The sequence below is a fragment of the Rossellomorea sp. GCM10028870 genome (assembly GCF_042666755.1).
In the GTDB taxonomy this organism is placed as follows: Bacteria; Bacillota; Bacilli; order Bacillales; family Bacillaceae_B; genus Rossellomorea.
On sequence record NZ_JBHTGN010000001.1, the window covers coordinates 402,741 to 460,411 of the forward strand.

Here is a 57,671-nt window from a genome sequence, read left to right on the forward strand (position 1 = left end):
TTGTCGAACCTGGGTAGCCAGGCAGATTTCTTTATGCAGTTCAACGTGAGGATACATTTCCTTCACTTTATCCATCGTATCCAATACATCCCATTGACTCATCGTCGTTTGATTGGTCACAATGATTTTTTCGTTTTCGATTGAAAGCTTCTCTACATCTTCTGCTGTTTCCACGAGATGCACGATCTCAGGTGCAACCCCGACAGCTCCTTCAGGTTCTGGATGTCCTTTTTTACCGATATAGATCACGTCGTAACCTTCGGCTTCTTTAGCGCGAATCAAATCATGTGTTTTCGTTACATCGGGACACGTTGCGTCCAGTGTGACAAGTCCTTTTTGTTTGGCTATTTCTTTCACTTCGGGAGAGACTCCATGAGCGGTGAAGATAACCGTTCCTTCATTGACTTGCTCGATGATTTCTTTTCTGTTGCTGCCATCCAGGGTAATGATCCCGTCTTCTTCGAATGCGTCAGTCACATGCTTGTTGTGAACAATCATGCCTAAAATATAAATTGGACGAGGAAGCGATTTGTCTAACGCGGCGTTTCTTGCAATGACCATTGCGTCTACTACACCGTAACAATAGCCTCTCGGAGTAATCTTAATAATTTCCATCTATGAATATCCTCCTACATGAGAAAAGGTTTTATCTTCATTATAAAGGAGAACAGTCTTCCTGACAAAGAGAACGATAATAATGTGCACCTTTCCCTCTCAAAATGCCTTTGATTTGGCGTTAAATAGAAAAATCCCTAAACAGGTGATTCAGTACCTTTAGGGATCACGTTCTTAAATATACAATTTGGGTTTTGATCCTGATTTAAACTTTGATGGTGTCTGGTTATCTTCAAGATCTTCACTATCCTCTGAAATTTCTACGGGTTGTTTCTTCTTCTTTTTTTTCTTAACGGTGGATTCGACTTCTGGGATGTCGATATCCTCATTTTTGTCTTCATTATTTCCACCATCGGATACATCTTCTGCAGACATATCTTTGAATCCTCGATATAACTTCCATAGTGCAGGGATATTTTTCACCATAGGACCATATTGTTGGAACATCGGACCCAGCTGTTGAGCGGTCTGGAGCATTTGCTGTGTATTGGATAAAAATGAATTCACATTGCCTGGGTTTAAGAGGCTTTGTAGGATTCCGCCAGCTGCCTGTGGAGATCGGTCAAAGCCTGTTGTGTTGGCAGAAGAATCTCCTCTGGAAAATTGTTGTAATAATCCTCCGCCGGAATTCTGATGATCACCCTTTTTAAGAAGCTTAGATAATAGACCACCTTTTCCTGGCCCTCGGCTTCTTCCCCTCTGATTGAATCCCATATTGAGGCCCTGATTTTGACGTTGTCCTCCAAATTGAAACGGAGGTGGCTGCGTCTGCCCCATTCCAAATCTATTTCTTCCAGGCTGCTGCATTCCGAACCCATTGACTCCCCGCTGCTGTCTCATTCCGAAAGGATTTCGCAAATCCTGGCCCTGATTCCTCATTCTTCTAGGCGGCATAATGACAGCCTCCTTTCATTCGAATAAATTCCTCGTCAGTATAGAGTATGCAATAGGTGAAAAAAGGGTATTGATACACTATCATCTCAAATTAAAATAAGTATGAACTAGATGTTTTGCCAAAAAAATATTATAATGGTTAGATGTTCTTTAAATATGACGCTTGCTAACGTTAAGATAAAATCACTCGCGATGATAAAGTGATCCGTAAAATATATATCTATGGTGATGATGTGTTCGACTTGGCATTCATCCCGATAATAGCGTAAATAAAAGGATATTTTGAAAAAAGGAGATGTAAAGAATGAAAAATAATTTATTTCTACAATTTGGATTCCAGTCCTTCATTAATGAAGCAGTAGAAGAACTGGGTTTCTACGAACCAACAGAAATTCAAAAGAAAATGATCCCCCTGATATTAAAAGGGCAAAGTGCGATTGGTCAATCTCAGACAGGAACGGGAAAAACACATTCATATCTATTGCCGATCATTGAGAAGGTGACTGCAGATTCTGAACAGGTACAAGCAGTGATCACTGCTCCAACCCGAGAACTGGCACAACAGATTTATCAAGAAGTATTGAAGATCACGAAAGATAGCAACATTGTTTCCCGTTGCTTTATTGGTGGAACGGACAAGCAGAGAACGATTGAGAAATTAAAAACCCAGCCTCATATTGTGGTTGGTACTCCGGGCCGAATCAATGATTTAGTGAAAGATCAAGCCTTATTTGTTCATACTGCCAGTATATTGGTGATTGATGAAGCGGATCTGATGCTTGATATGGGATTCATTGAAGATGTGGATCAGATTGCCGCTAAGATGCCTGAAAAATTACAAATGCTTGTATTCTCTGCGACGATTCCAGAGAAACTGAAACCATTCTTGAAAAAGTATATGGAAAATCCACAATATGCACATGTCGAGCCCGAGCAGCTATCGGCAAAGAATATCCAACATGTGATCGTCCCTCTTAAGAGTCGCGATAAAATTAACCTATTATACAATATTTTAGTGGAAATTAATCCATATTTAGGTATCGTTTTCACTAATACAAAACAAAAAGCAGATGAAGTGGCAGATGCTTTGATCGCTAAAGGATTAAAGGTTGGAAGGATTCACGGAGACCTTTCTCCACGTGAGCGTAAGAAAATGATGAAGCAAACGAGGAACCTGGATTATCAGTACATCGTAGCGACTGATTTAGCAGCAAGAGGGATCGACATTGAAGGTGTAAGTCATATCATTAACTTTGAACTGCCACAAGATCTTGATTTCTATGTTCACCGTTCCGGCCGTACAGCGCGTGCAGGTAATACAGGGATTGCCTATACCATTTATACACCTTCGGATGAAGATGCATTGAATCGTCTGGAGAAGCTCGGAATCAGCTTTGCTCATCAAGATATTAAGAAAGGGGAATGGTCTGAGCTACCACCCCTGAACAAACGTAAGAACCGTCAAAAAACGAATGTTGATGAGATTGATGAAAAAGCGAAATCAATGGTTCGAAAACCGAAAACAGTCAAGCCGGGCTATAAAAAGAAAATGAAATACAAAATGGATCAAATCAAGAAACGTGAGAGAAGAAAGAAAAACAGAAGCAAATAAGTGTTTTAACGTGATTCATTTGTACACATTCGATACAATATAGAGAGATTTTCTTAGGAGTTGAGAAGAATGGTTAAGATTGGATCCCATGTTTCAATGAGTGGTAAAAAAATGCTATTAGCCTCCAGTGAAGAAGCCGTTTCTTATGGAGCGAATACTTTTATGATTTATACAGGTGCCCCTCAAAATACGAGAAGAAAAAAAATCGAAGACTTAAATATTGAAGCGGGAATCGCTCACATGAAAGAAAATGGGATAGAGGACATCGTTGTTCATGCTCCCTATATCATCAACATAGGAAATACGACGAACCCTGCTACATTTGAATTAGGTGTCAATTTCCTCCGTTCTGAAATCGAGCGCACAGAAGCTCTGGGAGCGGGGCAGATTGTGCTTCACCCCGGTGCTCACGTAGGTGCAGGAGCAGATAAGGGAATCGATAAGATCATAGAAGGTCTGAATGAAGTGTTAACAAAAGACCATAAAGTGCAAATTGCTTTGGAAACAATGGCAGGGAAGGGTTCTGAATGTGGAAGATCGTTTGAGGAATTAGCTCAAATCATCAATGGAGTAGAACTGAATGACCGCCTTTCTGTTTGCTTCGATACTTGTCACACCCATGATGCAGGATATAATATTGTGGAAGATTTCGATGGAGTCTTGGAAGAATTCGATAAGATTGTCGGGATTGATCGCTTAAAGGTTCTGCACATTAATGATAGTAAGAATGAACGTGGAGCCAGTAAAGATCGCCATGAAAATCTAGGATTCGGACATATTGGATTTAAAGCACTGAACTATATCGTTCATCATCCACAGCTGAAAGAAATACCTAAGATTCTGGAAACACCGTATGTAGGAGAAGATAAAAAAAATAAAAAACCTCCTTACAAGTTCGAAATTGATATGCTTCGTAATCAAACATTCGAAGAAGATGTATTAACGAAGATACTGAATCAATAAAAAGGCAATAGAGGAGGTCATCTCTCATCAATAGGGACGCCTCCTCTTCTTTTACTATCTGATGAGCTGCAAAAAGAGTTGGTTGATCTCCTTCGCCTTAGTGGGACCTATGATCCTGGCCAAGTCCTTCACCAATTTACTGCGTTTCTTGTCATCAAAAATATTGATGTTCTTTCCTTTAACACTTGCGACGATGCTTGTTGCCTCTTGGGACGTCAATGAAATGTTATATTGTTTGGCGTACTTTAATAATTCTTCATTTGTAATGTTGTTGATTTTGTGATTAATCACATTTTGTAATAGCTTCATGTTTATCACTCCTCAACAGATACATATGTAACTCCTGATCAGAAAGTGACATTTTTATAAGAAAATAAAGTGAAAGGAAAGGAATTGACGATGACCGATGACCCAAAGAGTACATAAAAAAGAAAGTCCCCTTCATTTTATTTACCGATTGATTTTTATTACGATTGGAGCAGCCTTGGCTGCTATATCCATTGAGTTATTCCTTGTTCCAAATAATATCATCGATGGTGGGATTATTGGTGTTTCGCTGATATTGGATTATTTAGTTTCAGACACCATTCCATTTGTAAGCTTTGCAACCCTGCTCGTTTTCCTCAATCTCCCTTTCATGTATTACGGGTATAAACATATCGGGAAAACCTTTGTCGTTTCATCTCTGTTTGCCATTATCGCACTGGCAGGTATCGAAAGCCTTTTACACCATATTGACCCGTTTGTAACAGAGAAAGTGTTAGCCACTGTTTTCGGTGGATTGACCCTTGGAGTGGGGGTTGGCCTTGTGATACGTCATGGTGGATCTCTGGATGGAACTGAAATCCTTGGTATCCTTTTAACGAAGAAGCTTCCGTTTTCAGTGGGGGAGTTTGTTATGTTCATCAATATTTTCATTTTCGCCTGGGCAGCATTTGTCTTCGGACTAGAAGAAGCGATGTATTCCGTTATGACCTACTATATTGCCTTTAAGACGATTGATACGGTGATTCAGGGAATGGATGAAACGAAGGCCGTTATCATTGTTTCTGACCATTACCTGGATGTATCCGACGCAATATTAAAGAGACTGGGCAGGGGAACAACGATGTTAAAGGGTCGTGGAGGATACACAGATAATGATAAAGAGGTCATTTATGTCGTGGTCACCAGACTTGAAGTAACAAAGTTGAAATCCATCGTTTCCGATGTAGATCCCAATGCCTTCATAACGATTATGAGTACACAGGAAACAAAGGGTGCACGATTTAAGTCTGCCATACATTAATGCAGCATTGGAGTAAAGGACTGCTCACTCAAATTGAGCAGTCCTTTTAATTTGGTATCAAGGCATGAACATTTACAATTGTGCACCCATCATGTATACTACCCTATGTACTTTTAAATCGTAATGATTCTTATAAAGAGAGATGATAAAAATGGATACTACAAATCCTATCATTAAAATAGAAGATGTAAATTTCAGGTATGAGCGGGAAAGAGTGCTCGAAGATATTAACCTAACCATTCCCAGAGGGGCATTCCTTGGAATCGTCGGACCTAATGGTTCAGGTAAATCGACCTTACTAAAGCTTGTTCTGGGCCTGTTACGAGTGAAACAAGGGAATATTGAGTTATTTGGAGTCCCCCAGCAAAAGTTCAAACAATGGGACCGCATAGGATTTGTATCCCAGAAGGCCAATAGCTTCAATACAGGTTTTCCAGCCACGGTTTATGAGGTGGTGGCGAGCGGATTAGCGAAAAAAGCAGGTTTGTTCAAGAGGATTTCATCTAAATACAAACAAGATGTGTATGGAGCCATTGAATCGGTTGGGATGAGTCCATTCGCTAAACGTAATATTGGGGAATTATCAGGAGGACAACAGCAAAGGGTGTTCATTGCCCGGGCGCTCGTAAGCCAGCCTGATATATTGATTCTTGATGAACCGACAGTGGGAGTGGACAGTCAAAACGTCCAAAACTTCTATGATATGTTAGAAACGTTAAATAAAGATTTAGGTATTACACTCGTTCTTGTCACTCATGACATAGGATCGATTTCGAATAAAGTGACCCATGTCGCTTGTCTAAATAAACATTTACATTTCCATGGCAAAACAGAAGAGTTTGAAAAGCTAAAAGAAAATCAGCTTTCCTCTTTTTATGGTCATGATGTACATTTTTTAAATCATGAGCATGAACATCATCATTCATGATCGATTGGAGGGAAGACAATGCTTCAAGCTATTTTTCAATATGAATTTTTACAAAATGCATTTCTTACGGGGATCCTCATTGGAATCATCGCCCCCTTATTAGGAGCATTCATCGTCGTAAGGAGGCTATCTTTAATTGCGGATGCCTTGAGTCACGTCACTCTGTCAGGTATTGCAGCGAGCCTGTATTTAAGTAAAACGATACCTGCTTTTTCGGGTTTGAATCCCCTGTATTTTGGAATGGTATTCTCAGTCATGGGCTCCTTGTTTATTGAACGTTTACGTATGTTATATAAGCATTATCAGGAGCTTGCGATTCCGATCATCCTATCTGGAGGAATCGGGATAGGGGTCATTTTCATTTCACTCGCAGACGGTTTTAATACAGATTTATTTAGTTATTTGTTTGGAAGTGTCAGCGCAGTCAGCAGAGGAGACTTGTATTTGATTGGAGGGATCAGCGTTCTTGTCATTGGCGTGATCTTTCTGCTATATAAAGAATTGTTTCTTCTATCCTTTGATGAAGATCATGCAAAGGCGTCAGGAATCCCAGCTAAGGCGATCCACTTTATCTTTATGGTCATGGTGGCACTTGTGATTGCCGCTTCTATGCGCATCGTAGGGATCCTGCTGGTTTCGTCTCTTATGACATTACCGGTTGCAGCAAGTATCAGGATTGCCAATGGATTTAAGCAAACGATCGGGTTTTCACTGTTATTTGGTGAAATTTCTGTTATTGTTGGATTAATCAGTGCCTTCTATTTGAATCTTGCACCAGGTGGTACGATTGTCATGACGGCGATTTTAATCCTTCTCATTACAATTGTGATTAAGAAAATAAGAACGTCGAGTCATTCTTCTAAAGTTGAGGTGTAGAAATTGAATGTAACGGAAGCAATGGACCTGTTAAAATCAAAAGGATATAAGCATACAGGAAAACGGGAGCAATTACTTGAACTGTTTTCCAGCTCTAATAAATATTTGACGGCCAGGGATGTTTTGGAAAATATGAAAGCTGATTATCCGGGGCTCAGTTTTGATACAATCTACCGTAATTTGAGCTTGTTTGTTGAACTTGAGATCTTGGAAGAGACTGAACTCTCAGGTGAAAGACATTTTCGGTTTACATGTGAAAGCCATCACCATCACCATCATTTCATTTGTATGGATTGTGGAAAAACGAAAGAAATTCATACATGTCCCATGGAAGCATTAAAAGAAAATTTAACGGATACAGGGTATGATATATCCGGTCATAAATTCGAAATATATGGTAAATGTCCTCAATGTCAGTAGAGAGATCCTTTTAGGGTCTCTTTTTCTTTAAAATGTTCATAGTTTAAGTGAAGGTAAAAGAGGGAAAAAATGCATTTATACGGAAGAAATTGAGAGGAGATGCAGCCATGGAACCAGTGCCTTTTACTCACTGCCCAACGAATAAAAAAAACTGTGTGAGCACAATTGATCTCACATCATATCATCGAATAGCACCACTTCCCATAAATGGAAGCGTAAAGGATACGAAGGCGAAAATCCACAGCACCCTGGGGAAGTTCGATCATGTAGAGATCAAGGAAGAGAAATCACATTATGTACAAGCGGTTTTTACTTCAAAGTGGTTGAAATTCAAGGATGACCTGGAACTTTATATTGATGAAAACACGAATCTTCTACATATTAAGTCAGGTTCCCGTTTTGGCTATTATGATTTCAAAGTGAACAGAAAGCGCGTGGAACGCTTTAAATCCTTATTTAATGTGTAATAGAAAAAGCCTCTTATGTCAGAGGCTTTTTCTACGATTGATTTTGAAGCCAGCCTTGAACCCAGGTGTTTGCTTCATGCCAGTCATTTACGCGAATGACTCCATCAGGGATCGGCTTTTGATTGTAAGGTGTGTTGAATAACAGAACAGGGATTGACAATTCTTCAGAAATCGATACGGCATTATCATGTTTATCTTCAAAGAAAATATCGACTTCATGTTTTTTCGCTGTTGAAATTTTATCATGGGAGCCAATTAATTCGATGTGATGGTACATTAAATCTTGTGAACTAAACCATTCTTTCGTTAATTGAATTAGGTCTGATCTTCTTGCGCTTATAAAATAAAGTTCATGTTTTTCTTTCCATTGATCCAATATTTTTTTTGCACCGGGAGCAAGGGGAGATTCTTTGTAGATGACAGGTTCTGCTTCCTTAAACCATTTTCCAAAGGTTTGAGGAGAAATATCCAGAACTTCTGTCAATTCGTATTGGGTGATGTCTTGTAAGGTTAAATTTAATTTAAAATATTCATTTATGTGAGGCAGTAAGGATTCAGGTGATGTAACTGTCCCATCAATATCGATTCCAAAACGTTTCATTCTTCATCATGCTCCTCTTTATAAAAACTCCTTCAAGTTTATCACATTTCTGACCAGTAGATAAACGACGTTTTCAAAAGGTTCTTTTCTTAAAGTCTGTTGCTGTCTTAAAGAAGAAAGTAGTAGTTGATTTCCGCTCCAGGTGCTCGCTTTCCGCGGGGCGTGAGTTGAGCCTCCTCGGGCTTTCGCCCTGCGGGGTCTCAACATTCCCGCTATTCCCGCAGGAGTCGAGCACCTTACACTCCAATCAACTATTTGAGCATGTATCCTTGAAAAATAAATAACATCAAAAATTAGCAAATAACCTCATTTATGGTGAGTAGTGATTGAAATTATTTTTAATAGAGGAGAATTATGTTCCATACGATGATTGACAGAGCTCAGGCAGACCATATGAAGAAACAATAAAATTTATGCAGAAAGAACCCTTTCAAAAGTTATGAATGCTTACAAAAATGAAAGTAAGCTAACAAAAATGACAAACATTAGCATAGTAAAAAAAGCGGAGTGACACACAATAAGAAGGCTCCCAAACACAGAAAGTGAGGGATTGCTGTATGAGTGATGAACGACGCGAATTAAACAGCGTTGATCGAAATCTACAAGATATCGACGTGTATTACGACAATCCGGAAACAGATGTGAGTAAAGAATACCGTGAAGAGACAGCAGCAGAAATTGCTGCTCCAATGAGTGTAAGCCGCGACTTTGAAGAGGATACCGCCGAAGATACGACAACATCAGGTCGTGTATTGGGTTACTCTGCACTTGCCCTATCCATTCTTTCCTTATTCATTCTCCCTGTAATCATGGGGGCTGCTGGGATTGTACTTGGATTTGTGGCAAGAAGAAGAGGAGCAGAAATGCTCGGTGCCTGGGCCATCGGAATTGGGGCCGTATCGATAATTATCGGATTATTTGTACTGCCGTTCTTTTAAAAATAACACTTTTTCTTGAAATTGGGAGCGTTTCAAGAAATGAAAAAAGAGGACTGATCAAAGGTCAGTCCTCTTTACATGCATTTAAACTTCTTGTTCTTCTTGTTCTTTCTTTTCTGCTTCTTGCTGTGCAAAATATTCTTCTGCGATTTTGTCGATTTCCTTCTTTAATTCCTCAACCATTGTCTCTTCAGGAACTTTACGGACGGTCTTTCCTTTTCGGAATAGTAGTCCTTCCCCACGAGCCCCGGCAATACCGATATCGGCTTCTCTGGCTTCGCCCGGTCCATTTACTGCACATCCAAGGACAGCCACTTTAATCGGTGCTTTAATGGTGGAGATGTACTCCTCCACTTCATTGGCGATTGAAATTAAGTCGATTTCGATACGGCCGCATGTCGGACACGAAATTAAGGTAGCAGCATTTGATGCTAATCCAAACGACTTTAAAAGTTCTCTGGCTACTTTAACTTCTTCCACTGGGTCAGCACTTAAGGAAATACGCAGTGTATTACCAATGCCAAGGCTAAGGATCGCACCAAGACCTGCTGCACTCTTCACCGTTCCAGCAAACAATGTGCCTGATTCAGTGATTCCGAGGTGAAGTGGGTAGTCAAAAGCTTTAGCTGCTTTCGTGTAGGCTTCGATGGCTAAATTCACATCAGATGCTTTCATGGACACGATAATGTCGTGAAAATCCAGGTCTTCCAGGATCTTGATGTGATGAAGGGCACTTTCTACCATACCATCAGCCGTTGGGTATCCGTACTTTTCAAGGATTTTTCTTTCCAAGCTTCCGGCATTTACCCCGATACGAATCGGAATCCCTTTTTCTTTCGCTGCTTTGACAACTGCCTCCACTTTTTCACGGCGACCGATATTCCCTGGATTGATTCGGATTTTATCGGCTCCGCCTTCAATGGCCTTTAAGGCTAGTTTATAGTCAAAATGTATATCGACAACAAGTGGAATGTTGATTTGCTTCTTAATATCAGCTATTGCGTCTGCTGCACGTTCATCTGGACAAGCTACGCGGACAACCTGACAACCTGCTTCTTCGAGACGGTGAATCTCTTTTACCGTTGCTTCAACATCATGTGTCTTTGTAGTGGTCATACTTTGGATAACAAGTTCATTGTTACCGCCAATAGTTAAATCTCCGACTTTGACCGGACGTGTTTTTGAACGATGTATAATTTCACTCAAGTGTAATTCGCTCCTTTAGAAAGGTTCTCAAAGTTTCATTATAAGTAATACGAAGCTATTGTAACAGTGTTTTGTGTGAAATGACAAGAAATAGGTGTTTTTTGAATGCTTGGATTATTGATAATTCGGGATCTTATAGGTTTTCCCGATTTGGATCTTTGCAGGCGGCACATCATTTAATTCTTCGAAATCGGTAATCACACGTTCAATGGAAACAGGCATAGAACCATCAAGAAGGTCTTCTACTAGACTTAAGACTGTGTCACCGGGCTTGACTTCCATTTCAACATACGAAATGGAAGAGGGATCTTCTTCAGAAGGAGATTCCAGAGGAGCGGGGGAAGACGTTTGATTCACTTGTGGCTGGGCAGTTGCAACTGTGGCTTCATTATAGAGGAGCCTTAAGGTTCCCTTATTTAAATCATAATAAACGCTATAAAGAAGAATGATAATACCAAAGAATATAGCCATTCGTTTCATACATACCTTCCTCCCATATTGTTAGAGTGAATCGAATAATGAAGGGGTGACGCGTCATGACAAATAAGGTTCTCCAACTGGTAATCGGGCTACTTCCCATATTAATGGTACTTGGTAATTCCATGCTTATTCCCATTCTTCCAAGTATTGAAGCGGATTTACATTTAAACAGCAGCTGGTCTGGTTTTATCCTAAGTTCATTCACCATCCCTGCTACACTGGTGATTCCTTTCGTTGGAATGTTGTCTGATCGTTATGGAAGAAAACGATTAATCATCGTTTCATTATGGATAATGATTCTGGGAAGTGTGCTTTGTGTTGTAAGCGGAGAAGTAAATGGAAACGTCAGGCTTTTCATGATTGGCCGAGGATTACAAGGTGTGGGGGCGGCTGGGACTACACCTCTGGCCATGGCATTGATCGGTGACATCTTCCAGGGGCAGGAACGCTCGAGGATGTTAGGCTCGTTAGAAGTGTTTAATGGGATAGGAAAGGTAGTCGCACCCATCACCGGAGCCACACTGGCTATCCTTGTCCATTGGAATCATTCATTTTGGGTATTTCCTTTATTGTGCGTAGTGATATTAATCGGACTTAGGGAAACGATTGAAACGAGGCACCATAACCCAAATAAAAAAGCCCATTACTCCATCTTTATAACAAAATGGCGCCTGTTATTCCCTCTTTATACAATGGGAGGAATAGGCTTATTTTTATTATTCGGCATTCTCTTCTTTCTTTCCTACCATATTGAAAATACTTTTCATATTGATGGTTTTTTTAAAGGGTTTACGTTCATCTTTCCTCTTGGTGCGATGACCATTAGCTCTTACTGGTGTGGGGGGAGGCTAAAGACGGATGAGGAACTGGGATGGACGTATATGAAATGTGGACTATTAATGATGTCAGTCCCATTAGGCTTTCTGATCTTTTTTTCATCATTGGGGTTTTTAATGTTCTTTATTACGGTAAGCTTTGGTGGATTAGGCTTGATGCTGCCTGTCATTAATGCCTTTATTACGGGGAGTGTATCGGAACACGAAAGGGGACTTATTGTCAGTATTTATGGAGCTGTGAGGTTCGGTGGGGTTGCACTCGGACCCATTGCTTACAGTCTTTGGAAAGACAATATGGTGGAGATGTATTCGATCACCTTCGCTTTTTCACTAATCAACTTATTGTTATTTATGTTTCTCGCCAAGCGCAGAAAAGGGGTCTATAGTCCTGAAATTCAATAAACCTTTACGACACCTTTACAGTTCCTTCATCTTTCTTTGAGAAAATGAAAGATGGAATGATTAGGGAAGGGTGTATAATTTTGTCGAAAATAATAAACTTCTTAAGGAAATGGCCACAACAGATAAAAATGGTTCCAAATGAGAAAAGGGTACTTCCGTTTTTCAAGATCTTAACCTTAAAGAAACGATTATTCATAGTCATTTTTCTGCTGGTTACCATTACTGGCTCAACAATTGGATGTATATCTTATTTAAAGTCCAAACAGGCTACCATTCATCTGATGGAACAGCGCTTGGATCGTGAAGTGACCTCGATGAGTGAAATTGCACAAAGCTTGATGCTCATTTATATCGGTGAACAGGAACAGTTTGAGAAAAAGCTGAATGATGTAATCAAAAAACAGGATACGGCATTGACCCAGGATAATATAGAAGCACAATTCTATTTTATTAAAGATTCTAAAGCTGTACCCTCTTCAGTTAGTAAAGGTTCTGAATTACAATTTGGGAAACCTCTTATAGATGAAATCGAAGAACTTGAAAAAGGGACCATCGAAACAACCATCAAAGGGGAAACCTATACGGTGGCTTTCCATTCAATTCAAGAGTTGCAAGGAGAGTATGTGATCGTTGTCCCTCAGGAAGAGTATATGCAAGACATTCGGTCAATGGCTGCCTATACACTGGGTATGATTGGGCTTAGCGCTGGGATTGCCTTTATCATTGTCTTGTTATTTGTGAACCGGTTGACTCCCCCGATCGCTCAATTGCGCGAATCGATGAAGAAAATAAGAGATGGTGATCTGGCTGCCAACATCCCAGTCGAAACGACGATGCCGGAAATCGTTTCCCTTCAGAAAAGTTTTGATTCGATGGTAGTGAAAATGAAAGACTTAATACATAATATTCATCAAACAACAGACAGTTTAGCTTCTACAGGGATGCAGCTTCAATCCTCTTCATCTGAACTATTGAAAGAAAATGAGTATATGGTAGAAACGGTACGAATGGTGAAAGCGGGAGCAGAAGAAACGGCAGGTACTTCCGAAGTAAGTGTCAACCACTTCCTAGAAATGAATGTGACTGTAAAATCCATATTTGTGAAAATGAATACCGTCTTTGAAAAAACAAAGGATATGAATGAATCTGCGGGTGAAGGGGAGTACAAAGTTGATAAAATGGTTGGGGGGTTGAACAGGGTATCCGGGGACTTCAAGCAAATGAATAAGATCATTCAAGAAGTCCATGAACAATCATCCTCCATCGTCACCGTGATTTCATTGATTCATCAAATTGCCGAACAAACGAAACTCCTTGCCCTCAATGCCACGATTGAAGCCGCAAGGGCGGGTGAATCCGGTCGTGGGTTTGCGGTGGTGGCAAATGAAGTCAAGAAGCTTGCGGAGCAATCATCAGATGCTACTAAGAATATTAGTGAAACCATTCTTACGATGGAGTCAATCACATTAAATGCTACAAGGCAATTCGATCAATTTTTCAAAGAATTTCAGTACTACGTATCAGAAGCTACTGAAACACGGGAATCGTTTGATTTGTTGAAAAATGAAATAGATGGTGTCAGCATGGATCTGCAAAATATGAAAGAAGATTTGAACTATCTAAAAATATCTCTCCCTAAGGTGGAAGCTTCGACTGAGGCGTTTTCTTCCGTTTCACAAGAAACGTTAACAGGAACTGAGCAGATGCTTGCTGCCTTTGAAGAGCAGCACGAAAAGGTTAGAAATACCCATGAAGTAGGAGAAAAGCTATTGAGTGCATCCAACCAACTAAAGGAATTAAGCAGGCAATTCAAGTTATAAGGATGGACCTGAATGTTTCCTATAAAAATGATATAAAAGGAAAATCCCTGTCTCCGGGTGAGACAGGGATTCTTATTATGGCCGGATTCTCTTTTGCGGAATCTCTTTCACGACTAAATACAGAATGACAGTGATCACAAACCAATCCAGAATCGGGGCGGCAGGAATAAAGGTTTGCAGCAATTCCATTAGGGTAAAAAACAATGTAGAAACCGTTGCGGAATAGGCGGTGATTCGAAAGCTTTGACGGTAGTTTACATTTCGTTTAAGAACATTTGCGAACGTAACACCGATTATTGCGAATATCGTCACCTTCAAGAACATCATTCCTGAAGTGAATAAGTAGAGAAAAAATAAGGCTACGGGAAGGAGAATCCATTTCATCCCTATTAAGGAATCTAATAAATCAATTAAGCCATCTTTAGTAAGGGCTGTACTTCCAAACAAAGAATAGGAAGAAGATTGAACGTTTCCTTGGTTAATGACAACGAAACTCTTTTCCAAAAATGCAATCGTATTTTCATTTTCATCAAGGTTTTTTTCTTGGAGGTCACCCGTACTATCAAAGATAATGGTCATACTGTCTTTATCGATTGTAATCGGCTCTGTCTCACTGGATGACAACGAACCATTCTCTATTGAAAAGGATGGAAACTCAGCTTCTACTGATTCTCTGACATTCTCGATGGCACTGGTAGCAAATGATATAAATTGAATAGCTACGGGTAATATAGAAATAAGTGCCAGCAGGAAGACATAACGGATCGTCTTGCCAATTCCCTGAAAGCGGAATGTTGCAATGTCTTTTGGGGAATAGATACTTTTATACAATTGTTGAAATACATTCATCTTTATTTTTTCTCCTTTCATGCATACCCTATCTATTTTATGCCTGTCTTTCTTCTTCAGCAAGTTTCGAACATGTGAACAATTTGTAATAATTATATTTTGTAATGTAATTGTAATAAATGACGAGTTTTATTAACCTATTGTAAATTTGCAGTAAAAAGTATTTACCTTTGCTCTATAATATATTAAAAATGATATGGGGTTTTTGTTGTTTAATGTCGAAAATTTATGTAGGGGTTGAAAAAATGGAATTAAATTGGCAAGAGATGTTGTTTCAGTTCTTTGGAGGATTAGGGATTTTCCTCTTCGGGATAAAGTATATGGGGGACGGACTTCAAAAGTCTGCCGGTGAACGCCTGAAAGAAATTCTTGATAAGTTCACGACCAATCCATTCATGGGCGTATTGGCAGGTATTTTTGTAACCGTCTTAATACAGTCCAGTAGTGGTACGACGGTTATCGTAGTCGGATTAGTAAGTGCGGGCTTCATGACACTTAGACAAGCGATCGGTGTCATCATGGGTGCTAATATCGGTACCACGGTTACAGCGTTTATCATCGGGATCGATATTGGTGAATACGCCTTACCAATTATAGCAGTAGGAACAATTATGTTATTCTTCTTTAAGAATAAAAAAGTACACAATCTTGGTCAGATGATTTTTGGTTTCGGTGCATTATTCTATGGATTGGAATTAATGGGTGGAGGAATGAAGCCTCTGCGTTCACTTGAAGCCTTTCATGACCTAACTGTAAGTATGAGTACAAACCCCATTCTTGGAGTAGTGATTGGAACTCTATTTACTGTAATCGTGCAAAGTTCATCTGCAACCATCGGTATCCTACAAGAGCTATACAGTTCAGATTTAGTGGATATCCAGGCAGCACTTCCTATTTTATTCGGGGATAATATCGGAACGACCATTACGGCAGTTCTGGCAGCTTTGGGTGCTTCAGTCGCTGCAAGACGTGCTGCAGCAGTCCATGTACTCTTTAATCTGATTGGCTCTACAATCTTTTTGATCATTTTGCCATTTTTCACTAAGTTTGTTCTGTTTTTACAATCTTCATTCAACCTGAATGAACCGATGACTATCGCTTTTGCTCACGGCTCATTTAATATAACGAATACAATTATTCAGTTCCCGTTCATCGCCCTATTAGCGGTGATCGTTACGAAATTGATCCCAGGGCAGGATTCACTTGTTGATTATAACTCTAAACATCTAGATCCAATGTTTATAGAACAATCACCTTCTATCGCGTTAGGACAAGCGAAGGAAGAAGTACTTCGCATGGGTAAATTCGCTGTAAAGGGATTGGAAGAAACAAATGAGTTCCTGAAGTCAAAGAGCTCTAAAAATTCAGAGGCAGCCTATCAAATTGAAGGGGCCATTAACAATCTTGATAAGAAAATCACGAATTACCTGGTTGATTTATCTTCTGCTTCATTATCTGAAAATGAGTCCGAGCGCCATTCAATCTTAATGGATACCGTACGTGATATCGAACGTGTAGGTGATCATTTTGAGAATATCGTTGAACTGATTGAATATCAACAAACCAACAAGGTTAAAATTACGGATGATGCAATGAACGACCTTGAAATAATGTTTAGTCTAACAATTGAAACAGTGGAAAAAGCGTTAAAATCTTTAGACTTAAACGATACTGACATTGCAAGAGAAGTAGCTGAAAAAGAAGATCAGATCGATAAAATGGAGAGAAAGCTTCGTAAACAACATATTCTGCGTATGAACGAAGGGAAATGTTCTGGACAAGCAGGTATCGTGTTTGTCGACATCGTCAGTAACTTAGAACGTATCGGTGATCATGCAGTCAATATTGCAGAAGCAGTATTGGGTGTAGAATAATACAAATGCTGACCCATTTGATATTTGTCAAATGGGTCAGTTTTTTTTATACTTTATGGGAGGTGTTAAAAGATGGAAATGATTTATTGGAGTATTATTATCGTACTGATGATTTTATCCTTTGTCGGATTGATTTACCCGATATTGCCCAGCGTCGTCTTTCTGATAGGAAGCTTCATTTTGTACGGAGTGTTTTTCAGCTTCGAACCGTTTAGCTGGTTATTCTGGACAGTACAGGTTCTATTCGTGATCCTTCTATTCGGTGCTGATTATATGGCGAATCTTATAGGTGTCAAAAAATTTGGAGGGACGAGAGCTGGAATCTGGGGGAGTACAATTGGCTTATTGATTGGCCCTTTTGTCATCCCCGTGATCGGGATCCTTATCGGCCCGTTTCTAGGTGCAATCATAGGTGAATGGGTAGTGCACAGGTCTGATCTTAAGACTGCCGTAAAGGTAGGCGTAGGTTCCGTCGTTGGATTCATCTCTAGTGTCGTGACAAAAGGAATCATCCAGATTGTCATGGCTATCTATTTCTTCGTTATCATTTGACCGGAAAGTATTTTCTTATGACTAGAGAAAAATATATAGGGGATTTTATACTTGTAAGAAAAAGTGAAGAAATGAAGGCAAAATATTTGAACAGATATAGTAGTTTTGGTAATCTTATACTGAAACGGCCTGAATTTATTGTTCAGGAAACTATACATAGGGAGGAATTTATAATGGCTTACGAATTACCGCAATTACCTTATGCATATGATGCTTTAGAGCCTCATATTGACAAGGACACAATGAACATTCACCACACGAAACACCATAACGCATATGTTACGAAAGTAAATGATGCACTTCAAGGTCACGATGATTTACTAAGCAAATCCATTGAAGATCTTGTTTCTAACTTAGACGCTGTTCCTGAAGGTGCTCGTACTGCAGTACGCAACAATGGTGGCGGCCACGCTAATCACTCTCTATTCTGGACAGTATTATCTCCGAATGGTGGAGGCGCTCCATCTGGAGAGCTGGCAGATGCCATCTCTTCCAAGTTCGGAAGCTTCGATTCATTTAAAGAAGAATTCGCTAACGCTGCTGCTACTCGCTTTGGCTCAGGTTGGGCTTGGCTAGTGGTAAACAACGGTGAATTAGAAGTAACAAGCACACCAAACCAGGATAGCCCTCTAATGGAAGGTAAAACTCCTGTTTTAGGTCTTGACGTTTGGGAACATGCTTACTACCTGAATTATCAAAACCGTCGCCCTGACTACATCGGTGCGTTCTGGAACGTTGTAAACTGGGATGAAGTAGCGAAACGTTATTTAGCTGCTAAATAATGTAATCGTACGAGGAGAGAGGTTCTTTCAAGAACCTCTCTTTTTTTTGTATAACTTCCCTCCCTTTTTCACAAGATAGGGGTACGTTAAAGGGGAGTTTTTCAAATGAGTAGCTATAAAAAGTTATTAGGCGATATTGATTTAACGAAAGATCTGACTCTGCTGTTATTGATTGGCGGATTATATTCATTGAGTATTGCGCTCTCAAACACATTTGTAAACATCTACTTGTGGAAGCAATCGGGTGAATTCATTGACTTAGGCATCTATAATTTAACCGTGGTGATCTTTCAGCCGATAACTTTTATATTAGCAGGAAGATTGGCAAAGAAGGTAGACCGGGTGATTGTGTTACGCTTCGGGGTTATTTTTTTGGCGCTATTTTACATATCTGTTCTCGCCTTCGGAGAGTCTGCCGAAAACTTTTTGGTTGTATTGGGGGCGTTGCTCGGGATCGGTTATGGCTTCTATTGGTTAGCATTTAATGTGCTTACCTTTGAAATCACCGAACCTGAAACGAGAGATTTTTTTAACGGCTTTCTTGGTACGTTAACGTCAGCTGGAGGAATGATTGGACCGATTCTCGCAGGTTTTATCATTTCCAGGTTTACGTCATTTAAAGGATATACCATTGTGTTCGGTTTATCTCTTTTGCTTTTTTCGATTGCTGTCCTTATGAGCTTCTTTCTTAAAAGGCGACCTGCCTCCGGAAGATATCTATTCCTCAGAATTCTGGAAGAAAGGAAAAACAATGATAATTGGCGGCACATTACGAACGCTCACTTTTTTCAGGGATTGAGAGAAGGGACGTTTATCTTTATTATTTCTGTATTTGTTTTCATCAGTACGGGAAGTGAGTTTGCCATAGGTACGTTTGGTCTCATCAACTCGGGAATCGCATTCGTAGGGTATTATATTGCCTCTAGAGTGATTAAGAAAAAATTTCGGAAACGAGCGATTCTGATAGGGGGTATCCTCCTCTACTTAGCCATTTTCTTAATCGTATTTGATGTATCGTACACGAAATTATTATTGTACGCAGGCGTCATTGCCATTGCTTACCCCATCCTCCTGGTTCCTTATATTTCAATGACGTATGATGTAATCGGAACGGGATGGAACGCCGCTGAAATGAGAATTGAGTATATTGTAGTAAGGGAGATTTTCTTGAATTTAGGAAGAATTGTGTCAGTCTTGGCGTTCATCATTGCCGTCACATTTTTCAATCAGGAAGAGAGTATCCCCATCCTCCTACTAATGCTTGGGGCGGGTCATACCCTCATTTATTTCTTTGTACGAAAAGTCGACCTGCCCATATAGGATATTAAAGCAAAGAGAGGGAAAGATTTCCTCTCTTTGCTTATGGCTAGATTATCCTTGTGATTTTCTATAAAATAAGATGGGATGGTAACGAAATAAAGAAATTTTTACATAGAGGAAGGGTTGGAACGATTGAAAAGAAATAAGAGAAAAAGGAAGACGCATGTTCCCGTTCGGATGAATCTGCTGTTTTTTGCCGTGTTCTTATTATTTTCTCTTCTTGTTCTTAGACTGGGACTCGTTCAAATCGTGAACGGAGAAAGCTACAAGAAAGAAGTAGAAAGAACAGAGGATGTTGTCGTCAATACAGGCGTGCCACGGGGGAAAATGTACGATCGATATGGGAATGTGATTGTCGATAATGTTCCTTTAAATGCAATCACTTATACACGGGCAAACAATACCAAGGTCGATGAAATGATGGAAGTTGCATCCAAGCTTTCTGAGTACATTGAAAAAGATACGAAAGAAGTTACAGAAAGAGACAAGAAAGATTATTGGATATTGAATAATAAAGAAAAAGCAGACGCAAAGGTTTCAGACAAAGAAATTAAGAAGCTCCAAGACAATGAAGAACTCTCTGAAGATGATGTGAATGCGAAAGTATACCAAATGAGATTAGACCGAATCACCGAAAAAGAGCTGGCGACATTGACTGAAAAAGACTTAGAGATCATTGCGATTTATCGTGAGTTCTCCAGTGGTTATGCTCTAAATCCACAAATTGTGAAGAACGAAGGGGTCACACCGGAAGAATTCGCTGTCGTCAGTGAACATCTCAGTGAACTTCCAGGCGTCAATACGACAACAGACTGGAAGCGATCTTACGTATTTGACGATACGTTAAGAACCATTCTGGGAAACGTGTCATCTTCACGGGAAGGCTTACCTGAGAATCTAGTAGATTCTTATTTGGCGAAAGACTACAACCGGAATGATCGTGTAGGAAAAAGCTATGTAGAATTTGAATATGAAGATGTCCTGCAAGGGCAAAAGGAACAAATTAAAAACGTCACTAAAGGTGGAAGTGTCTTAGAGTCCGTACTCGTTCAAGAAGGTCAACGGGGAAAAGATATTGTTCTTACCATTGATATGGAGTTACAGCGTGAAGTTGAGAAGATTATTGAAGAAGAATTACGAAAACAGATAGTGAATCGTAGTGAGTCTCCAAACCTCGATCGGGCTTACGTAGTCATGATTGATCCCAATACGGGAGAAATATTAGCAATGGCTGGTAAGCAGTATGTAAAGAATTCAGAAACTGGTAAATACGAGATGAGGGATGCTGCGTTAGGAACCTTTACGTCCTCTTATGAAGTGGGGTCTGTGGTAAAGGGTGCTACCGTATTGACTGGTTATATGACCGGGAATTTAAAACCGGGAGAAGTGTTGATAGACGAACCATTAAAAATCAAAGGGACAAAGCCGAAATCTTCATGGTTCAATAAATACCAGCGAATCCCCATGTCTGACTTATTCGCACTGGAAAAGTCTTCTAATTCATACATGTGGAAGGTTGCCCTTAAAGTTGCAGGAGGTCAGTATGTTCCGAATGAGCCGATTGTGAATAATCCGGAAGCCTTTGACATTTTTCGGAACCACTTCGCCCAATTCGGATTGGGTGTGCCGACAGGAATCGACTTACCTGGTGAGTCTTCCGGACTTACAGGTACAGACACCACTCCTGGTTTCTTACTGGATTTAGCGATCGGGCAGTTTGATACGTATACAACGATGCAATTAGCTCAGTATATTTCAACCATTGCAAATGATGGTTATCGTGTGGAACCACACATCATGAAAGAAATAAGAGAGCCGACAAACGATCTGGATAGCCTGGGGCCAATCCTGTTTGAGAAAGAAACGAATGTGTTGAATCGAATTGATGCGACTCAAGCCCAAATCGAGCATGTTCAAAAAGGTTTCTACCGGGTGTACCACTATCCTGATGGAACGGCGTATGATCAATTTAAGAATGCACCGTATAATGCTGCAGGTAAATCAGGTACCGCTGAGACGTATGTAGATGGAGAGCTGAACTACAACACGACTCTCATCGGGTACGCCCCATTTGATAACCCGGAAGTGGCTTATGCCACAATGGTTCCTGCTTCTCATATTCAAGCAAGCGGAGTAGCCGATCCTTACGTCAATAAATACATCTCTAAACGAGTGATGGATAAGTACTTTGAACTGAAGAAGAAACGTGCAGAAGAAGTGAAGGACCCGACTTCTGTTAATAAGAAAGTAGAAAATGCCGAAGAGGCGGAAGAACAAATGCAAGAGGAAAGAGAACAGAATAACTGAGCAGACTTAAGCTGATTTCCACGAAATGACTTTCTGGAAATCAGCTTTTTTTGAATTCATCTAAGAATGTTAAACATAAGAAACATGGATGCTGATCTTAGGATTAAAAGGGACTGGATAAAAAGCAGGAACAATTATATAAAGAAATGCATAATTTATTAAAGCTTGTCTAACATTATATTCAATAAGGGTTTAGAGGGTTTTAAGCGGATGGGAAAGCTGATGAAATGAAGAAAAATGTCGAATTTACAAAACCTTTACAAACGGTTAAAACCTCATTAACACTCATCTATTAATCTATTACTCGTAGGACAAAACAACCAAGTTTCTTAGGGGGAATTTAGGAATGAAAAGCTTTAAGTATCTGGCAATGTCAGCAATGATCGGATCAGCTCTTGTATTAGGAGCATGTGGTGCTCAAGGTGGAGCAGAGAATGGTTCAGAAGAACAACTATCCGGCAGCGTAAAAATGGATGGTTCATCAACGGTAGCTCCGATCATGGAAGCTGTTAACGAAGAGTATGCAGCTACACAACCTGATGTAAAAGTATCAATCGGTGTATCCGGTTCTGGTGGTGGATTTGAAAAATTCATCGCAGGTGAAACTGATCTTTCAAACGCTTCCCGTCCAATAAAAGACGAAGAAAAGCAAAAGCTAGAAGAAGCTGGTATTGATTTCACTGAATTCGAAGTTGCTAAAGATGGTCTTACAATCGTTGTTAACAAAGAAAACGACTGGGCAGAAGATATGACAGTTGAAGATCTTCAAAAGCTTTGGCTAGAAGATGGAAAGACTAAGAAATGGTCTGACATCAATCCGGAATGGCCGGATGAAGAAGTGAAATTCTATTCTCCTGGTACTGACTCAGGCACATATGATTACTTCAATGAAGCAGTTTTAGAAGAAAAAGATATGGTTAAACAAAACATTCAGCTTTCTGAAGATGATAACGTTCTTGTACAAGGTGTAACAGGTGACAAAAACGCAATTGGATTCTTCGGATATGCTTACTACCTTGCAAATAAGGATCAACTTAAAGCAGTGAAAATTGATGGTGTCGAGCCGAATAACGAAACAATCGAGAGCGGGGAATATACTCCACTATCACGTCCATTGTTCGTATATGCTAAAAACGCTTCTGTTAAAGACAATGAAGCTGTATATGATTTCATGAAATTCACCCTTGATAACTCTGCTGAAATGGCAGAAGCGGTTGGCTATGTGAGTCTTCCGGAAGAGAAGATCAAGGAAGCTAAAGATGCCTTAGAGGGTCTTAAATAATCAAGTATCGTTGGTAAAGTCAAAAAAACAGATGAGAAGCGACTAATACTTGCTTCTCATCTTGTCATGTGGATGAAAGGGGTTTGCATTTTATGGCTTCAAATTCAAAAGAATCATCATATTCTGTTGCAGAGATGATTGCACAAAAAAGAGGAAAAGGCTTTAATCGATCATTCGAGAAGTCAATACCATGGATCTTATTTGGAATAGCAGGGGTGTCAGTATTAACCACGATCGGTATCGTATTTACGCTTATATTTGAAACATTTACGTTCTTTTCGAGAGTATCTGTATTTGATTTCATAACAGGAACGGAATGGTTTCCTTTTTCTATTCAAAATCCGAGCTATGGGATTCTTCCTTTGATCTCAGGTACACTGAAGATTACCGGGATTGCAGTAGTAGTGGCAGTACCTATAGGACTTGCTTCAGCCATTTATTTGAGTGAGTATGCAACGGATCGTTCAAGAAGATTCATCAAACCGATATTGGAAGTGTTAGCCGGGATTCCAACGATTGTATTTGGATTCTTTGCTCTAACATTTGTTACTCCTTTATTGAAGTCATTTATACCTTCGTTAAGTATATTTAATGCATTGAGTCCTGGAATTGTAGTTGGGATCATGATTATTCCCATGATTGCTTCTCTATCTGAAGACGCGATGTCGTCTGTTCCGAATTCCATTCGTGAAGGTGCACAGGCATTAGGGGCAACTAAGTTAGAAGTTGCACTAAAGGTTGTTTTACCAGCGGCCGTATCAGGGATCGTGGCATCCATTGTTCTTGCCATCTCCCGTGCAATTGGAGAGACCATGATTGTAACGGTTGCTGCTGGCGCTTCTCCGAATCTGTCTTGGAATGTTACTGACTCCATCCAAACGATGACGGCGTATATCGTTCAAGTAAGTACAGGAGATGCAGGGTATGGAACGACGATTTATTATAGTATTTATGCAGTAGGTTTCACTTTATTCTTATTCACGCTTGGTATGAACCTGCTTGCCCAATACATCTCTAAGCGATTCAGAGAGGAGTATTAATCATGAAGTATATCAATCATGAAAATGTCTTAAAAAAGATGTCTTCAAGGCTAATGGTGAATAGTGTCTTTAAAGGGCTTTTCTTCCTGGCAACATTATTTGGCTTGGTCGTGTTAAGTGTATTATTATATCGGGTATTCACTCAAGGAATTGGTTACTTGGATCTGCAGTTTTTACAAAGTGTGGGATCAAGGTTCCCTGAAAAAGCAGGAATCTATGCTGCTTTTATAGGAACGATTTGGCTGATGTGCGTAGTTGTTGTAGTTTCGTTCATAATAGCAGTGGGAACGGCCATTTATTTAGAAGAATATGCTAAACAAAACAAAGTCAATAAGTTTATCAAAGTAAATATATCAAACCTTGCAGGGGTTCCTTCTGTTGTGTTTGGTCTCTTAGGTTTAACGATTTTTGCCCGTGCCTTTGCACTTGGTCAAAGTGTTTTGGCAGCAGGGTTGACCATGAGTTTGTTAATATTGCCAGTTATCATTGTTGCCGCACAAGAAGCGATTCGTTCAGTACCAAGAGAGTTAAGGGACGCATCTTATGGTATGGGAGCTACAAAATGGCAGACCATTACTAGAGTCGTTTTACCAGCCGCAATACCGGGAATATTGACAGGGAGCATATTAGCGTTTTCCCGTGCAATCGGAGAAACTGCCCCACTTGTTGTTATCGGTGTACCAACGATCTTATTATTCACACCAGGTTCCGTCCTGGATACATTTACGGCACTTCCAATGCAAATCTATGATTGGACAAAACGTCCACAAGCAGATTTCCATGATGTGGCAGCTGCAGGAATTATCATCCTGTTAGGTTTACTGTTACTCATGAACTCGATCGCAGTGCTGATTCGTAATAAGTTTCAAAAGAGATATTAATTTCGCTTATTAATTTGGTTTTAATGGATGAAGGAGGCTTTCAAATATGGAAACAACAATGGTGAACAACAATAAAAGAGGTACGAGCAAAAGTTCAGTGGGAAAAGAGCCTGTATATCAAACAAAGCAGCTAAACTTATGGTATGGTACAAATCATGCGTTAAAAAATATTGATTTAGATATTATGGAAAATGAAGTGACGGCAATCATTGGTCCATCAGGCTGTGGTAAATCCACTTATATTAAAACACTGAATCGTATGATCGAGCTGATTCCAAGTGTAAAAACATCAGGTGATATCCTTTATCGTGAGCGTAATATTTTTGATCGTAATTACCGAGTTGAGGAATTAAGAACCAAGGTAGGAATGGTCTTCCAAAAACCTAATCCGTTCCCGAAGTCGATTTATGACAACATAGCATATGGTCCACGAATCCACGGAATTAAAAACAAAAAAGTTCTGGATGAAATTGTTGAAAAAAGCTTAAGGGGAGCAGCGATTTGGGATGAAGTGAAAGATCGTCTGAATCAAAATGCATATGGATTATCGGGTGGACAGCAGCAGCGTATTTGTATAGCAAGATGTCTTGCTATTGAGCCGGATGTCATTCTAATGGATGAACCTACTTCTGCTCTTGATCCGATTTCTACATTAAAGATTGAAGAACTTGTTCAAGAGTTGAAATCAGAATACAGTATTATTATTGTTACCCATAATATGCAACAGGCTGCACGTATTTCTGATCGCACAGCCTTCTTCCTGAACGGGGAAGTAGTTGAATTTGACAAAACCGATAAAATCTTCTCTACTCCATCTGATAAGCGTACAGAAGACTATATTTCTGGTCGTTTCGGATAATTCACATTCAAAGAAGGATAAATACCAATAGGTGTTTAATTCCTACTATTGAGAAGCTAAAGTGTTGAAATAGGAAGGGGCATAATCATGGCAGTAAGAGGACAATTTGATGCGAATTTAAAAGAACTTCAAACCAAACTAATGGACTTGGGGAATATTGCAAAGATTGCACTTGAAAGAAGTATTGTGGCTTTGGAAGAGAAGGATGTTGATACGGCACTTGCCATTATCGAAGGTGACCAAAAAGCCGATGATCTGGAAGAGGAAATCAATGATTTAGCCATTCTGACAATAGCTAAACAACAGCCGGTCGCAACAGATTTAAGAAGAATCATTGTAGCAATCAAAATCGCTTCAGACTTGGAAAGAATCGCAGATTTCGCTGTAAATGTAGCGAAATCAACGATTCGTATTGGGAATGAACCTCTGATCAAACCGATTCATCATATTAAGGAAATGCACGCATTAACATCTGAAATGATTCAGCTCACATTGGAGTCGTTTGTCGAGGAAGATGTGGCGAAAGCGAAGAGAATTGCTGATATGGATGATAAAGTTGATGACTTATATGGTGAAACGATTGTAGAGCTTCTGACACTCAATAAAGAAAAACCTGAATTCACGGCTCAGATTACTCAGCTCTCTTTCATTTGCAGATACCTTGAAAGAGCTGCGGATCATTCAACAAACATTGCAGAAGGTGTGTTCTATCTTGTGAAAGGTCGTCGTTACGACTTGAATGAATAGTCTTCAGATGAAAAAAGCTGCCCATAACCAGGGCAGCTTTTTTTATGATTGTTCGATTTCTTGAATGAAGTATGAATGAATCTTATATTATAGCTTCGAAATAATTTGCTGGACTTCAGATTTAGAAAGTGCAGATTGCTTTGCGATTTGTTCGACAGGTATTCCTTGTTGGTATAATGCAATGACTTGGTTTTTTACAACCTCGTGAATGGGTTTCCTGGCAGGGGTTGCCCTTTTGAAAGGGGCATCGCCATCCACCATCAGCTCTTCTTCCAGTACCCGTATTCTTTTCTTTAACTGATAATGTTCCTGAAGGAAATTAATTGATAATTCTTCCATATCTTTTTCAATATCTCGATACCTATCCCGTTGGAAAAACGAAATGACTAGTAATAGGATTGAGAAACTTACTAATCCGATGAATAGTAAATCCACTAAATCACCTCATGCAGTATTATTCTTCTTTAGTTATAGCATAGATAGTGGCTTATCTCTATAAGATGGAAGGATAAATTTGTGGATTTAACCAATATTTTGTCGAATTCCATTGGGCAATTATGAAAGAATCTTGTCGTTCTAAAAATGTAATCGCTTTATTATCATTTCAGCATAATAATTTGCAAAAAAAATGCATGATAAACCCCATTATCACCACGTTTAACAAGATACGACAAAATGCGTTTATTGTAGGTTTTTGAATAGGGTGTTACGATGAATTCATAGATAATTGTCATAATTTTTAGATTGAAATTATATAATATTTGGTTACTCTTTAGGAGGAATTGTTTTGATCACAGAAATCATTCGGTTAAAAGAACAAGGAGTATCATTCAGGAAAATTGCCAAAGAGCTGAATACCACCGTCGGGAAAGTTCAATATCAGTGGGTGAAGTATCAGAAGGCTCTTGAAAGTTCATCTGGAAGTGAGGTTGCCCAGGTAGAAGTGATGGAGCCGACAACGCCGAAAAAGCGTGTAGGGAGAGCTTCTTTTGGAAGGAAGATGCCTAAGCGCCGTGCAAAAAATCCGCGTGCCACTGAGTTATCGATGATGTTCTCAACGTCATCCCGAATCTATTGCTATTGGAACATTACTCAAGAATGGATTCGCCAAGTAAAAAGTCATTTTAAAATGAATCATGACCCTCAACCTTTTGTCCTTCGTTTGTATGATATTACATCGATTTCCTTTAACGGACATAATCACCACACATACACAGATTCATATGTTCCCCATACGGAGAGTGATTGGTTTGTAAATGGTCTAAAGGAAAACAGAAGCTACTGTATGGAAATTGGATTGCGCTTACCGTCCGGTGACTTTGTTGCATTCACTCGTTCCAATGTACTCCACACCCCAAGAACGTCCCATCATCAGGAGTATCATAGTATGAAAGAGTTATTTGAATATGAGCAAGGATTAATTAAAGAGCCGAAATGGGTGGAGCATGTGAGCACCTATTCGTATTATGTAATGAATCAGGAGGAAAAGGCATGAAAGGACCGTCGGCAGTGATTATATATCCACAATTTAACGAACTGACTTTTTCACAATGTAACGAACGGGAAGATCTTCTCACTTCTATACTTATCGAAAATAGTGCACTGTTAGATCTCCTTCAACGAAATGAAGCATCCCCAATACCTGTTGTGGTGAACCCTACCCTCTTTTCACTTTTTATGAGTGAAGAGTTTAAAGAGAAAGCCCATTCAATCATTCAAGCCAACCTTCTGCAAGCCGAGCCGCATGAAAAGAGTAAATGGCAGCTGATTTATTCTCAATGGTCAACCCATGACATGAATTTCGTACAAGCCTACAAGACTCTGGTGGTTGAAGGCAAAGCCACTGTGATCCCTACGACGGTAAGCTCATTCCCATTGACTCACTACAGGACCCCGAGAGCGATCGAATCTCAGGTTCGAATGAGTACATTGTTGTATAAGCAGTATTTTCAAATGATTCCAAAGGTTTTTTGGTTACCACAGGCAGCGTATGTACCGGGTATTGACTTATACCTTACTAAGCAAGGAATCGAATACACATTTATCTCCTCCTATTCGTATGAACATAGTGAAAAAGAACGTGACAGCGGTGTAATCAGAACACCAAGGGGCTTAAAATTAATACCGGTTTCAGAGGGCAGAATAGGAGCATTGGAAGAGAACGGTCATTCCCTCTCGATTGTTTTCATAGAGAATAGAGAAAGCTACGCTGAATTAAATACCAAAGAGTTCACACACTCATTAGAGGAGAAGATGGAATCTTCTACTGCTCTTTCCAGAGTAGGTTTTGGATATCTTGGAATGGAGAAGCAAACCCCGATTCTATCTGACACGGCCATGAAGAATATTCGAATGGTCCATCGTATGGAAGAGAAACTTGACAATCTGTATTCATCGGCAGAACCGACAGAGTGGACACATCAACTGCTGAGGGAATGGGTAGCAAGCCTCGAAGGTTTGAATATTCAAAATGGCTTGACGTCTGTTCACTTTGACAGCTTACTTGATTTGATACTGGAAGGGCAGAAGGATGAACATTTATTCCTTCATCGCAAAAGGGTCGTTCCCTTTCCGTCTGATGAAATCCTTGAAAAGCTCTTCGCAGGGAATGCAGAAGAAAAGGAGGAGAAACAGGATTCTGTTCTCCTTCTCTCATGGGAATATCCTCCGAATATTGTGGGGGGACTCTCGAGGCATGTGTATGATCTGGCTAATAATCTTGTGAAAAAAGGGAAACAGGTACACGTTCTTACGACCAAAGCAAATGATGCCCTGTCACTTGAGAAAATGGAAGGGGTTACGATTCACCGTGTACACCCATTACATCCATATGAAGAAGATTTCTTTAAGTGGGTATTTGATTTAAATCAGGCGTTCATTCATTACGCTCATGATCTGATGGAAGATGAAAGAATCACTCATATTCATGCCCATGATTGGATTGTGTCCACTTCAGCGATGAAATTGAAAGAGTATTATAGGGTTCCGCTCATCACAACCATTCATGCTACGGAACATGGACGTAATCAGGGGATTTATACCGATTTGCAACACAAGATTCACCGGGAAGAGCAGCTTCTTATTGGTGCATCGGACCATCTTATCGTGTGCAGCGAGCATATGAAAGAGGAAATCAAGAGCTTATTTACCATCGAAGCTCCAATCGCGGTGATACCAAATGGTGTGGAATTGGAGAAACTCGATCAATCTTCTCCTTATAGCTTTGAACAGCGCTCCACTCCGTATTTCTTTTCAATCGGACGGATGGTTCATGAAAAAGGATTCGACACGATTATCCGCGTAGCCTCACAGTTAAAGAGAGAAGGATTTACTATCTCATTTATCATAGCTGGGAAAGGTCCAATGCTAGAGCACTATCGTCAAGTGGTAGACCAAGAAGAATTGAGTGACTGTGTGTCTTTCATCGGATACATTTCCGATAGGGAGCGGAATGACTATTTGAAGAATTGTTTAGCCGTGATCTTTCCAAGCCTTTACGAGCCATTCGGCATTGTTGCACTGGAAGCAATGGCTTTCCGTAAAGGGGTGGTGGCATCAAATACGGGAGGACTGAAATCAATCGTGAAACATGAGCAAACCGGCTTATTATTTGAGCCCAATCATGAACAAAGTCTTTATACACAATTGGTCTCATTAATTGAAAATCCCTTAAAATCGGAACAGCTAGGAAATCTCGGTTTCAAAATGGCCCAATCCATGTTTAGCTGGGATCGAATCGCGGATCAAACCATCCACGTGTACGATGATGTACTTCTTCAATCAAAAGTAGAAGGCATAAAAAGATGAAGGCCGTGATATTGGCAGGTGGAGAAGGCAAGCGATTAAGACCCTATACAATGTCGATTGCAAAGCCGATGGTTCCGATTCTGAATAAGCCAATTCTTGAATACAGCATTAACCTCCTCAGGTCCTATGGAATTAAAGATATTCTAATCACAACCTGTTATAAAAGTGAAACGATTAAAGAGTATTTTGGCGATGGAAAACGGTTCAATGTGAACATTACCTATCTGGATGAAAAAAAGCCGCTTGGAACAGCAGGAGGGATCTTTCTCGCCAGGCACAGGCTGCGTGAACCGTTTTTAGTGTTAAGTGGAGATGCATTCACTAATATTCCAATTGATAAAGTCATTGAATTCCATTATGAGAAAAGAGCGGTTATGACCGTCGTCTCAAAAGAAGTAGTGAACCCAAAAGAGTATGGGATTTGTCATACAGACGAAAATCGTAAATTGGTTGATTTTATTGAAAAACCGGAAGAGTGGGTAGGAAATGAAGTGAACACAGGGGTATATATGTTAGATCCACGGCTGCTTGATCGTTATGCCCACTTAGGAGCGAGGGATTTCAGCCAGGATTTCATTCCTCAGCTGCTTTTAAATAATGAGGAAGTCTATGTATTTAAAACGAATGCCTATTGGAGAGATATTGGAAACCCTGAAGAATATAAAAGCGCACGTGATGATCTCATGAAGGGTCAGTACGCCCCACCCTCCATAAAAAAAGGCTTTCACCACTCCAAAGACTTTATGGAGCCGTTTATCACCAGGCTCCAAGTAGCTTGTCCAAATGGAAAGAAACCATTCGTACTGGCTAAATTACTGGAAACCGTTCCTTCTTCCTCCAGTCAGAAAGAAGTCGTTTTCGATCATAGAGATGGAGGACGAACGAAAATCATTAGTGATCCGAAAAGAGGATTCATCATTTATTCCAAGGCTGACAGACGAAATCTGGCAAGGGAGCTTGCCAGATATTATGGAATGAAAATAAAAATCTGGCAAAAGGTGTAGAGGCTAATGAAGGACAATCCGAATGAAAAGTTCCATATCCAAGGAATAGCCTGGTGCAGGAATAATGAATATGTACCCCTTTATTCAGAGAAATTAACCTCCCTTACCGGTATAAGTGTAAACATTAACGAAGGGTTGGAAGGATGGGGAGAATCCTTTGCATTCGAAATGGAAAATACCACGAAAGAAAGCAGGCACCTTAAGGTTTTCTTTTTAATTGAATGGTTGGCTTGTAAGGAAGATGGGGTTGGGGTTCTGTCACTATCGAAGGATACGTTCTGGAATTACAGTGGTAAGCTTGTTGCCATCACCAACATTGTTTCCTGCGCTGCGTCTGTTAAGAAATCCATCTATCCTCTTAATCTGAAAGGTTTGCAGCTATGGAAAAGATCCTTAAATAATGGAAGCCTTTACTACTATCCGATCACCAATGGCCTCAATATGATGGTCTATATGTTAGACTTTTCATTCAAGCCTTTTGAAGTGAAACAAGGCAAAGTATATGCCATTGAAGGGGCAATGGAAGAAGAGGTTTCAAATTTAAGCGATAGAATAAAAAACGGACTAGCATTTCCAAAAGAAAAGTGATATTATAGAAAAGTCGTATGAATAGTAGAAGATGTATATGTTTGGAGGGAAATAATAATGCGTGTAAACATTACTTTAGCTTGCACAGAAACTGGTGAGCGTAACTATATTACTACTAAGAACAAGCGTAACAACCCAGACCGTCTAGAGCTAAAAAAATATTGCCCGAAATTAAAGCGTGTGACTCTTCACCGCGAAACGAAATAAGCAGCCGGATTTTATCCGCTGCTTTTTTTTATGCTCAAAACGGTTACAACATCGCTTTTACATAGAGAATCCATTAAAATAATATCTGTATAGTAAGCATGGAGGGATATTATGTCTAAAAAAGAACTACGGAATCTTCAGCTTCAATCATTAAAATTAATCGATCATATAACGTTTCAACAAAAATGTTTTAGAATAGAACAATTACTTTTTGAATCTCCTGAGTGGAAAAAGAGCGACACCGTCGCGGTGACCATTTCAAAGCCTCCGGAAGTCAATACGTGGAATATCATCAAGCGTGGCTGGGAGGAAGGGAAAACGGTAGTTGTTCCGAAGTGTTTTCCAAAAAAACGTGAATTAGTATTCTATGAGCTTCGTGATTTCCATCAGCTCGAACAATCCTATTTTGATTTATATGAACCAGATCCCATCAAGTCAACCGCTGTAAATAATGACGTTATTGAATTGATGATTGTTCCAGGTCTTGCTTATACGGAAACTGGCTATCGTCTGGGATTCGGAGGGGGATACTATGACAGGCTACTCTCAGCCTATTCAGGTATTACGATATCACTTGCCTTTGAAGAGCAAATGGTCGGGGCATTGCCGATCGAATCATTCGACATACCCGTCGGAACGATTCTGACGGAAAAAGGACGAATCGATTGTGGCCGCTGAGTATTTCTTTGTTCTGCTTTTTATTTGCTCTATCGCCACAGCAGGATGGAAAACCAGTAATTTAAGTCCCTCAGGCGCTGTAATGGCCATAATGATAGGCATTGCAATTGGCTATTCATACGGCTTTGAGGGACTGTTTATACTAGGCGTATTCTTTCTGTCATCAAGTGTTTGGTCACGTCTTTTTAAGAAGAATAAGATAGGAATAGAAGAACGTTTAGCCAAAACGTCCATCAGGGACTGGCAGCAGGTATTGGCTAACGGAGGTCCTGCAGCCATCTTTGCCATTTTATTTAGTATTACGGGAAACGAAGTCTGGACACTAGCCTTCATTGCGTCAATCGCTGGGGCAAATGCTGATACATGGGCCTCTGAAATCGGCCCTCTTAGTCATAAAATGCCGTTTTCAGTAAGATCATTCAGGAGAGTACCTAAAGGCACGTCCGGTGCTGTTTCCATCATAGGTACAGTAGCGGCAGTCTTAGGGGCTGCCCTTATTTCACTTGCTTCACTGATTATGGTGAATGATATGGATCTATCTCTCTTTTTGCTCCTTCTCCTTTCTGGGTTTTTAGGGAACATCCTGGATACACTTCTGGGTGCGTTCATGCAACTGGAGTATAGGTGTCCGGTTTGTGGACTTCGAACAGAGTCATCGTTTCATTGTGGACATTACACAGAAAGAGTGAAAGGGATTCCTCTAGTAAATAATGAGTTTGTAAATGCTCTGTCAAGTCTTTTTGCAGGTGTACTTATGCTTATATTCATTTGACGGTATTGAAAGAAAATATCGTTTCCTTAAAATTTAGTGGGATAAGCTTCTCTATAATGATCCAAACTACTATCAGGAGGGATCATCATGAACGGATGGACAAAATGGTTAGTGCTTGGCGGTTTGGTTCTTTTTCTGATTCCAAATCGATACCGATTGTTAAATGTACTTCTCGGAAACTTTCTCATTAGAAAATTTGCTGTGAAAGCGGCGATGGGGGTACCTGGTATTCGCTCAAGATTTATTCAAGGTGCATTTAGGGGATGAGATTACTAAAGAAGACTGTAGAGTGGGTATGAAAACCTCTCTTGCAGTCTTTTTTGTTTTACACTTTAAGAAAGGGTTCGGTATAGTAGGGATAGACAAAGGATCTATTAAAAAGAAAGTAGTGGATGATGTGGATTTACGATATCATTATTTGTTTTGGAAGATAGCTCACTATTTGGTTGAATTTAAACACTATCGAATTCTTAATCTCTCTCCTAATCAGGATGAAATTTGGCTGGAAAACACCGGGGTAAAAGAAGCAAACGTCATTCGTTTGGTCCTAAAAGATTTAGATTGGGGAAACTGGGTCAAGCGGGATATGGAATTGACCTCCGTAAATGGAGAGAAAATCAGGAAGTCCCTGGGGAAAAGGCAGCTTCAAGTGAAGAATATCTATGTCTCAACTTTTCCACCGGTAGATTCAGGTCCTGAGTTGTTCCAGGAACCAATGAACAATCAAAAGACGACCGTCCGGCCTCTCCTTCTTCATGGTGATCATAGTGTTGAAACGCTTAGGCATGACCCTTTTTTCAGTGAAGGAGAATGGGACCTCCCAAAAGAAGTAATGGAAGCCAATGTAGAGTGGGTGAAAAGTATGGCCATGACTGCTTCTTCCAAACAGATACAAAAGGAAAGACAGCTGTTTGAAAAAGGAAAGCCGTTCTTTACCTATTTCTTCATTGCGCTCCAATTGATCATGTTCTTTATTCTCGAACTAAATGGTGGAAGCAAGAATCCGCAAACACTGATTGAGTTCGGTGCTAAGTATAATCCTCTCATGATTGAAGGAGAGTGGTGGCGACTCGTAACCCCGATTTTTCTACATATAGGTATCCTGCATTTACTTATGAACACACTCGCCCTATTTTATCTGGGGACGGCAGTGGAGAAAATGTTCGGAAGAATCCGATTTATATTCATTTATATGATATCGGGAATCACGGGATCTCTAGCCAGCTTTCTTTTTACATCCAATCTTTCTGCAGGAGCAAGTGGAGCAATCTTCGGCTGTTTTGGTGCACTGCTGTACTTCGGTGTATTGTATCCCAAAATCTTCTTCAGAACGATGGGCACCAATATTATTGCGGTTATTCTATTGAATTTAGTCCTTGGCTTTACGATTCCGGGAATTGATAATGCAGGGCATATCGGTGGGTTAATAGGAGGTTTTCTCGCAGCAGGAATTGTCAGCTTGCCAAATGCTCTCCGTCCCCTCCGACAATTACTATTTCTGTTGGGAAGTATCGTACTTATAGGAGTGCTTGTGTCGAGGGGTACTGGTACAGATCCAACCTCTTGGGACGTTGACACGGTGAATGGTGTGGCTCAAGAAAAGATTTCAAATCAACAGTGGGAGGAAGCTGAAAAAATTCTTCTCCCTGTAGTTGAGGAAGGATCACCAAATGCTCAGACCTATTTCTACCTATCATATTCTGAAATCAAGCTGAACAAATTAGCACCTGCGAAAGATCATTTGAAAGCAGCGATTGATGAAAATGAACAATTTCATGAGGCGCACTACAATCTTGCGTTAATTCTGATTGATTCAGGGGAAAGAAAGGAAGCTCTTATTCATGCAAAAAAAGCCTATGAATTAAATAGGCAGGATAAAAAATATGAAAAACTTTATAAAGAATTACAGGAGAACACTTAAATGGAAATCTGTTGTTTAAGTAAAGAAGCTTCTCCGTTTTTATCAATCAGTAACACGAGAACTTCCTTTCGATCATTTTTCACTAATATAAGTGGGATGGCACTGTCTATTGACTCAATGACAGAGCCGTCCTCTTTTTTAATTCCTAAATAATAGTTTTTATAAAGTCCTTCCCATAGGTTTCCGATAAGACGATCCCATTCTCCCTGAGTGAACCCTTCTAAAGGCTGATCTTCTAATTGGGGGAATTGGGTTAATGGAAAGGATGTATACTCTTCAACTGGGATTTGCATGGAAGTGATCGCCTTTTCCCACAGATAGTCGAGCTGCTGCGAGGTCACTTTGTCCAAAATGTTCTTCCATTCTTTTTCTGCATCCGTACCCGGCTCTCGAAAGGCATTTAGCGTGCTGAAATTTGAATCAATCACATACAAGGCATCTTCAGACATTTTCTGTGCGCTTGTAAACTCTGTTTCTGTTTCGTGAATTTCTGAATAATGGAATGAAACAGCTTGAAGGAGGCTGCTTTCTTTACCTTTAATGGTTGATTCCTCCACAATTTGATCGGTGTTTTGTTCCCACTCATTCATGAGTCCCTTCAATCTGCCGTTCATAAATAAAAAGCCGACATCCTGCCGCAAATAGGCCGGTGTATCAAGCTTTGAAGACACCTTCCAATTCACCTCATAATGATCATTCTTCTTCTCGGGTTGAAGCATCAGAATCGTAGTGGCAGATTCATAGGAAACATTTTCATTTATCGGGAAAAAAATAATGCTCTCTTCTGTTTGAGGCTTGTAAATAAATTGTATCCCAAGAGCAACAATGCACATGATGACAAGAAAAGGCATGGCTTCTTTTAGTCTTTGTTTCATTTCGTTCACTCCAGTAGTATGTCCATTTAGTAAATAATATGAGGAGCAGGATATCAATATGATAGGATGTATGTTTTCTAGCTTCTTTGTCTAGGATGGTAAAGATGGAAATTCATGTAAAGGTATTGGGAGTGAAGGCTAATGACAAAACAAAAGAAAAAGCCTGTCTCTACTCAGATTGAAGAAAACACCAATTATCTAAGGGATACCTTAGCAGTAGACAAAAGCTTTGATGTCATTCAATTGGATCTGGAGTATGCTGAGAGAAAAATGGCGATGTTTTTAGTGGATGGCTTTGTTAAAGATGATATTATGCATTATCTTATGAAGCTCTTATCGGGACTTAGTCCTGAGCAATTAGAAGAAGATACTTTAGAAAAATTATTGAAGACGTACATTCCTTATATAGAGATCGAACAAGTGGATGATCTGAACCAAGTGATCGATTTAGTATTGGCAGGTCCTACAGCCCTTGTGGTGGATGGCATTGATAAGGTCATTATGATTGATGCAAGAACATACCCAGTCAGAGGTCCACAGGAACCGGATATTGAACGGGTTGTGAGAGGATCTAGAGATGGATATGTAGAAACGATTGTGTTTAACACCGCGTTAACTAGAAGGAGAGTTCGTGACCCTTCACTTCGAATGGAATATATGCAAATAGGAAGAAGATCGAAAACGGATATAGTCGTCAGTTATATCGAAGACATTGCCGATCCAAATTTAGTCCATAAAATCAAAGATGCACTTTCGAAGATCGACACAGATGGTCTTCCCATGGGTGAGAAGACTCTGGAGGAGTTTATTGCAGGCAGGCACTGGAATCCGTATCCTATGGTCAGGTATACGGAAAGGCCGGATACAGCCGCCGCACATTTATACGAAGGCCACGTCATCATTATGGTGGACGGTTCACCGAGTGTGTTGATTACCCCTACAACCTTTTGGCATCATCTTCAACATGCAGAAGAATATAGAAACAAGCCGTCTGTAGGAGCTTACCTTCGTTTTGTGAGGTTTATCGCTGTCTGGAGCTCGATTTTCTTATTGCCTCTTTATTATTTATTTGCGATCCAACCTGAGCTATTGCCGGAAGCAATGAGGTATGTAGGTCCCAACGATGCAGGAGAAGTTCCTTTATTTCTTCAATTTCTGATTATAGAAGTCGGGATCGATATCCTGCGTATGGCTGCCATTCATACCCCTTCTTCGTTAGCAACGGCCCTGGGTCTCGTGGCGGCGTTAATGATTGGACAAGTGGCGGTGGAAGTGGGCCTCTTAATTAATGAAGTCATTCTTTACCTCGCCATTGCAGCGATCGGTACCTTTGCAACGCCAAGCTATGAGATGAGCTTAGCAAATCGGTTAGTCAGGATTTTCTTGTTGATCTGTACTGCATTATTTGGGGTGTATGGATTTGTTGTGGGTATACTGCTATGGATTATTATGCTTTCAAGAATGAAATCCTTTGACATTCCGTATATGTGGCCATTTATTCCGTTTAATTTAAGAGCATTCAGGGATGTATTCCTGCGTTCGCCTATGCCTTTAAAAAACAGAAGACCACGATTCCTGCACCCGAAAGATCCCGATCGTTAATATAAGTTGGAGAGATTTTCTTAATGGATATTCCATTAGGGAGATCTTTTTTTGTTTTTTAGATAGGCTCTGTTCATAATTTTTTCTTGTAACAGCGATTTGCGAACAAAATGTAGACCGTTCCTTTCCGCTCCAGGCACTTGCTTTCCGCGGGGAGGAAGTCGAGCCTCCTCAGGCTTTGCCCTGCGGGGTCTCGACCTTTCCTCTATTTCCCGCAGGAGTCAAGTGCCTTCCGCTACAATCCACTCTGTGCTACTACATTCTGACTCACTATTTTTGTTATTGTCACTATTAAACTCTATAACGAAAAATCTTTTTACGATGGTGAGGGGAGTCGTCATTAACCAACTAATTAAAATAGTTCTTTCTCAATTGGGATATTTTCCTTTAACCACTTCAAGTTGTTTGCTAAAGTTCTTGTTTTTACTGGATTTTTTAAGGATACATGCTTAGAAAGTTGATTCTCGCTGCAGGATGCTCGACTCCTGCGGGAATAGCCGGCTTGCTCAGCCCCGACAAGATAAGATGAATGGGCCTAAGAAGGCGTTCTTTGCCTTCTTGGACCATTTAGCTTATGACCTCGAGGGGCCAGCCCCGCGGAAAGCGAGCATCCTGTAGCGGAAATCAACTATTCCTTTCTTCTCTAAGATAGCAACAACCTTTACGTAAAGGGACTTGTAATAAAACAATCTTTGGGAAAGAACCTATAATGGATATTTGACAGCTGCATATTGAGAAGATGGGGATTTTCACTTATACTTTAATGTGAATGATGGAAAGCAGGGTGTATGATATGAAAACGATTTATGATATCCAGCAGTTATTAAAAAGTTACGGGACCATTATATATGTTGGGCATCGTCTTTCTGACCTGCAACTTATGGAAGGCGAATTAATAGAACTTTATCAATCCCAGCTGATTGACACGAGGGATTTTCAAACAGCTTTGTTGTTGTTGCGACATGAAATAGAAATTGAAAAAGAGAAACAGGACAGGTGATAATGATGACAGAAAAGTGGTTGGTTGGTGTAGATTTAGGAGGAACGACGACAAAAATCGCGTTCTTGAATAAGTACGGTGAGCTCTTACATAAATGGGAAATCCCAACTGATAAATCTGAGAATGGGAAGAATATCATTGTAGATATTGCCAAAGCGATTGATAAGAAGCTGGAACTATTAGATCAATCCAAAGAGAAACTAGTCGGGATCGGAATGGGTGCACCGGGACCGGTCGATATGGCAAAAGGAATCATTTACGAAGCGGTTAATTTAGGCTGGGACAAGAACACACCATTAAAGGATTTACTTGAAATGGAAACAGGTTTATCAGCCGTTATCGATAATGATGCAAACTGCGCAGCATTGGGTGAAATGTGGAAAGGTGCAGGAGACGGCGCGAAGGATATCGTTTGTGTGACACTCGGTACAGGTGTTGGCGGTGGAGTTATAACCAATGGAGATGTCGTGCACGGTGTGAAAGGTGCAGGTGGTGAAATCGGGCATATTACGGTTGTTCCAGAAGGTGGATTCCAATGTAACTGTGGGAAGACAGGATGCTTGGAAACGGTTGCTTCTGCGACTGGAGTCGTTCGTCTCGCAAATGAAAAACTGGATGCGACAACGAAAACGTCTGTACTTCGTGAAATCAGGGAGTCCCATGGTACAGTCAGCGCAAAGGATATCTTTGATGCAGCCAGAGAGCATGATGCACTTGCTCTTGAAGTCATTGATCAATTAGCCTTCTATTTAGGATTATCCCTCGCAAATTTAGGGAATGCACTGAATCCGGAAAAGATCGTCATCGGTGGAGGGGTTTCTAAAGCAGGTGATATATTATTAACCCCGGTTGTGAAATATTTCAAACAGTTCTCATTCCCAACCGTCCGTACTTCAACTAACTTGAGTATCGCTACCCTCGGAAATGATGCGGGAGTGATCGGGGCAGCCTGGTTAGTAAAGAATAAAATCTGATGGTAACACAATAGATAGTTATTCAAGAAAAAAGAGCTTTCCTGAAAAGGAGGGTTCTTTTTTCTGTGAATCTAGCAATGAATTGGTAGTCCTTAAGACTTAGGGACATTAGAACCGTTTTGAAGAAATATAGTTATTTTGAAACTTTTAACGGTTTCAATCGTCTAATAGTATGGGTAAGAGAATAAGACTTAAATATTAATTGTACACGTACAATGTGAAATGGAGTTTGACGTATTGTAAAAAAAGTATTAAGATGTTCAAGGCTGCGTTTTGAAAATTACCTTATTTTACCAATAAAAACATTACATGAATGTGTTACATACGAACGAACCGTTTGTAGCAAGGAGGTTGACTAAATGAAATTGAAAAAGACACCAAAGGCTTCTCTTATTATCATCGCTGCATTGCTTCTTTGGATTAAAACGTATATTGTCTATAAAACTAGTTTTGATATAAAAATAGAGAGTACACTTCAAGAACTTATACTCTTTATCAACCCACTGAGTTTCTTACTATTTATCTTCGGAGTAGGGTTACTTCTTAAGAAGGATAAGTCTCGGACCCGATATATTATCGCTGCCAGCTTCGTCCTCTCGTTTGTCCTATACGGAAACGTTGTTTTCTATCGATTTTTTGATGACTTCCTGACACTCCCTGTCCTTTTTCAAACAAGCAATTTTTCTGATTTAGGTACAAGTGCCAGCGCCATTATGAGCTGGAAGGATATATTCTATTTTACAGATGTCATTGTATTGATCCTTATTATCAAATTAAAGCCAACATGGTTTTCTTTACAAAACTACAGCCGGGCGAATCGACGTGCGTATTTCCTGGTTGCAACGGCATTGGTATTCTTTAACCTGGGCTTGGCGGAATCAGAAAGACCGCAGCTTCTAACCAGAACGTTCGATCGTGAAATGTTAGTAAAGAATATCGGAACGTATAATTATCATGTGTATGATATTTTCTTGCAATCTAAGTCTTCTGCTCAAAGGGCAATGGCTGACGGCAGCGAATTAGCGGATATTGATAACTACGTCCGCGCAAGTTACATCGAGCCTGATAAAGAAATGTTCGGGGTTGCAAAGGACAAGAACTTAATCATTGTATCACTCGAGTCCCTTCAGAACTTTGTCATTAATAGTGAAATGAACGGTCAGGAAATTACACCTTTCCTTAATGAGTTTATTGGAGAAAGCTACTACTTTGATCATTTTTATCATCAAACCCAGCAAGGGAAAACGTCTGACTCCGAGTTTATACTCGATAATTCCCTTTACCCATTGAACCGGGGAGCAGTATTCTTCACTCATTCAGGAAATGAGTTTGAATCCATGACAGAAAAGCTTGGAGAAAATGGATACTTTACCACGGCCATGCACGCAAACAATAAAAGCTTCTGGAATCGTGACATTATGTATGATTCCTTAGGATACGAACGCTTCTACTCTTTACCGGATTATGAAGTAACGGAAGAGAATTCTGTTAACTGGGGTATGAAGGATATCCCATTCTTTGAGCAATCTGTCGAGCATATGAAAGAGATGCCTCAACCGTTCAGTACGAAGATGATTACATTAACGAACCACTATCCATTCACATTAGATGAAGAAGATAAGCTAATTGATCCTTACACATCCAAAGATGGTACGGTCAATCGTTATTTCCAAACGGTTCGTTACATGGATGAAGCTGTTAAGAACTTCATTACAGACTTAAAGGAATCAGGATTATATGAAAACTCCGTTATCGTGATGTACGGAGATCACTATGGTATTTCTGAAAACCATAATAAAGCGATGAGTCAATATTTAGGTAAAGAGGTAACGCCATTTGTAAGCACACAGCTTCAACAGGTCCCAATGATTATTCACGTTCCTGGACAGGAAGGTAAGACCATTTCTAAAGTTTCCGGGCAAATTGACTTGAAACCAACCATTTTGCACCTTTTAGGTATCGACACGAAGAAGGACATCCAATTTGGTTCAGATCTCTTCTCCAGTCAGCACGAAGACCTTGCCATTCTGCGTGATGGGCGTTTCATTACTGAGGACTATGTTTTTGCTGGTGAAAAATGCTGGGATAAGGAAACAGAAGAAACAACGGATATGAAATACTGTGAGCCATATAAAGAGCGTGTAAATGAGGAGTTAGGATACTCTGATAAGATCATCAATGGAGACCTCCTTCGCTTTTACGGTGAAACCGAAAGTAAAGAAGAATAAGTAAGACAGAGCTTGCGAAGAGATTCGCAAGCTTTTTTTGTCATGAATTATTGAACCATTCATACATGTAAGTAAGGACATATGAATGGGGAGGTTCCTTCATGAAAGTGAAAGTTCGCAGTGGTGATTCCTTTTGGTACTACAGTCAGCAGTTTTATATTCCAATTCAATTAATCATTGATTCGAACCCTTCTGTTGATCCAAATGGATTGAAGATAGGGACAGAGATAGAGCTCCCTGGATTTAGAAAAGAAAGCTACTCAATTAAAAGTGGAGATTCATTCTGGACCCTTTCGGAGCAGAGGAATATAGGAGTAGACGCCCTACTCCTCTTGAACGAAGGAGTCAATCCAAATAGTTTGCAAATAGGTTCAAGTATTTTTCTGCCATCGAGAGTCGTTACCCCGATAGTAAATGGGAAACAAGCCTATAGTTCAAAAGCGTTTGAGGATGACGTGAAACAACTAAAAGAGATCTATCCGTTCATCAAGTTAAACTCAGTAGGAGAAAGTGTACTGGGAAAAGATCTCATTGAAATGAGAGTGGGTACCGGAAAGAGAAAGGTTCACATAGATGCATCCTTTCATGCGAATGAATGGATTACCACCTCCATATTGATGACGTTTATTAATGACTATTTGCTATCGTTAACGAATGGGAACCTCATGAGAGGAATTCAGACCCTTCCCTTATATGGGTTGGTGACCATCTCGTTTGTACCTATGGTTAATCCGGACGGAGTGGACCTCGTTTTGAACGGACCACCTGTCGATAGAAGAAAAGAATTAATTGAAATCAATCGGGGAAGTACAGATTTTACTGGATGGAAAGCAAATATAAGAGGAGTAGACCTGAATAACCAATTTCCAGCCAAATGGGAGTTGGAGAAAGGGAGAAAGGAAGAAAAATCACCAGCTCCGAGAGATTTCCCAGGATATAAGCCTCTTTCAGAACCTGAAACAATCGCTATGGCTAAGCTGGCTCAAGAAGAAATGTTTGACCGGCTGTTAGCCCTCCACACTCAAGGGAAAGAATTCTATTGGGGCTACGAGGGCTTGGAACCTCCGGAAGCCGCCAAGTTGGCAGCGGATTTTAACAGAGTGAGCGGGTATGAATCTGTCAGATATATAGATAGCTACGCGGGCTACAAGGATTGGTTTATTAAAGAATTCAAAAAAGCGGGGTTTACCATAGAGTTAGGAAAAGGTATAAACCCCTTGCCTCTCTCTCAATTCAACGAAATCTACCAGGATATGCTCGGAATCTTCCTAGTATCGATTTATCGGTGGTACTAACAAAAGCGGAGGCGGCTCTTTCAGAGGCGACAAGCATAAGACGAACATGCCGGAAAGGCGTCCTTTGCCTTTTTGGCATGTTTGACTTATGACGTCGAGGCTCTAGCCGCAGGAGCTGGATGAAACAAAAGCGGAGGCGGCTCTTTCAGAGGCGACAAGCATAAGACGAACATGCCGGAAAGGCGTCCTTTGCCTTAAGGCGACATGATTGCTATAAAATTCGACTTATGATAAAAAATCACTCGAAAAATCTTTTGGCATGTTCCAAAAATAACTATTGTAGAAAGTGAAAATCAGGAGTAAAATAAATCATCATCCTACTTAAAGAATAGCCGATTGTGGTGACCCGAATGATGTGCGAGTGAACATCCGGTCATCACTTTTTTGAATTTTTGTAATTTTTTTAATGAAATTGAAACATTTTCTTCTTTTAAACGTACTTATTAATATGGAATAAATTGAGGGAGGGAGAAGGGTATGATTAATAACAAAAAGGTAAGTGTTTTGATATGTTTTCTGTTGAGTATTCTTTGGTTGTCAGCTTGTCAACCTGAAGAAACTCAAACTTCTCCCTCTGAGAAAGAGAAGACTGAAAAGAAAGAGATCGTTGCAGAAATTCTTACCTCTGACAGCTTTGTAGAAAACATCGGCTGGCTTTCGGATTCGGAAATTCTAACCGTGCAAAATGAGGATGGTCAAACCTCGTTCTATATTTATAATCTTTACGATGGTAGCAATATGAAAATTTACGAGATTCCATCTTCATATGTGAGCGCAAGCATTTCACCAGATAAGGAAAAAATACTCATCCATTCAGCTCCTGTATCTTATTCAGCGCAAGTGACTATTATTGACAGGGGAGGCGAAGTGTTGTTCCAAGAGGAGGATGTCCCGTCTTATGAATTAACTCACTCATGGAGCAAGTTTGATGACAATGCTTTGTTAATGACCAGCTTCAGTGAAGATTGGAGCTTTCAAGTCTTTCGTATTGATGTAGAAAAAGGGATAATGGATCCTATTGATGTTGAACAGCCATTTGTACAGTGGCATTCGGACTCTTCCGTTCTTTTTCAAGATTGGAATACGGATGAGATCAGCGTTTCAGCTCCCCTGCTATCTCAGAATATTGTCGACGGGGGGAAAGAAATGATAGTGGATTCCAGTGTCCACTTTAATCAATTCGATGATTCTTTATTATCTATCTTTTCCCGGGAAGAAGAGGGACCGTTTACGTATCAATTCATCACTTCAAGTGGTGAGATTCAGGCAGAATTCACAGTAGATCTCTTGAGCCGTTATTCTGATTGGTTAATCCCATATTATGATATGATAGGTGGGAAGGGTCATTTGATAACATTCAAGGCAAATGAACCAGGCTCTTTTGATACGTACACTGGAACATTCTCATTGATGAAGTGGGACACGGTTTCGGGAAAAGAAGACGTTTTGTTTGATGACCTGCCTTTAGAGCCTATACAATGTTCACCAAATGGGGAATATTGTTTATATGGAAATCAACTTGAGAAAGTAATCGTTTTGACGAACTCAAACATCATTCAACTACTGAAAGAAGAAGGAGCAGATATGTAATGGCAATAGTAGATGTTACAGTTATACCAATCGGAACGGAATCTCCAAGTGTAAGTTCTTATGTAGCGGATCTACATAGAATTCTTAAGGGGTATGAAGAAGAAGGGAAAATACGATTTCAACTTACTCCAATGAATACGATTATAGAGGGAGAACTTCCTGTTTTGTTTCAGGTCATTCAAGACATTCATGAATCACCTTTCAAACAGGGAATCAAGAGGGTAGCGACAAATATCAGAATTGATGACCGTCGAGATAAGAAAACGACAATGGAAGGAAAGTTATCTTCTGTTCAGAGTAAATTAGATCATTAAGAGCCGGAAAAGGGGTGGGTACCTTAAAGGATACTCACCCCTTTTATCTTATGAAATCATACTTCTTCACTTTCGACTAACACTTCACTTTTGTCAGGATAGGTTTTCTCTATATGCTGTTCACCCCATGCACATAGCATATCCAGAGGTCCTTTTAAAGACCAGCCGTATTCTGTTAATTCATATTCCACTTTGGGAGGAACTTGATTATAAATAATTCTGTTGATTACTCCATCTGCTTCCAGTTCCCTTAGCTGCTGAGTCAACATCTTCTGAGTGATTCCAGGCATTAATTTTTTCAATTCACTCGTTCTTCGCTTGCTTTTAATCAAATGACAGAGAATCACGACTTTCCACTTGCCTCCAATAACTTCCAAGGAAGCTTCTACAGGTATATTGTATTTTTTCATCGATGAACCTCCTATCCCTTACATGTAAAAGATGTGATCCTTTTACAAATAGAATGGGCTACATATTCATATTTATTATAATGTACCCACTATAAAAGTCCATAGGGTACTTTTTGGTGCCTACATTACCTTAGGGTGCCCTTGATGATAGTAAAAAAGCCTTCCGTCAAGAAACGGGAGGCTTTTTTACTATCATTCATTTGTTTGATTAATGACCACCTGGGTAACCAGAGTGAAGGACAGTCATAATTGTAAACCAACCAAAAACACCCAGTGTCGCCAGTGAGAAAAGAATTCCCATAGCGTTCTTGTTTTTGAAAGTGCTTACTACTGCAAATAACGCTAATAATGTAACCAATGCTGTAATAATTACAAGACCCATTTATATGACCCCTTTCATTAAAATGCGATTTACTACTGCGCTTAATAATCATATGTACATAAATGCACTCATTAACATTTTATATTTTTTTCCTCTGTTTGTCGAGGTCGAAAATTTGAAACTTCTATGGCGGGTTTATCTGCCAAATTTTTATGATGCCATAAGTTCTGCTACAATAATAGTATCACAATTGGAGGTGGAAACGGTGCAGTGGAAACAAATTCCTTTAGGACCTTTACAAACGAACTGCTATATCCTGTGGAACACAAAAAATGAATGCTTAGTCATCGATCCAGGCGGTGAAGGGGAGAAGTTGATTCAATGGTTGGAGAGTCAATCGTTAACTCCGTTAGCCATTCTCCTTACTCACGCTCATTTTGATCATATTGGAGCGGTTGATCAAGTACGGGACAACTATGGTATTCCTGTATATGTTCACGAGAAAGAAGCTCAGTGGTTACTAGATCCTGCATTAAATGGATCTCAATTGTTCATGATGGGTGAACTGATTAGATTGAATCCTGCTGACTACATACTAACAACTGAAAAAAAACTGTCGATAGGCGATTTTCAGCTGCAATTATTTGAAACGCCTGGTCATTCACCTGGTAGTATTTCTTATTATGTACAAGAAAGTGAAATTGTATTAGCTGGAGATACGTTATTTATGGGCAGCATCGGGCGATCCGATTTGCCTGGTGGGAATCATAAGGAGCTGCTGACAAGCATTCATGACAAATTGTTAACGTTGCCTGAGACTACGACGGTTCTACCCGGCCACGGACCGGAAACGTCGATTGAAGGTGAGATGGGTTCAAATCCATTTTTGAATGGGTTTTAAATTGTACAAAAAAATTCCCTTTAGCCATAAGCTAAAGGGAATTTTTTTAGTGTCCTCCTGCACCCGGAGTCATCATAAAGGTCGTCCAATAAGTAAATCCAGCAAAGAACACTGTTAAGTAAGCACCGAAAATATAAATATACATACGTTCGGACAGTTTTAAATAGCTTAGCATAATGAAGAATCCTGTTTGGCCTAAAAAGATTAATGATGTCGTGGTCATATCACCAAGATAGAACATTACAGCAAAAATACCAGTCCAAAATCCAAGAACTCTAAACATACGATCCATATGTAACCCTCCTTTACACCCTAAGTCCATCATTCAATATTATAAATGAATACTACCATAAAAGTAAATATCCGTTTGCTTTTAGTTTGTGACGATTACGTGATATCTACACGTGGAACAGTCATTTATCATATTTTCCTCTTGTTTAAATTCTTCCACAGAGTATAGAGTTTCAAACATTCCTTTTAGTAAGGCGTTGTGTAAACCGCATATGAACATGGGTTCCAACTGGGCATTTTCATTAAAAGGGCAATGATCATAGTGGAACTTGATTTGATCTGCATCAGTCATTGACTCATCCAAAGTAAAACCGATTGATGTGCTAATCTCCGATAAAATATGTAACTTTTCAGCTTGTGATAATTCAATTAGGGATAGGTTATGACTTTGAAGGTAGGGGTTCACCAGGCTTTTACCGTACTCATAACCCGTTTCCACCAGAGCCTTAAAACCTTCTTCTCCAAGCTTAGCTAATGAAGCAATGGTGAGACTGCTAAGTAAACGGAAGTCACGAGGAGGAAACGATAATTGCACGACTTCTTCAGAAGAGATATATCGTTTGCCGGGCCTGCCGCCTTTACCTGTCTTTACATATTCTGATTGCAGCACTCGAATCTCTTCAAGCTTCGCTAGGTGTAGTCGAGCAACATTGGGGTGAATATGAAACTCTTCGGCAATGTCTTGAACCGATACCTCTTGTTTTCTCTCGCTAATGAACAAGTAAATGGAATACCTGGTAGGGTCTGAAAGTGCACTTGTAACCTTCAGTGTCATATCCATTCAAGGAACACCTCATTTTTGTTGGTTATAACTCTATTATAAGCTTCAAGAAAAAGAATGGATATGCAAGGAAAGCCTAATATAGCTTGATTGATCGAGTGTTTTAAAAAAGTTCACAAATTTCCAGGGGATATTACTGTACAAAAGTTATACAACTAATATACAATATGTTTAACAAATCATAAACAAGCAAGTTTAAATTTAAGGAGGTCATGAAAGTGAATAACCTGACATTTTTTACTTATCCAAGCTGTACCTCTTGCCGAAAAGCCAAAAAATGGTTAAATGCACATTCCGTTGATTTTGATGAAAGACATCTATTCAGAGAGACGCCTACACATAAAGAACTGATGGAGCTTCTATCCCTAACAACCGATGGACTCGATGAAATATTGGCTACAAGGAGTCAAACCTTCAAAGATTTGGGGAAAGACGTGAACGATTTACCTCTATCGGAAGTGATCAAATTAATTATTGATGAGCCAAAACTTCTCCGCAGACCCTTGTTAACAGACGGGAAAAAGCTGGTGGTCGGCTACAATCCAGATGGATTACAGAGCCTTGCGAATAAGAACAGATCGTTGAAGAAAAGTAGTTAAATGTATAATGGAAAAATGGTTGTATTGAAAAAGGCCGGCACTTTATGAAAAGTGCCAGCCTTTTTCAATGTGGTTTCGGGGCTGAGCAAGCCGCCTCCGCTTTTAAATTGTCCAGTTCCAGGGCTTAGAGGCTCGAGGTCATAAGCTAAGGCACCCAAAAAGGCAAAAAACGCCTTTCCGAGTGCCTCATCTTATGCTTGTCGGGGCTGAGCAAGCCGCCTCCGCTTTTAAATTGTCCAGCTCCAGGGCTTAGAGGCTCGAGGTAATAAGCTAAGGCACCCAAAAAGGCAAAAAACGCCTTTCCGAGTGCCTCATCTTATGCTTGTCGCCTCTGAGCAAAGCCCTTCCGCTTTTCTCCTGTCCAGCTCCGGCGGCTAGCCCCTCGAGGTCATAAGTCAAAGCAGCCAAAAAGGCAAAAAGCCGCCTTTATGGCAGCTTCGCCTTATGCTTGTCGGGGCTGAGCAAGCCGCCTCCGCTTTTAATTTGTCCAGCTCCAGGGCTTAGAGGCTCGAGGTCATAAGCTAAGGCACCCAAAAAGGCAAAAAACGCCTTTCCGGGTGCCTCATCTTATGCTTGTCGCCTCTGAGCAAAGCCCTTCCGCTTTTCTAACTGGGCTAGCTGGATTCGAACCAACGCGTGTCGCAGTCAAAGTGCGATGCCTTACCGCTTGGCTATAGCCCATTGAGTCGTCTTTACAAAATATAGTATGGTTGTATTTTGAAATTCTATTCAATAGTTTTAAAAAAAGTTCCCTTCCGCTTTCTAAATGGTTTTCGGAATGCACTGACGGTAATAATAAGGGTTCGGCTGGTATTGATAGTGGTATGGGGAATAGGCGAAATGGGACTGTCGTTTAGGTGAATGCCTTTGAGGTTCTAAGCAACTGGGACCGATGTAGGTGGTTGGTTTCACTTTTTCTGTCGTTTTTATCCATTCGGCTTCATCCATACAATAGTTGTAAGCCATGACGCTTGATGGTGTGAATTTTAAGATATCAGAACCTAAAACTACTTCTGGGGTAGGTGCATTAAATATGGCCAAGAGGTGGGTGTGGTCCTGGGTTGCCTCCTCATAATGCCACCAGCCTTGTGGGACATTGGTCACCTGTCCTGGAGAAATACGGTAATTTAGAACTTGCTTCGTATATGGATTGAGCATGGAAACAGTAGCTCCACCAGAAATGCAATAGACCAGTTCAGCTGCGTTCTGATGATAGTGAGGTTCCACAAAATTATGTTTACTTAAATAGATATCAAGTAGTGAGCTGTTATCCAATGTATTCAATTGATTTACCCCTAAGATATTGATTAAGTTCTGATTATCTTTTTTAAATAAGGGACTTTTATTAACATCAAAAAAGAATTGTGCTTCAGGAGAAGTGTAATCCATGTATTTACTCATGGGGTATCGTCACCACTTTCAATTTTGTGTTTATATTCTTTTTATATATATGGGCGAAGAAGGAATGTGTGAATGACTAAATGGAGTCACATGATTAATAAAGAAGTTTTACCTATGAAAGAAGGATTTTGCAAATTGATGTCGTATATCCTTAGTTAGGAAAACAGAAAGGTGGTGTTAATTTATATTTCACTCAGTGGAATCCCTATCGGAAGCAATGAGTGGAGAAGCTTTCAGCAGTGAAGCAACAGATATTCATTTAATACCCAGAACCAAAGATTACTTGATTCAATTCAGGGAGCTGGGAGCATTGGTTCCATTCCAGACCATTGACTCAAACCAGGCAGAACGATTAATTGCCCATTTATAGTTCATGAACGAAAACCTCAAAGTGGATCCTTCAGCCTTACCGTCCGAAACACACCCCTATCTCTCAGAATTTCTACCTTACCAACGACTCACCTAAAAGAAAGTCTCATCATTCGAATACTCCCTCAAAAATATCAAATACCAATTGGAAAAATGTCACTATATCCTTCCTCGGCAAAAAAATTACTTGCACTTCTGATGTATTCCCATGGCCTCATTTTGTTCACAGGACCGACTGGCAGTGGGAAAACAACGACTTTGTATTCCCTTGTTCATCATTGTTCGGCAGCCTTGAACCGCAATGTGATCACACTGGAAGATCCCGTGGAGAAGATGCATGAGGATATGGTGCAGATACAAGTGAATGAAAAAGCCGGGATGACGTATTCCACCTGCTTGAAAGCGATCTTACGGCACGACCCGGATATTATCATGGTGGGGGAGATCCGGGATCGGGAAACGGAGGAGATCGCAATAAGGGCGAGCTTAACAGGTCACTTGGTAATTTCTGCGATGCATAAAGAATTTTTACCTATGAATAAATAAGTATATGGTAAGAAAAATTTTTGAAAGAAAAAAGAAGGATTTCGTAAATTGATGTCGTATATCTTTAGTTAGGAAAACAGAAAGGTGGTGCAAATTTATTTTTCACTCAGTAGAATCCCTATCGGAAGCTATGATTGGAGAAGCTTTCAGCAGTGAAGCAACAGATATTCATTTAATACCCAGAACCAAAGATTACTTGATTCAATTCAGGAAGCTGGGAGCATTGGTTCCATTCCAGACCATTGACTCAGATCAGGCAGAACGATTAATTGCCCATTTAAAGTTCATGGCCTCCATGGACATTGGAGAAAAGCGAAAACCTCAAAGTGGATCCTTCAGCCTTACCGTCCGAAACACACCCCTATCTCTCAGAATTTCTACCTTACCAACGACTCATTTAAAAGAAAGTCTCGTCATTCGAATACTCCCTCAAAAATATCAAATACCAATTGAAAAAATGTCACTATATCCTTCCTCGGCAAAAAAATTACTTGCTCTTCTGATGTATTCCCATGGTCTCATTTTGTTCACAGGACCGACTGGCAGTGGGAAAACAACGACTTTGTATTCCCTTGTTCATCATTGTTCGGCAGCCTTGAACCGTAATGTGATCACACTGGAAGATCCCGTGGAGAAGATGCATGAGGATATGGTGCAGATACAAGTGAATGAAAAAGCCGGGATAACGTATTCCACCGGCTTGAAAGCGATTTTACGGCACGACCCGGATATTATCATGGTGGGGGAGATCCGGGATCGGGAAACGGCGGAGATTGCAATAAGGGCGAGCTTAACAGGTCACCCAGTAATATTAGTAGAACCATGCACACAGGATTTCTGATAATGTTATTAATGAAAAACGATATACTTTATTTAAAGGTGGATGTTATTAATGATAGATGGTTACAAAGTTTTCATGGATAGGTTTAATATAACGGAAGATCAAATGATTGATTTTGGACTAAAAGAAACTATTTTCATCCCAAAAAATGATGTTTATGATGAATGGCAGTTACTGAAAGAAAATATTATTGAAGGTAAAGAAAGGATTTATGTTCGTGGGTATGGTAGAGATGCGAAGGGTACGCAATTATATATAAACTTATATAAAGAATTATTTGGACATAATCAGTTTATAAAGGATCCCACAAATAATGCAGAACCAACAAAACTTTTAAAAAGGTTAACCGGTTTTTCTAGACAAGAAAAGCCAACTATTAAATATAAGCGTATTAGAAATTATCAAGTATCACATATTTTCGGAAGAACTAAGAATCCATTTTCTTTTACTGCCCCGTGGAATATCGTATATATCCCTAAAATAATGGATCCATTTACAGGACATGAAAGTAAAGGGGACCTAACAAACGTGTTTCAAAGAAAGTTCCTAAAAAAATTTTATGACTTATATCAGGATTATATTGAAGATTTTAATGAGATAATGCATGAGTTGGAACCAAGACTAATGCATTATCTCTCTAAAGAAGACGATATGATCAGTACCAAATTTAGGGAAGACGCGCTCCTTCAATTTAGTCCTATAAATCTTTAATTAAACTGAAGAAATAATAGCTCAGAGCTGTTTCTGAGCTATTAAGGAATGTTGTTAATATTAATAAAACTCAACCTCTTTAATTTCCAAACAATCTGGTTTCAACCGATCACTAACTCGATCAATAACTATCTTCTTCGTGAACATCTGAAGCAACATCTTTTTCTCCAATGCATCAAGCTGGTACCAGTTTGACTTTATGTCTAGGAGAATTTCTGAAAGATCTTCGGTGTTCATTTTTTCCCCAGCCGGTTGAAGAGAAGATAGTTGCTTATTTACATCTTCCTCTTTAGTATTTTCTTCTTCCATTCGAACAGAAAAATCTTCATCACTAATCATTTCGTTTACCCAAGCATATTGCCACTTTTTCTTCCGTTTATCAATTTCATTTAATTCTTTATTTAATAAGTCCATTCTATCCTGGCTATCATCAATCTCATTTTCATGAGTAATGTCATCAACAATATCAGGGTTAATATTTAATGTGTCTAGATACTTGATGAACTGAGTTTCTATATAACGCTCTGCCATAGATCGTTGATTACATTCTCCAACAACTTTCCTATTGCAGATATAGCCTCGAGAACGATATTCTTTATTTCCTCTTTTCGAATAACCATGTTTACCTGATAGAGGGGATCCACATCGTGCACATTTTGCTATTCCGGAAAAAATAAATTTACTTGTAGCTGCCCTTGGATGTGATGTACTTCTACTTTCTTTAATCCTCTGAACATTCTCAAAAATTTCTTTGGAAATGATAGGAGGATGAGTATTTTCTACTTCAAAGTAATTTTCTTTATTTACTCTGAAGTTATATCTCATGGTTCCTATGTAAAGGGGGTTGGAAAGGATGTAGTTGACTCTAAAGCCACTCCAAATTACATCGTTCCTTGTTCGGATATTTAACCGATTTAATTCTACAGCAATTTTAATTGTACTTTTCCCTTTAAGGTAGTAATTAAATATATCTTTTACAATAAGAGCTTCTACTTCATTGATAGTAAGCGTCTTGTTTTCTTTATCTAAATCATAACCATAAGGAGATCGATTAATTACCCAATTTCCTTCTCGTGCTTTTTGTTCCATACCCATGCGGATTCTTTCACCGGTATTTTCTCTTTCCCATTGAGCTAATGCAGCTACTATGGTAATGAACATTCTACCCATTGCAGTGGTCGTATCATAAACCTCGGTAGCTGATTTAAACTTGCAATCATTTTTATCAAACGTTTCCAAAATGTTATAAAGATCCCGTACTGATCTAGTCAAACGATCCAGGCGATAAACCAGGACACAATCTATTAAGTTTTGCTCAATATGTTTCATCATTCTTTCCAGATTAGGCCGGTTGGTGTCTTTTGCGCTATAACCATCATCGATATAGATTTCGAATATATCCCATCCCTGGGACACACAGTAAGCTTTTAAACGGTCTGTCTGTGCACGAATAGAGTAGCCTTCGGAGGCTTGTTCAGTAGTACTAACACGGACATACACTGCTGCTTTCATTCAATCACTTCCTTTAAAACTAAAATACTTGTAAATTAAGAACAATAAAATAGAGAGATTGGTAATTTAGTAAATGCTTCTTTGAATTTGATTTCTTCGAATAATTTGTTCTAATCGTTCTTCACATAGTTCTGGAGATACCAAGAACATATCAGTCATTTGTTTAATCACATCTCGGTCATTGATAGGAATGTATTTAATCATGTGATAGGGGATAGCTGCATACTGAGTAAAATGATGTGCATCCCATTCCTGTAGCTCTCTAAACGAAGCAGGCATAATTGTTTGAACGCCTGAATGTCTAAGGATATGGCATAATTCATGAAAGAAAATCTCCCTATGTTTTTCTATCGGTTCTCTACTATCGATTACAATGTCTTGGTATCTACCAATCACGTGGAAGCTACTTGGTATAGGTTTCTTCTTCACATAGATACCAAGGAACCTAGATATTCGTTCCTCACTAATTGAATTTGGATTTGTTATTCCGATCCTAGAATAGAACCGAGAAACCCAATCTTCTAACCCGGTGGTCCTGTATGTTAATTGGTACAATTTGCTCACCTCGGGAATATTATACAAACATATGTTCGTGTTATCAAGAATGGAGAATAGATTACACAAATTTTTATACTTTTAGTTATAATTTTACAAATATTTCAATTTTTTTTGGTAGTCTTCATGTAGAGTTCCTTCTGGGCGGAATAAGAGAATTTATGATAACGGAGTTTTTGGATCAGCAGTCCGATTATGTTGCAAGCAAGATTATGTTCTGCTTCAACTGGTAACTGCACAGTAGTTCATTGTAAATCGTGACTTTCTTTAATAATTATTAGAATAGTCGCTATAATTTGTGATTTAATAAGTGGTAACAATTTTCTCCCCCTCGTAAACATTGAAGAAACGCACGTTCTTGTTTTGGAATTATTTGAAATTTTTAATGAAATCCTATGTAAAAATATAGTAATATATAACTAAAATAGTAATGTATTATTACTGTGGGAGGTATTAGATGAGCTCTAAGTTTTCAGCTGGAGGACAAGCTATTGGATACTTATTTCAAATTAGATGTGCACTTAATTTATCTTTGAAAGAGGATAACTTAGATAAAGATATTGCAATCGAACAATTAGATGATGTTCAATTTGAGGCATCAGGTGATATAAAAGAAATCATACAAACTAAACACTCTATAAATGAAAAAGCTTCTTTGAGTGATAGTAGCAAAGAATTTTGGAAAACCATTAGAGTATGGAGTGAATTAACGAAGGGAAAGCAAATAGTACCTGAGAGGATTGTTTTAAGCCTAGTTACTACCTCTACTGCTCCAGAAAATTCAATTGCCTCATATTTAAGAGCAGATAATAACAGAAACGTAAATGAAGCACATAACAAGATGATTAATTATATAAGTAGTTCAAATAGTAAAGAACACATAAAAAATTTTGCTGCATTCCAGTCTTTAGAGCATGAAGATCAATTGAAATTGCTAAAATCGATACAAATAATTGATAATAACTTGAATATTTTAAAAGTAATCGAGTCCATTAAGCAAAAATTAAAATTAGCTGTTAGAAGATCACACCTTCAAGCAGTATTTGAAAGGTTAGAAGGCTGGTGGTTAAATAGAGTGATACAAAGTATGATGATGGACGATAAACAACTAATCTCTGGTTTTGAGATACAAGATTACATAAATGATCTCAGGGATCAAATGAATAAAGATTCACTTCCTATTGATTATCGATCATTAAAAAAATCTGATATAAATGTAGAGAGTGATAACCGATTATTTGTCGATCAACTAAAAATAATTACCCTTTCTAATAAAAGAATTGAACATGCTATAAATGATTACTACAGAGCATATACTCAGAGATCTAGATGGATAAGGGATGACCTTTTGTTTGTGGGTGAATTGGAACAATACGAAGAAAGACTTGCAGAAGAATGGGAAAGACAATTCGAGATGATAATGGAAGAAGAATTTGATAATAATGATTTGATGAAAGTAAAAAAAGGAAAAGAACTCTACAATAAAATTCAAGATATGCAACTTTATATACGTAAAAATTGTATAGAACAGTATGTGATGAGAGGGAGTTTCCATATCCTTGCAGATAAAGAGGAAATAAGTATAGGTTGGCATCCGGAATTTAAAGATAGATTGAATAAAATTATCGCAGAAAGAGCTAAAGAGATATCATGATTGAGTGGAATAAAAGACCTTTAGAAGTTAAGTCTCTATTAAATCCGGCATTCATTGGGAAACTATTACGAGAATTTATTAATGAATATTCAAAGGAAAGAAAAGAAGGTGTGCCATTTGAGTTGATTTTTTTATTTATTCCTTTGGTATTACAAAAAACATTTAGGGATTCATTACCCAAGTCAACAAGAACTCAATTGCACATTTGGTTACAGGAATATCCAGAATTTTTAATTGAATATGATAAGAAAGTACAAAAACTTATTCCTTATGTTAAAGAAGCGACAATAATTTTATTAAATGAAAGGAAAATCGATATTAATAAAGATGGGAAGTTAATTATTGGTGGAGAGAACTTTAAAAGAAAGAAAACAGAGTCTACTAGTGAAATAGAAGAAATTATAAAAAAAGCAAAATTCATGGGGAAATGGCTTGCGAGAAGTGGATCTTCGGCTACAATTTATACGCTATGGGGGATAAAGTTATGAGTATTCAGATAGAAGAAATTCTACTTTATAATAAAGAAGGAAAAACGAGAGAAATAAAATTTAAATTAGGTAAAGTGAATATTATAACGGGTAAATCAGGGACAGGAAAGTCTGCAATTATAGATATTATTGACTATTGTTTGGGTCGTTCCAAATTCAATATTCCTGAAGGTGTTATTAGGAATAAAGTCCTGTGGTATGCACTGAAGTTAGATGTTAACGGAAACAAAGTTTTTGTAGCAAAACCTTCACCTAAAAATAATAATGAAAGTCAGAGTGAAGTCTATTTGGAGCTAGGTCTAGGTGGAAATTTCCCACCTGAAATGGCGAGTCTAATTCCTAATACTAATGACACTGGATTAGAATTTGAGTTAAGCCGACTATTGGGAATTTCCCCAAACCTTCACACCCCGGATGTAGGTAGAACAAGAGAGGCACTGGAGGCAACATTTAAACATTCTAAGTTTTTTTTATTTCAGAAGCAAAGCATAGTTGCAAACGAACAATTGCTTTTCCATAGACAATCAGAACCATTTATACCACAAGCTATTAAAGATACAATTCCATATTTTTTAGGTGCAATTAGAGAAGACTAT

At 39.3% G+C, this 57,671-nt stretch carries 60 protein-coding genes, 1 tRNA gene and 1 pseudogene (2 of these 62 cut by a window edge); 45 read left to right on the forward strand and 17 right to left on the reverse strand.

The window, feature by feature from the left end; translation table 11 throughout:
* Positions 1–615 carry the 5' portion of a 4-hydroxy-3-methylbut-2-enyl diphosphate reductase gene (locus ACFQWC_RS02015; RefSeq protein ID WP_299738462.1) on the reverse strand. Its footprint begins 342 nt before the window's first position, so only the first 615 of its 957 coding nucleotides appear in the window; it begins with the start codon at positions 613–615; the stop codon falls past the left edge of the window.
* Between the two features lie 174 nt (positions 616–789).
* Complete coding sequence (vrrA, locus tag ACFQWC_RS02020; RefSeq protein WP_377105830.1) at positions 790–1,509, reverse strand: VrrA/YqfQ family protein; 720 nt, start codon at positions 1,507–1,509, stop codon at positions 790–792.
* 304 nt (positions 1,510–1,813) lie between these two features.
* Between vrrA and ACFQWC_RS02025 the strand changes: the two genes are divergently transcribed.
* Positions 1,814–3,121, forward strand: a complete 1,308-nt coding sequence (locus ACFQWC_RS02025; protein ID WP_299738457.1) for a DEAD/DEAH box helicase — start codon at positions 1,814–1,816, stop codon at positions 3,119–3,121.
* Between the two features lie 69 nt (positions 3,122–3,190).
* A complete protein-coding gene (locus tag ACFQWC_RS02030) occupies positions 3,191–4,084 on the forward strand; it encodes a deoxyribonuclease IV (protein WP_299738455.1) in 894 nt (297 codons plus the stop codon).
* A 54-nt stretch (positions 4,085–4,138) separates the two neighbouring features.
* On the opposite strand, the gene ACFQWC_RS02035 is transcribed toward ACFQWC_RS02030, so the two are convergent.
* Positions 4,139–4,393 (reverse strand): DUF2624 domain-containing protein, encoded by a 255-nt coding sequence (locus ACFQWC_RS02035; protein ID WP_299738453.1) that lies wholly within the window; start codon positions 4,391–4,393, stop codon positions 4,139–4,141.
* Between the two features lie 97 nt (positions 4,394–4,490).
* Between ACFQWC_RS02035 and ACFQWC_RS02040 the strand changes: the two genes are divergently transcribed.
* The 5 genes from ACFQWC_RS02040 (at position 4,491) to ACFQWC_RS02060 (ending at position 8,063) form a co-directional block, all read left to right on the forward strand.
* A complete protein-coding gene (locus ACFQWC_RS02040; RefSeq protein WP_377105833.1) occupies positions 4,491–5,372 on the forward strand; it encodes a YitT family protein in 882 nt (293 codons plus the stop codon).
* A 151-nt stretch (positions 5,373–5,523) separates the two neighbouring features.
* On the forward strand, positions 5,524–6,300 hold the full coding sequence (locus ACFQWC_RS02045) for a metal ABC transporter ATP-binding protein (protein WP_341356600.1): 777 nt from the start codon (positions 5,524–5,526) through the stop codon (positions 6,298–6,300).
* 18 nt (positions 6,301–6,318) lie between these two features.
* Entirely contained in the window at positions 6,319–7,176 is an 858-nt protein-coding gene (locus ACFQWC_RS02050; RefSeq protein WP_299738448.1) for a metal ABC transporter permease, read from the forward strand.
* Positions 7,177–7,179: 3 nt separating this feature from the next.
* Complete coding sequence (locus tag ACFQWC_RS02055; protein ID WP_044339634.1) at positions 7,180–7,596, forward strand: Fur family transcriptional regulator; 417 nt, start codon at positions 7,180–7,182, stop codon at positions 7,594–7,596.
* Between the two features lie 107 nt (positions 7,597–7,703).
* Complete coding sequence (locus tag ACFQWC_RS02060; protein WP_299738444.1) at positions 7,704–8,063, forward strand: DUF1499 domain-containing protein; 360 nt, start codon at positions 7,704–7,706, stop codon at positions 8,061–8,063.
* A 31-nt stretch (positions 8,064–8,094) separates the two neighbouring features.
* Here the strand turns inward: ACFQWC_RS02060 and ACFQWC_RS02065 are convergent, their stop codons facing one another.
* Entirely contained in the window at positions 8,095–8,664 is a 570-nt protein-coding gene (locus ACFQWC_RS02065; RefSeq protein ID WP_299738443.1) for a hypothetical protein, read from the reverse strand.
* A gap of 557 nt (positions 8,665–9,221) precedes the next feature.
* Here ACFQWC_RS02065 and ACFQWC_RS02070 point away from each other — a divergent pair.
* Positions 9,222–9,602, forward strand: coding sequence for a DUF4190 domain-containing protein (locus ACFQWC_RS02070; RefSeq protein WP_299738441.1), 381 nt, complete (start codon positions 9,222–9,224; stop codon positions 9,600–9,602).
* A gap of 84 nt (positions 9,603–9,686) precedes the next feature.
* Here the strand turns inward: ACFQWC_RS02070 and ispG are convergent, their stop codons facing one another.
* Together ispG and ACFQWC_RS02080 are read right to left on the reverse strand one after the other, a co-directional pair.
* Entirely contained in the window at positions 9,687–10,799 is a 1,113-nt protein-coding gene (gene ispG, locus ACFQWC_RS02075) for a flavodoxin-dependent (E)-4-hydroxy-3-methylbut-2-enyl-diphosphate synthase (protein WP_299739614.1), read from the reverse strand.
* A 123-nt stretch (positions 10,800–10,922) separates the two neighbouring features.
* The gene (locus tag ACFQWC_RS02080) at positions 10,923–11,288 is read right to left on the reverse strand and encodes a hypothetical protein (protein WP_299738439.1); all 366 of its coding nucleotides are present in this window, start codon (positions 11,286–11,288) and stop codon (positions 10,923–10,925) included.
* Positions 11,289–11,344: 56 nt separating this feature from the next.
* On the opposite strand from ACFQWC_RS02080, the gene ACFQWC_RS02085 reads away from it, so the two are divergent.
* Together ACFQWC_RS02085 and ACFQWC_RS02090 are read left to right on the forward strand one after the other, a co-directional pair.
* A complete protein-coding gene (locus ACFQWC_RS02085) occupies positions 11,345–12,526 on the forward strand; it encodes an MFS transporter (protein WP_377105837.1) in 1,182 nt (393 codons plus the stop codon).
* An 80-nt stretch (positions 12,527–12,606) separates the two neighbouring features.
* Positions 12,607–14,346 (forward strand): methyl-accepting chemotaxis protein, encoded by a 1,740-nt coding sequence (locus ACFQWC_RS02090; RefSeq protein WP_377105839.1) that lies wholly within the window; start codon positions 12,607–12,609, stop codon positions 14,344–14,346.
* Between the two features lie 75 nt (positions 14,347–14,421).
* On the opposite strand, the gene ACFQWC_RS02095 is transcribed toward ACFQWC_RS02090, so the two are convergent.
* Positions 14,422–15,195 carry a DUF1189 domain-containing protein gene (locus ACFQWC_RS02095; protein WP_299738436.1) on the reverse strand — a complete coding sequence of 258 codons (774 nt, stop codon included), beginning with the start codon at positions 15,193–15,195 and terminating at the stop codon, positions 14,422–14,424.
* Positions 15,196–15,440: 245 nt separating this feature from the next.
* Here ACFQWC_RS02095 and ACFQWC_RS02100 point away from each other — a divergent pair, with 245 nt between their 5' ends.
* The 10 genes from ACFQWC_RS02100 to phoU all read left to right on the forward strand — a co-directional run bounded on the left by ACFQWC_RS02100 (position 15,441) and on the right by phoU (position 26,839).
* Positions 15,441–17,069 carry a Na/Pi cotransporter family protein gene (locus ACFQWC_RS02100; RefSeq protein WP_377105841.1) on the forward strand — a complete coding sequence of 543 codons (1,629 nt, stop codon included), beginning with the start codon at positions 15,441–15,443 and terminating at the stop codon, positions 17,067–17,069.
* Positions 17,070–17,141: 72 nt separating this feature from the next.
* Positions 17,142–17,621: a DUF456 domain-containing protein gene (locus ACFQWC_RS02105; RefSeq protein ID WP_299738434.1), complete on the forward strand. Its 480-nt coding sequence runs from the start codon at positions 17,142–17,144 to the stop codon at positions 17,619–17,621.
* Between the two features lie 173 nt (positions 17,622–17,794).
* Positions 17,795–18,403 carry a superoxide dismutase gene (locus tag ACFQWC_RS02110; RefSeq protein ID WP_377105843.1) on the forward strand — a complete coding sequence of 203 codons (609 nt, stop codon included), beginning with the start codon at positions 17,795–17,797 and terminating at the stop codon, positions 18,401–18,403.
* Between the two features lie 105 nt (positions 18,404–18,508).
* Positions 18,509–19,723 carry an MFS transporter gene (locus tag ACFQWC_RS02115; protein ID WP_377105845.1) on the forward strand — a complete coding sequence of 405 codons (1,215 nt, stop codon included), beginning with the start codon at positions 18,509–18,511 and terminating at the stop codon, positions 19,721–19,723.
* Positions 19,724–19,834: 111 nt separating this feature from the next.
* Positions 19,835–22,030 (forward strand): peptidoglycan D,D-transpeptidase FtsI family protein, encoded by a 2,196-nt coding sequence (locus tag ACFQWC_RS02120; RefSeq protein WP_377107206.1) that lies wholly within the window; start codon positions 19,835–19,837, stop codon positions 22,028–22,030.
* A gap of 346 nt (positions 22,031–22,376) precedes the next feature.
* Complete coding sequence (locus tag ACFQWC_RS02125; protein ID WP_299738432.1) at positions 22,377–23,312, forward strand: PstS family phosphate ABC transporter substrate-binding protein; 936 nt, start codon at positions 22,377–22,379, stop codon at positions 23,310–23,312.
* A 134-nt stretch (positions 23,313–23,446) separates the two neighbouring features.
* Complete coding sequence (pstC, locus tag ACFQWC_RS02130; RefSeq protein WP_377107208.1) at positions 23,447–24,352, forward strand: phosphate ABC transporter permease subunit PstC; 906 nt, start codon at positions 23,447–23,449, stop codon at positions 24,350–24,352.
* Positions 24,353–24,354: 2 nt separating this feature from the next.
* A complete protein-coding gene (gene pstA, locus ACFQWC_RS02135) occupies positions 24,355–25,233 on the forward strand; it encodes a phosphate ABC transporter permease PstA (RefSeq protein WP_299738430.1) in 879 nt (292 codons plus the stop codon).
* Positions 25,234–25,291: 58 nt separating this feature from the next.
* The gene (pstB, locus tag ACFQWC_RS02140; RefSeq protein WP_341356595.1) at positions 25,292–26,092 is read left to right on the forward strand and encodes a phosphate ABC transporter ATP-binding protein PstB; all 801 of its coding nucleotides are present in this window, start codon (positions 25,292–25,294) and stop codon (positions 26,090–26,092) included.
* Positions 26,093–26,179: 87 nt separating this feature from the next.
* Positions 26,180–26,839 carry a phosphate signaling complex protein PhoU gene (phoU, locus tag ACFQWC_RS02145; RefSeq protein ID WP_299738428.1) on the forward strand — a complete coding sequence of 220 codons (660 nt, stop codon included), beginning with the start codon at positions 26,180–26,182 and terminating at the stop codon, positions 26,837–26,839.
* An 87-nt stretch (positions 26,840–26,926) separates the two neighbouring features.
* On the opposite strand, the gene ACFQWC_RS02150 is transcribed toward phoU, so the two are convergent.
* Positions 26,927–27,274 carry a helix-turn-helix domain-containing protein gene (locus ACFQWC_RS02150; RefSeq protein ID WP_299738427.1) on the reverse strand — a complete coding sequence of 116 codons (348 nt, stop codon included), beginning with the start codon at positions 27,272–27,274 and terminating at the stop codon, positions 26,927–26,929.
* A gap of 352 nt (positions 27,275–27,626) precedes the next feature.
* Between ACFQWC_RS02150 and ACFQWC_RS02155 the strand changes: the two genes are divergently transcribed.
* From ACFQWC_RS02155 to ACFQWC_RS02195, 9 genes are all read left to right on the forward strand, one after another.
* Positions 27,627–28,334 (forward strand): DUF4912 domain-containing protein, encoded by a 708-nt coding sequence (locus ACFQWC_RS02155; protein ID WP_299738426.1) that lies wholly within the window; start codon positions 27,627–27,629, stop codon positions 28,332–28,334.
* Positions 28,331–30,646, forward strand: a complete 2,316-nt coding sequence (locus ACFQWC_RS02160; RefSeq protein WP_299738425.1) for a glycosyltransferase — start codon at positions 28,331–28,333, stop codon at positions 30,644–30,646. The genes ACFQWC_RS02155 and ACFQWC_RS02160 overlap by 4 nt, the downstream gene beginning before the upstream one ends.
* Positions 30,643–31,650 carry a nucleotidyltransferase family protein gene (locus tag ACFQWC_RS02165; protein ID WP_299738424.1) on the forward strand — a complete coding sequence of 336 codons (1,008 nt, stop codon included), beginning with the start codon at positions 30,643–30,645 and terminating at the stop codon, positions 31,648–31,650. The genes ACFQWC_RS02160 and ACFQWC_RS02165 overlap by 4 nt, the downstream gene beginning before the upstream one ends.
* A gap of 6 nt (positions 31,651–31,656) precedes the next feature.
* Complete coding sequence (locus tag ACFQWC_RS02170; RefSeq protein ID WP_341356594.1) at positions 31,657–32,238, forward strand: hypothetical protein; 582 nt, start codon at positions 31,657–31,659, stop codon at positions 32,236–32,238.
* A gap of 57 nt (positions 32,239–32,295) precedes the next feature.
* Positions 32,296–32,445 (forward strand): 50S ribosomal protein L33, encoded by a 150-nt coding sequence (rpmG, locus tag ACFQWC_RS02175; protein ID WP_064091498.1) that lies wholly within the window; start codon positions 32,296–32,298, stop codon positions 32,443–32,445.
* A 111-nt stretch (positions 32,446–32,556) separates the two neighbouring features.
* On the forward strand, positions 32,557–33,123 hold the full coding sequence (locus ACFQWC_RS02180; protein WP_341356593.1) for a 5-formyltetrahydrofolate cyclo-ligase: 567 nt from the start codon (positions 32,557–32,559) through the stop codon (positions 33,121–33,123).
* Positions 33,113–33,895 carry a DUF92 domain-containing protein gene (locus ACFQWC_RS02185; RefSeq protein ID WP_299738414.1) on the forward strand — a complete coding sequence of 261 codons (783 nt, stop codon included), beginning with the start codon at positions 33,113–33,115 and terminating at the stop codon, positions 33,893–33,895. Before ACFQWC_RS02180 ends, ACFQWC_RS02185 begins: the two co-directional genes overlap by 11 nt.
* 87 nt (positions 33,896–33,982) lie before the next feature.
* Complete coding sequence (locus ACFQWC_RS02190) at positions 33,983–34,162, forward strand: hypothetical protein (protein WP_299738412.1); 180 nt, start codon at positions 33,983–33,985, stop codon at positions 34,160–34,162.
* Between the two features lie 28 nt (positions 34,163–34,190).
* A complete protein-coding gene (locus ACFQWC_RS02195) occupies positions 34,191–35,816 on the forward strand; it encodes a rhomboid family intramembrane serine protease (RefSeq protein WP_377107211.1) in 1,626 nt (541 codons plus the stop codon).
* Here the strand turns inward: ACFQWC_RS02195 and ACFQWC_RS02200 are convergent.
* Positions 35,813–36,691 (reverse strand): hypothetical protein, encoded by an 879-nt coding sequence (locus ACFQWC_RS02200; RefSeq protein WP_299738410.1) that lies wholly within the window; start codon positions 36,689–36,691, stop codon positions 35,813–35,815. The genes ACFQWC_RS02195 and ACFQWC_RS02200 overlap by 4 nt on opposite strands.
* A gap of 141 nt (positions 36,692–36,832) precedes the next feature.
* Between ACFQWC_RS02200 and ACFQWC_RS02205 the strand changes: the two genes are divergently transcribed.
* The 7 genes from ACFQWC_RS02205 to ACFQWC_RS02235 all read left to right on the forward strand — a co-directional run bounded on the left by ACFQWC_RS02205 (position 36,833) and on the right by ACFQWC_RS02235 (position 45,694).
* Complete coding sequence (locus ACFQWC_RS02205; protein WP_299738409.1) at positions 36,833–38,293, forward strand: spore germination protein; 1,461 nt, start codon at positions 36,833–36,835, stop codon at positions 38,291–38,293.
* Between the two features lie 793 nt (positions 38,294–39,086).
* Entirely contained in the window at positions 39,087–39,293 is a 207-nt protein-coding gene (locus ACFQWC_RS02210; protein WP_299738407.1) for a YqgQ family protein, read from the forward strand.
* Between the two features lie 5 nt (positions 39,294–39,298).
* Positions 39,299–40,267, forward strand: coding sequence for an ROK family glucokinase (locus ACFQWC_RS02215; protein ID WP_299739608.1), 969 nt, complete (start codon positions 39,299–39,301; stop codon positions 40,265–40,267).
* Between the two features lie 359 nt (positions 40,268–40,626).
* Positions 40,627–42,495, forward strand: a complete 1,869-nt coding sequence (locus ACFQWC_RS02220) for an LTA synthase family protein (protein WP_377105852.1) — start codon at positions 40,627–40,629, stop codon at positions 42,493–42,495.
* Positions 42,496–42,596: 101 nt separating this feature from the next.
* On the forward strand, positions 42,597–43,790 hold the full coding sequence (locus ACFQWC_RS02225; protein ID WP_377105854.1) for a M14 family metallopeptidase: 1,194 nt from the start codon (positions 42,597–42,599) through the stop codon (positions 43,788–43,790).
* 477 nt (positions 43,791–44,267) lie between these two features.
* Positions 44,268–45,380 (forward strand): YqgU-like beta propeller domain-containing protein, encoded by a 1,113-nt coding sequence (locus tag ACFQWC_RS02230; protein ID WP_299738402.1) that lies wholly within the window; start codon positions 44,268–44,270, stop codon positions 45,378–45,380.
* Positions 45,380–45,694, forward strand: a complete 315-nt coding sequence (locus ACFQWC_RS02235; RefSeq protein WP_044339666.1) for an MTH1187 family thiamine-binding protein — start codon at positions 45,380–45,382, stop codon at positions 45,692–45,694. The genes ACFQWC_RS02230 and ACFQWC_RS02235 overlap by 1 nt, the downstream gene beginning before the upstream one ends.
* 56 nt (positions 45,695–45,750) lie before the next feature.
* Here ACFQWC_RS02235 and ACFQWC_RS02240 read toward each other — a convergent pair whose 3' ends face one another.
* Complete coding sequence (locus ACFQWC_RS02240; RefSeq protein WP_044339667.1) at positions 45,751–46,104, reverse strand: winged helix-turn-helix transcriptional regulator; 354 nt, start codon at positions 46,102–46,104, stop codon at positions 45,751–45,753.
* 208 nt (positions 46,105–46,312) lie between these two features.
* Positions 46,313–46,486: a DUF2759 domain-containing protein gene (locus tag ACFQWC_RS02245; RefSeq protein ID WP_148969664.1), complete on the reverse strand. Its 174-nt coding sequence runs from the start codon at positions 46,484–46,486 to the stop codon at positions 46,313–46,315.
* A 205-nt stretch (positions 46,487–46,691) separates the two neighbouring features.
* Between ACFQWC_RS02245 and ACFQWC_RS02250 the strand changes: the two genes are divergently transcribed.
* The gene (locus tag ACFQWC_RS02250) at positions 46,692–47,327 is read left to right on the forward strand and encodes an MBL fold metallo-hydrolase (RefSeq protein WP_377105857.1); all 636 of its coding nucleotides are present in this window, start codon (positions 46,692–46,694) and stop codon (positions 47,325–47,327) included.
* 46 nt (positions 47,328–47,373) lie between these two features.
* Here ACFQWC_RS02250 and ACFQWC_RS02255 read toward each other — a convergent pair whose 3' ends face one another.
* Together ACFQWC_RS02255 and ACFQWC_RS02260 are read right to left on the reverse strand one after the other, a co-directional pair.
* Positions 47,374–47,619, reverse strand: coding sequence for a DUF2626 domain-containing protein (locus ACFQWC_RS02255; protein WP_113970494.1), 246 nt, complete (start codon positions 47,617–47,619; stop codon positions 47,374–47,376).
* Positions 47,620–47,700: 81 nt separating this feature from the next.
* Positions 47,701–48,399, reverse strand: coding sequence for a helix-turn-helix transcriptional regulator (locus ACFQWC_RS02260; RefSeq protein ID WP_299738385.1), 699 nt, complete (start codon positions 48,397–48,399; stop codon positions 47,701–47,703).
* Between the two features lie 218 nt (positions 48,400–48,617).
* Between ACFQWC_RS02260 and ACFQWC_RS02265 the strand changes: the two genes are divergently transcribed.
* Positions 48,618–48,998 (forward strand): Spx/MgsR family RNA polymerase-binding regulatory protein, encoded by a 381-nt coding sequence (locus tag ACFQWC_RS02265; RefSeq protein ID WP_299738382.1) that lies wholly within the window; start codon positions 48,618–48,620, stop codon positions 48,996–48,998.
* 609 nt (positions 48,999–49,607) lie between these two features.
* Here the strand turns inward: ACFQWC_RS02265 and ACFQWC_RS02270 are convergent.
* Positions 49,608–49,679: transfer RNA gene (locus ACFQWC_RS02270), tRNA-Gln, on the reverse strand.
* Positions 49,680–49,760: 81 nt separating this feature from the next.
* Positions 49,761–50,399 (reverse strand): cupin domain-containing protein, encoded by a 639-nt coding sequence (locus tag ACFQWC_RS02275; RefSeq protein WP_377105860.1) that lies wholly within the window; start codon positions 50,397–50,399, stop codon positions 49,761–49,763.
* A 217-nt stretch (positions 50,400–50,616) separates the two neighbouring features.
* On the opposite strand from ACFQWC_RS02275, the gene ACFQWC_RS02280 reads away from it, so the two are divergent.
* The 4 genes and pseudogenes from ACFQWC_RS02280 to ACFQWC_RS02295 all read left to right on the forward strand — a co-directional run bounded on the left by ACFQWC_RS02280 (position 50,617) and on the right by ACFQWC_RS02295 (position 52,866).
* The gene (locus ACFQWC_RS02280) at positions 50,617–50,769 is read left to right on the forward strand and encodes a hypothetical protein (RefSeq protein WP_377105862.1); all 153 of its coding nucleotides are present in this window, start codon (positions 50,617–50,619) and stop codon (positions 50,767–50,769) included.
* A complete protein-coding gene (locus ACFQWC_RS02285) occupies positions 50,766–51,314 on the forward strand; it encodes an ATPase, T2SS/T4P/T4SS family (RefSeq protein ID WP_377107213.1) in 549 nt (182 codons plus the stop codon). The genes ACFQWC_RS02280 and ACFQWC_RS02285 overlap by 4 nt, the downstream gene beginning before the upstream one ends.
* 97 nt (positions 51,315–51,411) lie before the next feature.
* Positions 51,412–52,125, forward strand: a pseudogene (gene comGA, locus ACFQWC_RS02290) (competence type IV pilus ATPase ComGA); the annotation flags it as partial.
* 81 nt (positions 52,126–52,206) lie between these two features.
* Positions 52,207–52,866 carry a hypothetical protein gene (locus ACFQWC_RS02295; protein ID WP_377105864.1) on the forward strand — a complete coding sequence of 220 codons (660 nt, stop codon included), beginning with the start codon at positions 52,207–52,209 and terminating at the stop codon, positions 52,864–52,866.
* A gap of 60 nt (positions 52,867–52,926) precedes the next feature.
* Here ACFQWC_RS02295 and ACFQWC_RS02300 read toward each other — a convergent pair whose 3' ends face one another.
* Positions 52,927–54,378 (reverse strand): recombinase family protein, encoded by a 1,452-nt coding sequence (locus ACFQWC_RS02300; RefSeq protein WP_377105866.1) that lies wholly within the window; start codon positions 54,376–54,378, stop codon positions 52,927–52,929.
* A 66-nt stretch (positions 54,379–54,444) separates the two neighbouring features.
* A complete protein-coding gene (locus tag ACFQWC_RS02305) occupies positions 54,445–54,942 on the reverse strand; it encodes an ImmA/IrrE family metallo-endopeptidase (protein WP_377105868.1) in 498 nt (165 codons plus the stop codon).
* A 448-nt stretch (positions 54,943–55,390) separates the two neighbouring features.
* Between ACFQWC_RS02305 and ACFQWC_RS02310 the strand changes: the two genes are divergently transcribed.
* The 3 genes in view from ACFQWC_RS02310 to ACFQWC_RS02320 are tightly spaced (each overlapping or abutting the next) and all read left to right on the forward strand, a layout consistent with a single transcriptional unit that may run on beyond the window.
* The gene (locus ACFQWC_RS02310; RefSeq protein WP_377105870.1) at positions 55,391–56,587 is read left to right on the forward strand and encodes an ABC-three component system protein; all 1,197 of its coding nucleotides are present in this window, start codon (positions 55,391–55,393) and stop codon (positions 56,585–56,587) included.
* Positions 56,584–57,075: a three component ABC system middle component gene (locus ACFQWC_RS02315; protein ID WP_377105872.1), complete on the forward strand. Its 492-nt coding sequence runs from the start codon at positions 56,584–56,586 to the stop codon at positions 57,073–57,075. The genes ACFQWC_RS02310 and ACFQWC_RS02315 overlap by 4 nt, the downstream gene beginning before the upstream one ends.
* On the forward strand, positions 57,072–57,671 hold the beginning of the coding sequence (locus ACFQWC_RS02320) for a DUF3732 domain-containing protein (protein WP_377105874.1). It continues 1,344 nt past the right edge of the window; the window shows 600 of its 1,944 coding nt (coding positions 1–600); it begins with the start codon at positions 57,072–57,074; the stop codon falls past the right edge of the window. The genes ACFQWC_RS02315 and ACFQWC_RS02320 overlap by 4 nt, the downstream gene beginning before the upstream one ends.

Coding starts and splice junctions, on each gene's coding strand:
- vrrA (WP_377105830.1), bottom strand. CDS start 1,509: ATGCCGCCTAGAAGAATGAGGAATCAGGGCCAGGATTTGCGAAATCCT.
- ACFQWC_RS02025 (WP_299738457.1), top strand. CDS start 1,814: ATGAAAAATAATTTATTTCTACAATTTGGATTCCAGTCCTTCATTAAT.
- ACFQWC_RS02030 (WP_299738455.1), top strand. CDS start 3,191: ATGGTTAAGATTGGATCCCATGTTTCAATGAGTGGTAAAAAAATGCTA.
- ACFQWC_RS02035 (WP_299738453.1), bottom strand. CDS start 4,393: ATGAAGCTATTACAAAATGTGATTAATCACAAAATCAACAACATTACA.
- ACFQWC_RS02040 (WP_377105833.1), top strand. CDS start 4,491: ATGACCCAAAGAGTACATAAAAAAGAAAGTCCCCTTCATTTTATTTAC.
- ACFQWC_RS02045 (WP_341356600.1), top strand. CDS start 5,524: ATGGATACTACAAATCCTATCATTAAAATAGAAGATGTAAATTTCAGG.
- ACFQWC_RS02050 (WP_299738448.1), top strand. CDS start 6,319: ATGCTTCAAGCTATTTTTCAATATGAATTTTTACAAAATGCATTTCTT.
- ACFQWC_RS02060 (WP_299738444.1), top strand. CDS start 7,704: ATGGAACCAGTGCCTTTTACTCACTGCCCAACGAATAAAAAAAACTGT.
- ACFQWC_RS02065 (WP_299738443.1), bottom strand. CDS start 8,664: ATGAAACGTTTTGGAATCGATATTGATGGGACAGTTACATCACCTGAA.
- ACFQWC_RS02070 (WP_299738441.1), top strand. CDS start 9,222: ATGAGTGATGAACGACGCGAATTAAACAGCGTTGATCGAAATCTACAA.
- ACFQWC_RS02080 (WP_299738439.1), bottom strand. CDS start 11,288: ATGAAACGAATGGCTATATTCTTTGGTATTATCATTCTTCTTTATAGC.
- ACFQWC_RS02085 (WP_377105837.1), top strand. CDS start 11,345: ATGACAAATAAGGTTCTCCAACTGGTAATCGGGCTACTTCCCATATTA.
- ACFQWC_RS02095 (WP_299738436.1), bottom strand. CDS start 15,195: ATGAATGTATTTCAACAATTGTATAAAAGTATCTATTCCCCAAAAGAC.
- ACFQWC_RS02100 (WP_377105841.1), top strand. CDS start 15,441: ATGGAATTAAATTGGCAAGAGATGTTGTTTCAGTTCTTTGGAGGATTA.
- ACFQWC_RS02105 (WP_299738434.1), top strand. CDS start 17,142: ATGGAAATGATTTATTGGAGTATTATTATCGTACTGATGATTTTATCC.
- ACFQWC_RS02110 (WP_377105843.1), top strand. CDS start 17,795: ATGGCTTACGAATTACCGCAATTACCTTATGCATATGATGCTTTAGAG.
- ACFQWC_RS02115 (WP_377105845.1), top strand. CDS start 18,509: ATGAGTAGCTATAAAAAGTTATTAGGCGATATTGATTTAACGAAAGAT.
- ACFQWC_RS02125 (WP_299738432.1), top strand. CDS start 22,377: ATGAAAAGCTTTAAGTATCTGGCAATGTCAGCAATGATCGGATCAGCT.
- pstC (WP_377107208.1), top strand. CDS start 23,447: ATGATTGCACAAAAAAGAGGAAAAGGCTTTAATCGATCATTCGAGAAG.
- pstA (WP_299738430.1), top strand. CDS start 24,355: ATGAAGTATATCAATCATGAAAATGTCTTAAAAAAGATGTCTTCAAGG.
- pstB (WP_341356595.1), top strand. CDS start 25,292: ATGGTGAACAACAATAAAAGAGGTACGAGCAAAAGTTCAGTGGGAAAA.
- phoU (WP_299738428.1), top strand. CDS start 26,180: ATGGCAGTAAGAGGACAATTTGATGCGAATTTAAAAGAACTTCAAACC.
- ACFQWC_RS02160 (WP_299738425.1), top strand. CDS start 28,331: ATGAAAGGACCGTCGGCAGTGATTATATATCCACAATTTAACGAACTG.
- ACFQWC_RS02165 (WP_299738424.1), top strand. CDS start 30,643: ATGAAGGCCGTGATATTGGCAGGTGGAGAAGGCAAGCGATTAAGACCC.
- ACFQWC_RS02170 (WP_341356594.1), top strand. CDS start 31,657: ATGAAGGACAATCCGAATGAAAAGTTCCATATCCAAGGAATAGCCTGG.
- rpmG (WP_064091498.1), top strand. CDS start 32,296: ATGCGTGTAAACATTACTTTAGCTTGCACAGAAACTGGTGAGCGTAAC.
- ACFQWC_RS02180 (WP_341356593.1), top strand. CDS start 32,557: ATGTCTAAAAAAGAACTACGGAATCTTCAGCTTCAATCATTAAAATTA.
- ACFQWC_RS02190 (WP_299738412.1), top strand. CDS start 33,983: ATGAACGGATGGACAAAATGGTTAGTGCTTGGCGGTTTGGTTCTTTTT.
- ACFQWC_RS02195 (WP_377107211.1), top strand. CDS start 34,191: ATGAAAACCTCTCTTGCAGTCTTTTTTGTTTTACACTTTAAGAAAGGG.
- ACFQWC_RS02200 (WP_299738410.1), bottom strand. CDS start 36,691: ATGAAACAAAGACTAAAAGAAGCCATGCCTTTTCTTGTCATCATGTGC.
- ACFQWC_RS02205 (WP_299738409.1), top strand. CDS start 36,833: ATGACAAAACAAAAGAAAAAGCCTGTCTCTACTCAGATTGAAGAAAAC.
- ACFQWC_RS02210 (WP_299738407.1), top strand. CDS start 39,087: ATGAAAACGATTTATGATATCCAGCAGTTATTAAAAAGTTACGGGACC.
- ACFQWC_RS02215 (WP_299739608.1), top strand. CDS start 39,299: ATGACAGAAAAGTGGTTGGTTGGTGTAGATTTAGGAGGAACGACGACA.
- ACFQWC_RS02220 (WP_377105852.1), top strand. CDS start 40,627: ATGAAATTGAAAAAGACACCAAAGGCTTCTCTTATTATCATCGCTGCA.
- ACFQWC_RS02225 (WP_377105854.1), top strand. CDS start 42,597: ATGAAAGTGAAAGTTCGCAGTGGTGATTCCTTTTGGTACTACAGTCAG.
- ACFQWC_RS02230 (WP_299738402.1), top strand. CDS start 44,268: ATGATTAATAACAAAAAGGTAAGTGTTTTGATATGTTTTCTGTTGAGT.
- ACFQWC_RS02235 (WP_044339666.1), top strand. CDS start 45,380: ATGGCAATAGTAGATGTTACAGTTATACCAATCGGAACGGAATCTCCA.
- ACFQWC_RS02240 (WP_044339667.1), bottom strand. CDS start 46,104: ATGAAAAAATACAATATACCTGTAGAAGCTTCCTTGGAAGTTATTGGA.
- ACFQWC_RS02245 (WP_148969664.1), bottom strand. CDS start 46,486: ATGGGTCTTGTAATTATTACAGCATTGGTTACATTATTAGCGTTATTT.
- ACFQWC_RS02255 (WP_113970494.1), bottom strand. CDS start 47,619: ATGGATCGTATGTTTAGAGTTCTTGGATTTTGGACTGGTATTTTTGCT.
- ACFQWC_RS02260 (WP_299738385.1), bottom strand. CDS start 48,399: ATGGATATGACACTGAAGGTTACAAGTGCACTTTCAGACCCTACCAGG.
- ACFQWC_RS02275 (WP_377105860.1), bottom strand. CDS start 50,399: ATGAGTAAATACATGGATTACACTTCTCCTGAAGCACAATTCTTTTTT.
- ACFQWC_RS02280 (WP_377105862.1), top strand. CDS start 50,617: ATGAGTGGAGAAGCTTTCAGCAGTGAAGCAACAGATATTCATTTAATA.
- ACFQWC_RS02295 (WP_377105864.1), top strand. CDS start 52,207: ATGATAGATGGTTACAAAGTTTTCATGGATAGGTTTAATATAACGGAA.
- ACFQWC_RS02300 (WP_377105866.1), bottom strand. CDS start 54,378: ATGAAAGCAGCAGTGTATGTCCGTGTTAGTACTACTGAACAAGCCTCC.
- ACFQWC_RS02310 (WP_377105870.1), top strand. CDS start 55,391: ATGAGCTCTAAGTTTTCAGCTGGAGGACAAGCTATTGGATACTTATTT.
- ACFQWC_RS02315 (WP_377105872.1), top strand. CDS start 56,584: ATGATTGAGTGGAATAAAAGACCTTTAGAAGTTAAGTCTCTATTAAAT.